This is a genomic window from Falsiroseomonas sp. (assembly GCF_030695085.1).
Lineage (GTDB): Bacteria > Pseudomonadota > Alphaproteobacteria > Acetobacterales > Acetobacteraceae > Falsiroseomonas.
Genome location: NZ_JAUYTS010000143.1, coordinates 1 through 50,178, shown reverse-complemented (window position 1 = coordinate 50,178; position 50,178 = coordinate 1). Strand labels below are relative to the sequence as shown.

The 50,178-nt window shown below is 68.9% G+C and carries 48 protein-coding genes, 1 tRNA gene, 1 other RNA gene and 1 pseudogene; 21 read left to right on the top strand and 30 right to left on the bottom strand.

Annotation, left to right across the window (positions count from 1 at the left end):
- The 4 genes from topA to Q8S40_RS15490 form a co-directional block, all read right to left on the bottom strand.
- On the bottom strand, positions 1-1,916 hold a 1,916-nt coding region (gene topA, locus Q8S40_RS15505; protein ID WP_305671097.1), incomplete at its 3' end, for a type I DNA topoisomerase.
- 49 nt (positions 1,917-1,965) lie between these two features.
- The gene (gene dprA, locus Q8S40_RS15500; RefSeq protein ID WP_305671096.1) at positions 1,966-3,075 is read right to left on the bottom strand and encodes a DNA-processing protein DprA; all 1,110 of its coding nucleotides are present in this window, start codon (positions 3,073-3,075) and stop codon (positions 1,966-1,968) included.
- Positions 3,076-3,666, bottom strand: coding sequence for a glycerol-3-phosphate 1-O-acyltransferase PlsY (plsY, locus tag Q8S40_RS15495; protein ID WP_305671095.1), 591 nt, complete (start codon positions 3,664-3,666; stop codon positions 3,076-3,078).
- Complete coding sequence (locus tag Q8S40_RS15490; RefSeq protein WP_305671094.1) at positions 3,663-4,931, bottom strand: dihydroorotase family protein; 1,269 nt, start codon at positions 4,929-4,931, stop codon at positions 3,663-3,665. The genes plsY and Q8S40_RS15490 overlap by 4 nt, the downstream gene beginning before the upstream one ends.
- 198 nt (positions 4,932-5,129) lie before the next feature.
- Between Q8S40_RS15490 and rpmG the strand changes: the two genes are divergently transcribed.
- Entirely contained in the window at positions 5,130-5,303 is a 174-nt protein-coding gene (rpmG, locus tag Q8S40_RS15485; RefSeq protein ID WP_168033295.1) for a 50S ribosomal protein L33, read from the top strand.
- A 133-nt stretch (positions 5,304-5,436) separates the two neighbouring features.
- Here the strand turns inward: rpmG and Q8S40_RS15480 are convergent, their stop codons facing one another.
- On the bottom strand, positions 5,437-6,837 hold the full coding sequence (locus tag Q8S40_RS15480; protein ID WP_305671093.1) for a PleD family two-component system response regulator: 1,401 nt from the start codon (positions 6,835-6,837) through the stop codon (positions 5,437-5,439).
- Positions 6,838-6,959: 122 nt separating this feature from the next.
- Here Q8S40_RS15480 and Q8S40_RS15475 point away from each other — a divergent pair, with 122 nt between their 5' ends.
- Positions 6,960-7,604, top strand: coding sequence for a class I SAM-dependent methyltransferase (locus tag Q8S40_RS15475; RefSeq protein WP_371136841.1), 645 nt, complete (start codon positions 6,960-6,962; stop codon positions 7,602-7,604).
- A 69-nt stretch (positions 7,605-7,673) separates the two neighbouring features.
- On the opposite strand, the gene Q8S40_RS15470 is transcribed toward Q8S40_RS15475, so the two are convergent.
- The 4 genes from Q8S40_RS15470 to Q8S40_RS15455 all read right to left on the bottom strand — a co-directional run bounded on the left by Q8S40_RS15470 (position 7,674) and on the right by Q8S40_RS15455 (position 11,502).
- Positions 7,674-8,318 (bottom strand): VOC family protein, encoded by a 645-nt coding sequence (locus Q8S40_RS15470; protein WP_304813585.1) that lies wholly within the window; start codon positions 8,316-8,318, stop codon positions 7,674-7,676.
- Between the two features lies 1 nt (position 8,319).
- A complete protein-coding gene (locus Q8S40_RS15465; RefSeq protein WP_305671092.1) occupies positions 8,320-9,018 on the bottom strand; it encodes a glutathione binding-like protein in 699 nt (232 codons plus the stop codon).
- Between the two features lie 103 nt (positions 9,019-9,121).
- Positions 9,122-10,201, bottom strand: a complete 1,080-nt coding sequence (locus Q8S40_RS15460; protein ID WP_304813583.1) for an SMP-30/gluconolactonase/LRE family protein — start codon at positions 10,199-10,201, stop codon at positions 9,122-9,124.
- Between the two features lie 116 nt (positions 10,202-10,317).
- The gene (locus Q8S40_RS15455; protein ID WP_305671091.1) at positions 10,318-11,502 is read right to left on the bottom strand and encodes an alanine--glyoxylate aminotransferase family protein; all 1,185 of its coding nucleotides are present in this window, start codon (positions 11,500-11,502) and stop codon (positions 10,318-10,320) included.
- A 143-nt stretch (positions 11,503-11,645) separates the two neighbouring features.
- On the opposite strand from Q8S40_RS15455, the gene Q8S40_RS15450 reads away from it, so the two are divergent.
- The 3 genes from Q8S40_RS15450 (at position 11,646) to Q8S40_RS15440 (ending at position 16,371) form a co-directional block, all read left to right on the top strand.
- Complete coding sequence (locus Q8S40_RS15450) at positions 11,646-14,576, top strand: FAD-binding and (Fe-S)-binding domain-containing protein (RefSeq protein WP_305671090.1); 2,931 nt, start codon at positions 11,646-11,648, stop codon at positions 14,574-14,576.
- Entirely contained in the window at positions 14,573-15,145 is a 573-nt protein-coding gene (locus tag Q8S40_RS15445; RefSeq protein ID WP_305671089.1) for a DUF924 family protein, read from the top strand. The genes Q8S40_RS15450 and Q8S40_RS15445 overlap by 4 nt, the downstream gene beginning before the upstream one ends.
- An 83-nt stretch (positions 15,146-15,228) precedes the next feature.
- Entirely contained in the window at positions 15,229-16,371 is a 1,143-nt protein-coding gene (locus tag Q8S40_RS15440) for an OmpA family protein (RefSeq protein WP_305671088.1), read from the top strand.
- Here the strand turns inward: Q8S40_RS15440 and Q8S40_RS15435 are convergent.
- Positions 16,364-17,302, bottom strand: a complete 939-nt coding sequence (locus tag Q8S40_RS15435; RefSeq protein WP_305671087.1) for a hydrogen peroxide-inducible genes activator — start codon at positions 17,300-17,302, stop codon at positions 16,364-16,366. The genes Q8S40_RS15440 and Q8S40_RS15435 overlap by 8 nt on opposite strands.
- A 116-nt stretch (positions 17,303-17,418) precedes the next feature.
- Between Q8S40_RS15435 and Q8S40_RS15430 the strand changes: the two genes are divergently transcribed.
- From Q8S40_RS15430 to Q8S40_RS15420, 3 genes are all read left to right on the top strand, one after another.
- Positions 17,419-17,994 carry a peroxiredoxin gene (locus tag Q8S40_RS15430; RefSeq protein ID WP_305671086.1) on the top strand — a complete coding sequence of 192 codons (576 nt, stop codon included), beginning with the start codon at positions 17,419-17,421 and terminating at the stop codon, positions 17,992-17,994.
- Between the two features lie 109 nt (positions 17,995-18,103).
- Entirely contained in the window at positions 18,104-18,652 is a 549-nt protein-coding gene (locus Q8S40_RS15425) for a carboxymuconolactone decarboxylase family protein (RefSeq protein WP_305671085.1), read from the top strand.
- 78 nt (positions 18,653-18,730) lie between these two features.
- Positions 18,731-20,263: an EAL domain-containing protein gene (locus tag Q8S40_RS15420; RefSeq protein WP_305671084.1), complete on the top strand. Its 1,533-nt coding sequence runs from the start codon at positions 18,731-18,733 to the stop codon at positions 20,261-20,263.
- Between the two features lie 16 nt (positions 20,264-20,279).
- Here Q8S40_RS15420 and Q8S40_RS15415 read toward each other — a convergent pair whose 3' ends face one another.
- From Q8S40_RS15415 to Q8S40_RS15395, 5 genes are all read right to left on the bottom strand, one after another.
- On the bottom strand, positions 20,280-20,432 hold the full coding sequence (locus Q8S40_RS15415) for a hypothetical protein (RefSeq protein WP_304813569.1): 153 nt from the start codon (positions 20,430-20,432) through the stop codon (positions 20,280-20,282).
- A gap of 50 nt (positions 20,433-20,482) precedes the next feature.
- On the bottom strand, positions 20,483-21,763 hold the full coding sequence (locus Q8S40_RS15410) for a TRAP transporter large permease (protein WP_305671083.1): 1,281 nt from the start codon (positions 21,761-21,763) through the stop codon (positions 20,483-20,485).
- A 7-nt stretch (positions 21,764-21,770) separates the two neighbouring features.
- A complete protein-coding gene (locus tag Q8S40_RS15405) occupies positions 21,771-22,316 on the bottom strand; it encodes a TRAP transporter small permease (protein WP_305671082.1) in 546 nt (181 codons plus the stop codon).
- Positions 22,316-23,317 (bottom strand): TRAP transporter substrate-binding protein DctP, encoded by a 1,002-nt coding sequence (dctP, locus tag Q8S40_RS15400; RefSeq protein ID WP_305671081.1) that lies wholly within the window; start codon positions 23,315-23,317, stop codon positions 22,316-22,318. Before dctP ends, Q8S40_RS15405 begins: the two co-directional genes overlap by 1 nt.
- 165 nt (positions 23,318-23,482) lie before the next feature.
- Positions 23,483-23,557, bottom strand: a tRNA-Val gene (locus Q8S40_RS15395).
- A gap of 106 nt (positions 23,558-23,663) precedes the next feature.
- Between Q8S40_RS15395 and Q8S40_RS15390 the strand changes: the two genes are divergently transcribed.
- Positions 23,664-24,539 carry an N-formylglutamate amidohydrolase gene (locus Q8S40_RS15390; RefSeq protein ID WP_305671080.1) on the top strand — a complete coding sequence of 292 codons (876 nt, stop codon included), beginning with the start codon at positions 23,664-23,666 and terminating at the stop codon, positions 24,537-24,539.
- Between the two features lie 270 nt (positions 24,540-24,809).
- On the opposite strand, the gene Q8S40_RS15385 is transcribed toward Q8S40_RS15390, so the two are convergent.
- From Q8S40_RS15385 to Q8S40_RS15365, 5 genes are all read right to left on the bottom strand, one after another.
- Complete coding sequence (locus tag Q8S40_RS15385) at positions 24,810-25,934, bottom strand: CaiB/BaiF CoA-transferase family protein (protein ID WP_305671079.1); 1,125 nt, start codon at positions 25,932-25,934, stop codon at positions 24,810-24,812.
- Entirely contained in the window at positions 25,934-27,097 is a 1,164-nt protein-coding gene (locus Q8S40_RS15380) for an acyl-CoA dehydrogenase family protein (RefSeq protein WP_371136840.1), read from the bottom strand. The genes Q8S40_RS15385 and Q8S40_RS15380 overlap by 1 nt, the downstream gene beginning before the upstream one ends.
- A gap of 53 nt (positions 27,098-27,150) precedes the next feature.
- Positions 27,151-27,735 (bottom strand): LysE family translocator, encoded by a 585-nt coding sequence (locus Q8S40_RS15375; protein WP_305671078.1) that lies wholly within the window; start codon positions 27,733-27,735, stop codon positions 27,151-27,153.
- 37 nt (positions 27,736-27,772) lie between these two features.
- Positions 27,773-28,129, bottom strand: a complete 357-nt coding sequence (locus tag Q8S40_RS15370; protein ID WP_304813557.1) for a hypothetical protein — start codon at positions 28,127-28,129, stop codon at positions 27,773-27,775.
- 115 nt (positions 28,130-28,244) lie between these two features.
- Entirely contained in the window at positions 28,245-29,711 is a 1,467-nt protein-coding gene (locus tag Q8S40_RS15365) for an amidohydrolase family protein (protein WP_304813555.1), read from the bottom strand.
- 97 nt (positions 29,712-29,808) lie between these two features.
- Here Q8S40_RS15365 and Q8S40_RS15360 point away from each other — a divergent pair, with 97 nt between their 5' ends.
- Together Q8S40_RS15360 and Q8S40_RS15355 are read left to right on the top strand one after the other, a co-directional pair.
- The gene (locus Q8S40_RS15360; protein ID WP_305671077.1) at positions 29,809-30,003 is read left to right on the top strand and encodes a hypothetical protein; all 195 of its coding nucleotides are present in this window, start codon (positions 29,809-29,811) and stop codon (positions 30,001-30,003) included.
- Positions 30,004-30,167: 164 nt separating this feature from the next.
- Positions 30,168-31,703, top strand: coding sequence for a hypothetical protein (locus tag Q8S40_RS15355; protein WP_305671076.1), 1,536 nt, complete (start codon positions 30,168-30,170; stop codon positions 31,701-31,703).
- A gap of 3 nt (positions 31,704-31,706) precedes the next feature.
- Here the strand turns inward: Q8S40_RS15355 and Q8S40_RS15350 are convergent, their stop codons facing one another.
- The 6 genes from Q8S40_RS15350 to Q8S40_RS15325 all read right to left on the bottom strand — a co-directional run bounded on the left by Q8S40_RS15350 (position 31,707) and on the right by Q8S40_RS15325 (position 39,644).
- Positions 31,707-32,726 (bottom strand): serine hydrolase, encoded by a 1,020-nt coding sequence (locus tag Q8S40_RS15350; RefSeq protein ID WP_305671075.1) that lies wholly within the window; start codon positions 32,724-32,726, stop codon positions 31,707-31,709.
- An 88-nt stretch (positions 32,727-32,814) separates the two neighbouring features.
- Complete coding sequence (locus tag Q8S40_RS15345; protein WP_305671074.1) at positions 32,815-34,464, bottom strand: hydantoinase B/oxoprolinase family protein; 1,650 nt, start codon at positions 34,462-34,464, stop codon at positions 32,815-32,817.
- Entirely contained in the window at positions 34,461-35,450 is a 990-nt protein-coding gene (locus tag Q8S40_RS15340; RefSeq protein ID WP_305671073.1) for a GIY-YIG nuclease family protein, read from the bottom strand. Before Q8S40_RS15340 ends, Q8S40_RS15345 begins: the two co-directional genes overlap by 4 nt.
- On the bottom strand, positions 35,450-37,555 hold the full coding sequence (locus Q8S40_RS15335; RefSeq protein ID WP_305671072.1) for a hydantoinase/oxoprolinase family protein: 2,106 nt from the start codon (positions 37,553-37,555) through the stop codon (positions 35,450-35,452). Before Q8S40_RS15335 ends, Q8S40_RS15340 begins: the two co-directional genes overlap by 1 nt.
- Positions 37,552-38,817: a Zn-dependent hydrolase gene (locus tag Q8S40_RS15330; RefSeq protein ID WP_305671071.1), complete on the bottom strand. Its 1,266-nt coding sequence runs from the start codon at positions 38,815-38,817 to the stop codon at positions 37,552-37,554. Before Q8S40_RS15330 ends, Q8S40_RS15335 begins: the two co-directional genes overlap by 4 nt.
- 35 nt (positions 38,818-38,852) lie before the next feature.
- Complete coding sequence (locus Q8S40_RS15325; protein ID WP_305671070.1) at positions 38,853-39,644, bottom strand: SDR family oxidoreductase; 792 nt, start codon at positions 39,642-39,644, stop codon at positions 38,853-38,855.
- A gap of 157 nt (positions 39,645-39,801) precedes the next feature.
- Here Q8S40_RS15325 and Q8S40_RS15320 point away from each other — a divergent pair, with 157 nt between their 5' ends.
- The 5 genes from Q8S40_RS15320 to Q8S40_RS15300 all read left to right on the top strand — a co-directional run bounded on the left by Q8S40_RS15320 (position 39,802) and on the right by Q8S40_RS15300 (position 43,912).
- Positions 39,802-40,779, top strand: a complete 978-nt coding sequence (locus Q8S40_RS15320) for a D-glycerate dehydrogenase (protein ID WP_305671069.1) — start codon at positions 39,802-39,804, stop codon at positions 40,777-40,779.
- Positions 40,780-40,907: 128 nt separating this feature from the next.
- Positions 40,908-41,264: a hypothetical protein gene (locus Q8S40_RS15315; protein ID WP_305671068.1), complete on the top strand. Its 357-nt coding sequence runs from the start codon at positions 40,908-40,910 to the stop codon at positions 41,262-41,264.
- A gap of 76 nt (positions 41,265-41,340) precedes the next feature.
- The gene (locus Q8S40_RS15310; protein WP_305671067.1) at positions 41,341-41,994 is read left to right on the top strand and encodes a flavin reductase family protein; all 654 of its coding nucleotides are present in this window, start codon (positions 41,341-41,343) and stop codon (positions 41,992-41,994) included.
- Positions 41,995-42,122: 128 nt separating this feature from the next.
- Positions 42,123-43,676 carry an iron ABC transporter permease gene (locus tag Q8S40_RS15305; protein WP_305671066.1) on the top strand — a complete coding sequence of 518 codons (1,554 nt, stop codon included), beginning with the start codon at positions 42,123-42,125 and terminating at the stop codon, positions 43,674-43,676.
- Complete coding sequence (locus Q8S40_RS15300) at positions 43,673-43,912, top strand: hypothetical protein (protein WP_305671065.1); 240 nt, start codon at positions 43,673-43,675, stop codon at positions 43,910-43,912. The genes Q8S40_RS15305 and Q8S40_RS15300 overlap by 4 nt, the downstream gene beginning before the upstream one ends.
- Here Q8S40_RS15300 and Q8S40_RS15295 read toward each other — a convergent pair.
- Positions 43,909-44,652: a sulfite exporter TauE/SafE family protein gene (locus tag Q8S40_RS15295; protein ID WP_305671064.1), complete on the bottom strand. Its 744-nt coding sequence runs from the start codon at positions 44,650-44,652 to the stop codon at positions 43,909-43,911. The genes Q8S40_RS15300 and Q8S40_RS15295 overlap by 4 nt on opposite strands.
- 95 nt (positions 44,653-44,747) lie before the next feature.
- On the opposite strand from Q8S40_RS15295, the gene Q8S40_RS15290 reads away from it, so the two are divergent.
- A complete protein-coding gene (locus Q8S40_RS15290) occupies positions 44,748-45,578 on the top strand; it encodes a helix-turn-helix domain-containing protein (protein WP_305671063.1) in 831 nt (276 codons plus the stop codon).
- Here the strand turns inward: Q8S40_RS15290 and bfr are convergent.
- The 3 genes from bfr to Q8S40_RS15275 all read right to left on the bottom strand — a co-directional run bounded on the left by bfr (position 45,536) and on the right by Q8S40_RS15275 (position 47,378).
- Positions 45,536-46,018, bottom strand: a complete 483-nt coding sequence (bfr, locus tag Q8S40_RS15285) for a bacterioferritin (RefSeq protein WP_304813531.1) — start codon at positions 46,016-46,018, stop codon at positions 45,536-45,538. The genes Q8S40_RS15290 and bfr overlap by 43 nt on opposite strands.
- Before the next feature lie 48 nt (positions 46,019-46,066).
- Positions 46,067-46,243, bottom strand: coding sequence for a bacterioferritin-associated ferredoxin (locus Q8S40_RS15280; RefSeq protein WP_168050486.1), 177 nt, complete (start codon positions 46,241-46,243; stop codon positions 46,067-46,069).
- An 85-nt stretch (positions 46,244-46,328) separates the two neighbouring features.
- Positions 46,329-47,378, bottom strand: coding sequence for a Fe(3+) ABC transporter substrate-binding protein (locus Q8S40_RS15275; RefSeq protein WP_305671062.1), 1,050 nt, complete (start codon positions 47,376-47,378; stop codon positions 46,329-46,331).
- 169 nt (positions 47,379-47,547) lie between these two features.
- On the opposite strand from Q8S40_RS15275, the gene rnpB reads away from it, so the two are divergent.
- The 4 genes and pseudogenes from rnpB to Q8S40_RS15255 all read left to right on the top strand — a co-directional run.
- Positions 47,548-47,966: RNase P RNA component class A (rnpB, locus tag Q8S40_RS15270), an RNA gene on the top strand.
- 353 nt (positions 47,967-48,319) lie between these two features.
- Positions 48,320-48,784 carry a division/cell wall cluster transcriptional repressor MraZ gene (locus Q8S40_RS15265; RefSeq protein ID WP_305671061.1) on the top strand — a complete coding sequence of 155 codons (465 nt, stop codon included), beginning with the start codon at positions 48,320-48,322 and terminating at the stop codon, positions 48,782-48,784.
- Positions 48,781-49,731, top strand: coding sequence for a 16S rRNA (cytosine(1402)-N(4))-methyltransferase RsmH (gene rsmH / locus Q8S40_RS15260; RefSeq protein ID WP_305671060.1), 951 nt, complete (start codon positions 48,781-48,783; stop codon positions 49,729-49,731). The genes Q8S40_RS15265 and rsmH overlap by 4 nt, the downstream gene beginning before the upstream one ends.
- Positions 49,728-50,178, top strand: a pseudogene (locus tag Q8S40_RS15255) (hypothetical protein); the annotation flags it as partial. The gene rsmH and the pseudogene Q8S40_RS15255, both read left to right, overlap by 4 nt.

Sequence of the window (50,178 nt, the reverse complement as noted above, 5' to 3'; positions counted from 1 at the left end):
GAGCAGCCGATGAAGGCGCCGGTCCGCCCCAGCCGCAGCCCGAGCCGGCCGCCGGAACAGGCCGGGCAGCCGCGCGGGTCCACGCCATCGGCGCGGGCGGGGAAGAAGTGCGGGCCGAGATCCTCGTCCAGCGCGTCGATGACGTCGCTGATCGTCAGCTCGCTGGTCGCCGCGATGGCCTTGGAGAACTCATCCCAGAAGGCGCGCATCACCTCCCGCCAATCGGCACGGCCGCCGGAGATGTCGTCGAGCTTCTCCTCCAGGCCGGAAGTGAAGCCGGTATCCACATAGCGTTCGAAGAAGGCCATCAGGAAGGCCGTCACCAGCCGCCCGCGATCCTCAGGCACGAAGCGCCGTTTCTCCAACTTCACGTAGTCCCGGTCCTGCAGCACCTGCAGGATGGAGGCGTAGGTGGAGGGGCGGCCGATGCCCAACTCCTCCAGCCGCTTCACCAGGGTCGCCTCGGAAAAGCGCGGCGGCGGCTGGGTGAAGTGCTGCGAAGCGGTAACGGGGCCGGATTTCGCGGCATCGCCTTCCCGCATCGGCGGCAGCGTCTTGCTCTCGTCATCCGGCTCCGGCCCGGCGGTGGCGATGCCGGCGCGGGCATCGGCCGCGCGGTCATCCTCATCCTCCCGGTAAAGCCGGAGAAAACCGTCAAAGGCGATGACGGAGCCAGTGGCGCGCAGCCTGGTGCGGCCGGTGGGCTCCACCAGCTCCACCGCCGTCTGGTCCAGCTCGGCGGATTGCATCTGGCTGGCGACAGCGCGCTTCCAGATCAGCTCATACAGCTTGCGCTGCCGCTCATCGAGGAAGCGGGCCACCTGCTCGGGCGTGCGGGAGACATCCGTTGGCCGGATCGCCTCATGCGCCTCCTGCGCGTTCTTCGCCTTGGAGGAGTATTCGCGCGGCGCGCCCGGCACGTAATCCGGCCCGAAGGCCTCCTTCACATGGTCGCGAATGGCGAACATCGCCTCGCGCGACATCTGCACGCCATCGGTCCGCATATAGGTGATGAGGCCGACGCTCTCGCCGCCGATATCGGTGCCTTCATAAAGCTGCTGCGCCACCCGCATCGCCGCCTGCGCGCCCATGCCGAGCTTGCGCGAGGCCTCCATCTGGAGGGTCGAGGTGGTGAAGGGCGGCGGCGGGTTGCGCTTGCTCCGGCGCTTCTCGACGCTGGCGACGCTGAACTTGCCCGACTCGACCGCGGCCTTGGCGGCCATCGCCGTCGCCTCGTTCGGCAGGTCGAACTGGTCGAGCTTGCGGCCCTCGTGATGCGTCAGCCGCGCGCCGAAGGGGGCACCGGACGGGGTCGCGAAGCGCGCCTCCACCGTCCAGTACTCCCGCGCCCGGAAGGCCTCGATCTCGGCTTCGCGCTCGCAGATCAGCCGCAGCGCGACGGACTGCACCCGGCCGGCGGATCGGCTGCCGGGCAGCTTGCGCCACAGCACGGGGGACAGGTTGAAGCCCACCAGGTAGTCCAGCGCGCGGCGCGCCAGGTAGGCATCGATCAGCGGCACATCCAGGTCGCGCGGATGCGCCACCGCATATTGCACGGCGCGCTTGGTGATCTCGTTGAAGGTGATGCGATGCACCTCGACGCCCTTCAGGACGCCGCGGCGGGCCAGCATGTCCTTCACATGCCAGGAAATGGCCTCCCCTTCCCGATCCGGGTCGGTTGCGAGGTACAGGCGGCGGGCGCCCTTCAGCGACTTGGCGATGGCGGTGATCTGCCGGTCGCCCCGCTCATCCGCCTCCCAGTCCATGGCGAAATCCTCGTCCGGCCGGACGCTGCCATCCTTGGCCGGCAGGTCCCGGACATGGCCGAAGGAGGCGAGGACGGTGAAGTCGCCGCCGAGATACTTGTTGATGGTCTTGGCCTTTGCAGGGCTTTCGACCACGACGACGTCAGTCATTTCTCTCGGTTCGCCTTCGCGCGCTTATCCTGCCCCATCGCCCGGACGGTCAGGTCACTGACCGCACGACCCGGTTGCCAGGCAGGCATTCGACAAGCCCGGACAACTCCAGGTCGAGCAGGATCGCCTGGACGGATGGCGCAGATAGCTGGCAGCGGCGGACCAGATCGTCAACGGCGACCGGCACCGTGCCAATCAATTCAAGAATTTGCGCCGACGATTCGGGCGGTTCCGGGGCGGAAACCGGTGCTGGCGCCTGGTTGGCAGGGCCGGGGGCCATGGAAAACAGCGGCAGTTGCAGCGGCTGGGCGGGCAGATTGGCCAGCACATCCTCGGCATTCTCGGTCAGATGCGCGCCCTGGCGCAGCAGGTCGTTGCCGCCCCGGGCGCGCGGGTCCAGCGGGTTGCCGGGCACCGCGAACAGCTCCCGCCCCGCCTCCAGCGCCAGGCGGGCGGTGATCAGGCTGCCGGAGCGGGGTGCGGCCTCCACCACCACCAGCCCCAGCACCAGCCCGGCGACGATCCGGTTGCGGCGTGGGAAGTGCCGCGCCATCGGGGCGGTGCCGAGCGGCGCCTCGCTGACCACCACCCCGCCTTCCGCCGCGATGCGCGCCTGCAGGCTGGCATTCTCCGGCGGATAGGGTTGGTCCAGCCCACCGGCGACCACCGCCACAGTCCGCCCATGGGCGCCAAGCGCCCCCAGATGCGCCGCCGCATCGATGCCGCGCGCCAGGCCGGAGGTCACCGCGATGCCGCCCATGCAGAGCCCGGCCGCCAGTTCCTCCGCAATGCGCCGGCCGGCGGCGGAGGCCGACCGCGCGCCGACCACGCCGACCTGGCGGCGCTTCAGCACGGCGGCATCGCCCAGCACCGCCAGCACCGGCGGCGGGTCCTCCAGCAAGGCCAGCAGTGGCGGGTAGGCGGGATCGTCCAGGAACAGGAAGGACCCGCTCATCCGGGCCACCGCGATCATCTCGCGCTCGATCTCGGCGACCGGCGGGGCGGTGAAGGCGCGGCCGCTGCGGGCGGCATGCGCTGGCAGCGCGGCCAGTGCGGCGGCGGCGTTGCCATGGCGGGCGATCAGGCGGCGAAAGGTGGCAGGGCCAATGCCCTCGGTGCGCGACAGGCGCAGCCGCGCCAGGGCCTCGGCGGGCGTCACCTATTTCTTCTTGCCGATGCGCGGCTCGGTGCCGGCCAGCAGGCGGCGGATATTGGCGTGGTGGCGGATGGCGATCAGCACCGCGACGCCGGCACAGAACCCGGCCAGCCGCCAATCGCCGGACAGCGCGGCGACAACCGGCGCCAGGGCACAGACGGTCAGCGCGCTGAGCGAGGAAATCCGCGTCAGCGCCGCCATGGCGAGCCAGACCGCCAGCAGCAACAGCCCAAGCCCCGGCTGCGCCGCCAGGATCACCCCCGCCCCGGTGGCAACCCCCTTGCCGCCCTTGAAGCCGAGCCAAACCGGGAAGGTGTGCCCCAGCAGCGCGCAGAACCCGGCCAGCAGCGCCGCATCCTCGCCCCAGATCCAGCGGGCCAGCAGCAGCGCCACCGCGCCCTTCGCCGCATCCAGCACCAGCGTGGCGGCAGCCAGCTTCCTGTTGCCGGTGCGCAGCACATTGGTGGCGCCTATGCTGCCGGAGCCGATGGCGCGCACATCGCCCAGCCCGGCCGCCTTGGTCAGCAGCAACCCATAGGGCACGGAGCCCAGCAGGTAGCCGAGCAGCCCGGCGAGGATCAGGCCGGTATTCACCCGAACACCCTTTGCCCGGCCTTCCAGGTGCCGAGCACCCTGCCCTCCAGCGCCCGCCCGTCGAAGGGCGTGTTCTGCGCCTTGCCCGGCAGTTTGCCTGAGTTCACCTGCCAGCCGCGTTCCAGGCTGAACAGCACCAAATCCGCCGGCGCTCCCTTGGCCAGCCGCCCCGCCTCGATGCCGAGCAGCTTTGCCGGGCGGTCCGTCATCAGGCCCAGCGCCTCCAGCAGCGGCAGCTTGCCGCCATGCACCTGCGCCAGCGTCACCGCCAGCAGCGTGGCCAGGCCCGTCCCGCCAGGTTCCGCCTGGGCGAAGGGCAGGCGCTTGTCATCGGCATCATGCGGCTGGTGGTCCGAGGCGATGGCATCGATGGTGCCATCCGCCAGCGCGGCCACCACCGCCAGCCGGTCGGCCTCCTCCCGCAGCGGGGGGGAGAGCTTGGCATAGGTGCGGTATTCGCCGATCGCCGTCTCGTTCAGGTCGAAATAGGGCGGCGCGGTATCGCAGGTGACGCGCAGGCCCTCGGCCTTGGCGCGCCGGATCGCCTCCAGCGCCGCGGCGGTGCTGACATGGGCGAAATGGACATGGCCGCCGGAAAGCCGGGCGAGCGCGATGTCGCGCTCCACCATCATCGATTCGGCGGCGGGCGGGATGCCGGGCAGGCCCATGCGCGTGGCGCGCTCACCCTCCGTCGCGGCGCCGCCACTGGCCAGCGAAGGCTCCTCCGGGTGCTGCACCACGAAACTGCCGAAGGCGCGGGCGTAGGACAGCGCGAGGCGCATCAGCCGGGCCGGGCCGATGGCCCGCCTGCCATCGGTGAAGGCGACCGCGCCTGCCTCCCGCAGCAGGCCGAATTCCGCGAGATCCTTGCCGGCGCAGCCGCGGGTGGCGGCGCCATAGGGCAGGATGGTCAGGCTGCCGCTCGCCTGTCGAGCCAGGAAGGAAACCAGCGCCGGGTCGTCGATGGCGGGCTGCGTGTCCGGCAGGGCGCAGAGCGTGGTGATGCCGCCCGCCGCCGCGGCCTGGGCGGCGGAGGCGATGGTCTCCCGATGCTCCCCGCCCGGCTCGCCAAGCGCGGCGCGCAGATCGACCAGGCCGGGGGCGAGGCAGGCGCCCTGCACATCCAGGGTCGCCGCGCCATCCGGCACGCCGAGATTGGTGCCGAAATCGGCGATCCGGCCATCGCGCACCAGCAGCGATCCGGGCGCATCGAGCCCCGTGGTGGGGTCCAGCAGGCGGGCATTGAGAAGGACATGGTCGGGCATTGCTGCCGTTATAAACAACGCCGCTGATCCCGCCATGCATGGTCGTGCTGCTTCGTGCGTGGCTGTGCCGAATGGCGCTGCGGCGAAGTGAAGGCTTGACCTGACCGACCGAGGGGCTAGAACGCCCGTCTGAGCCGGGTGGGCCGCAAGGCCCGCCCGCAAAGCGTTTGAACCGTTTCCCGTTCTGGAACCTGTACGATGGCCAAGGCCAATACCATCCTGATCAAGCTGGTGAGCACGGCCGAGCCGTCCACGGGCTATTTCTACGTGACCAAGAAGAACACCCGGAACGCCACCGGCAAGCTCGAGATGAAGAAGTACGACCCGGTCGCCCGGAAGCACGTGCTGTTCCGCGAGTCCAAGATCAAGTAATCCGCCGGGGGGCGCGCCCCCCGCATTGCTGATCGGCTGAGGCCGCGCCGAACCCCAGGGTCCGGCGCGGTTTTTTGCGTTCTGATTGACCCGGCTTCCGATTGCCCCGGCTGGCGCCTGGGCCGTGCGGCCGCTACCGCGTGCCGCGGGCGGCTGCCTTGCCCTGGTCCGCGCTCGGCGGCCAATCCGTCGGCACGGCCGCCTCCACCCGGTTACGGCCGTTGTTCTTGCCGCGATACAGCGCCGCATCGGCCGCGCTCACCACATCATCCGCCTGCGCGCCGATGCCACCCGCGGCGACGCCGATGCTCATGGTGATGTTGAGCGTGACGCCCTCCGCCACGATCGGCACATTGGCGATCGCGGCCCGCAGGCGCTCCGCCACCAGCATCCCATCCTCGGTCGCGGCGCCAGACATCACCACCAGGAATTCCTCCCCGCCATAGCGGGCGACCACATCGGCCGCGCGCAGGTGGCCGCGGACGCGCTCCGCCACCTCCCGCAGCACCACGTCGCCGGCGGCGTGGCCGTGGGTGTCGTTCACCAGCTTGAAGCGGTCCACATCCATCAGCAGCACCGCGGCGCCCGAATTGCGCAGCACGCCTTCCAGATGGCGGCGGACATAGCGGCGGTTGCGCAGCCCGGTCAGCGGGTCCGTGACCGCCATCTCCAGGCTGCGGTCCAGATCGGCGCGCAGCCTTTCCTGGTAGCGCTTGCGCCGGATCTGGTTGCGGACCCGGGCGCGCAGCTCGTTGGGGTCCACCGGGCGGATCACATGGTCGTTGGCGCCCAGGTCGAAGCCGCGCAGCACCAGGGATTTCTGGCCCGGATCGGCCACCAGCAGCACCGGCAGATCCCGCGTATTGGCATGCGCGCGCAGCCGTGAGGCCAGGCGCAACGCATCGCCGCCATCCAGCGACAGGCTCAGCAGCACCACATCGTGCAGCCCGTCCTGCAGGATGTCCCAGGATTCGGCCGGGTCGGCGCAATGCGCCACCTCGATCCCGTCCGCGCCGAGCACCACGCCCAGCGCCTCCGCTTCCGCGGCATCCTCGTTCACGATCAGGGCGCGGGCGCCAGCGACGCTCGGCGATGGGCCGGGCGGTGGTTCGAAGCCCAGGTCGCGGGCGGTTTCCGCACGCAGGCGCCAGGCGTCCAGCACCTGCTTCATGCGCAGCAGCGCGCGCAGCCGGGCGAACAGGGTGGCGTCGTCCACGGGCTTCGAGAGGAAGTCGTCCGCCCCGGCCTCCAGCCCCCGCACGCGCTCCGCCGGGTCGGTCAGCGCGGTGATCATGACCACCGGGATATGGGCGGTTCCGGGCTGCGCCTTCATCCGGCGACAGACCTCGTAGCCATCCATGCCCGGCATCATGACATCGAGAAGAACGACATCGGGCATCCAGCGTTGGACCGTTGTCAGCGCCTCGGGCCCCGAGGCAGCGATCGCCACCTCGTAATACTCGTTGAGCAGCTTGATCTCGAGCAGGCGGAGATTCGCGGCGATGTCATCGACGACGAGGATGCGGGCCGTCATTGCCCGACCAGCCCCGGCCGGATTCGTACGCCCGCGCGCGTCTGGCGACGCGGCGACATTCCGGCTAAACGCTCGGTCGCTGACCTGATGCACATGGTCACAAATCTGTCAAGGAGAAATCAGTGTCAGACATAACCCGAAGCGAATCCGCCACGGCTGGCTCGGCCCCTGGCGGAACCACCCATGGCGGAACCGCCCATCGCGAGGTCGCCAATGCCGGCCTGTTTTTCAAGCGCTGGTTGGCCAACCCGCTGCAAATGGGCTCCATCATCCCGTCATCCGACACGCTATGCCGGCGAATCGCGGCGCTTGTGCGGCGCGCGGAGGACGAGGTGGTGGTGGAACTCGGCGCCGGCACGGGCGTGATCTCCCGCGCCCTGCTCGCCGCCGGCGTGCCGCCGGAGAAGCTGGTGGTGGTCGAGATCGTGCGCGACATGGCCGACCACCTCCGGGCAGCCTTGCCCGGCGTGAACGTCATTTGCGGCGATGCCTTCGAGTTGGCCAAGGCGCTCCCCGAAGCGATGCATGGAAAGGTCGGCACGGCGATCTGCGGTATTCCCCTGGTGCTGCTGCCGCGGGCGGACCAGCAGCGCTTCGTAGATGCGGTGGAGGCGGTGGCCCCTGGCAAAGGTTTCCTCCTGTACACCTACTGCATCACCTCGCCACTGCCTTACCGCGCTCTCGGCCTGACAGCGAAGCGCGAGGTCTGGACCCCGATGAACTTCCCGCCGGCCAGTGTCTGGCACTACCAGCCTGCCCGGTCGTGAACCGCACCGCAATGTCTGAGCAAGAAAGTGGCGCCAGGCGGCCGTGGAAGCTGGCCCGCCCTGGTGCCCTCAGCCGCTGCTGAGGGCCACTTCCGTGCCGTCCGGCCGCGCAATCCGCGCCACCAGGCGCGGATGCGGGCTGCGGCGGACCTTCAGCGCCTCCTCCAGCCCACGCTGGCGCAGCGCCTCGCGCAATTGTTCGGCATCGGGATACTCGGCCTCCAGCGCCACCAGCTTGCAGCCGGATTTCTTCAGCCGCGGTGCGGCACCCTTGCCGTCATCCCATTGGATCAGCGGCGGAATCAGGTTGCGCATGTCCTGGCGCTGCGGCGGGAAGGCCATGCGCCAGGACAGGTCGCCGCGCGACCAGGCCTTCACTTCACCGGCCTGGCTGGCGCCGAGGCGGGTGACCACCGCATCCAGCACCGGCGTGCGGGCGACCCAGGCCAGCAGATGCGGCCCGGCCTCCAGCATCATCGCCACCGCCGGATCATCCAGGTCGAAGGGCCGGGCCTGGGTGGGCTGCGGCTGCTCGGGATCGGCGGCGATCACCTCCAGGTAGCATTGCGGCCCCAGGCTCAGCAGCATGTTGTGCGTACCGATGCCGGGATGCGCGCCGCCCTTGGTGGGGCGGACGCCAAGCTGCGCCTCGATATAGTCGGCGCCTTCCTCAAGCGTGCGGGCACCGATGACGATGTGGTCGATCTCGGCCATCTCAGCGGGCCTGGAACTGGGTATTGCCGAACAGCACTTCGCGCTCCTTGTCGGACATGGCGCCGACTCGTTGATTTTCCGCCAGCACCTGTACGCCGCGCTGCACGGCGGGCCGTGCGGCGATGGCGTCGTGCCAGCGTTGCAGATTGGGGAATTCGGCCAGGTCGATGTTCCGGCGGGCCGGGTTGCGTATCCAGGGGAAGGTGGCGATGTCGGCGATCGAATACACCTCCCCCGCCAGCCATTCTGCCTCCCCCAGCCGCTTGTCCAGCACGCGGTGCAGCCGCCCCACCTCCTTCGCGTAGCGCGCCTTGGCATAGGGCACGTCTTCCGGCGCATAGGCATGGAAATGGCCGTATTGGCCGAACATCGGGCCGACTCCGCCCATCTGGAACATCAGCCATTCCAGCGCCCGATAGCGCCCGGCCCCATCGGCGGGCAACAGCCGGCCCGTCTTCTCCGCCAGGTAGATCAGGATCGCGCCCGATTCGAACAGGGTCAGCGGCTTTCCGCCCGGCCCATCAGGATCGACGATGGCGGGGATGCGGTGGTTCGGCGTGATGGCCAGGAAGTCCGGCTTGAACTGCTCCCCGGCACCGATGTTCACCGGCACCACCGTATAGGGCAGGCCGAGCTCCTCCAGCGCGATATGCACCTTGTGGCCATTCGGCGTCGGCCAGGTCCAGACCTCGATCGGCATGCGGCAGCTTCCCCACGATCCTGTCTCGCAGGGTGAGCCGGCCGCGGCGGGCTGGCAAGGCGCCGCCGCGAACCCTAACCAATTGGGAAGCAAGCCTGGAGCCTCAGCAGAAATGCGCGCCGCGGGTCTCCACCGGCACCACGTACAGCGACTGGCTGGCGCACATGAACAGCCGGTTCCGGCGGGTGCCGCCGAAGCAGATATTGGCGCAGATCTCGGGCAGGCGAATCTGGCCGATGCGGGCGCCATCGGGGGCGAAGACATGCACCCCGTCATAGCCATCGCCGACCCAGCCCATGGCGCCCCAGACGTTGCCCGCCTCGTCGCAGCGCAGGCCATCGACCATGCCGGTGCGGCCATCCAGCGTCATCTCGGCGAAGGTGCGCGGATTGCGCAGGCGGGGGCCGTCCACGTCATAGGCCCAGATGATGCTGCGCGCCTCGGGGTAGTGGCTGCGGCCGGTATCCGCCACATACAGGGTGCGGTAGTCGGGCGAGAAGCACAGGCCGTTCGGCTTGAACACGTCATCGGCCACCTTCGCCACCTGGCCGGATTGCGCGTCGATCCGGTAGATCGCCTCCTTGATGAAGGGGCGCGGAGACTGCGCGGATTCGGGCACGCGGTTGCCCTCGTAATCCATCAGCCCGCCATAGCCCGGGTCGGTGAACCACAGCGCGCCATCCTCGGGGTGCACCACGCCATCATTCGGCGCGTTGAAGGCGCCATCCGGGCCCCGATCTGCCAGCACCGTGACGCGGCCATCGGGTTCGTAGCGCACCACGTCGCGGTGGAAATGGCGGAAGGCGATCTGCCTTCCCTCACGGTCGAAGGTATTGCCGTTGGAATAGCCGGAGGGGCTGCGGAAGCGGCGATGGGTGGTCAGGTCTTCCTCAACCAGGCGCAGGCATTCATCGTTCGGAATGTCCGACCAGATCAGGAAGCGGCCATTGGCGTGCCAGGCCGGGCCTTCGGCCCAGCCCATGCCGGTGTGCAGGCGGGTGATCGCGGAATTGCCGAGCCGCGCGGTGAAGCGCTGCGGGTCGATGGCAATGATGTCGGGGTCCGGGTAGCGCTGCGGCTGGGCGTTCGGGCCGAAGCTGCGCTGCGCGGCGGCAGGCGTCGCGGCGAGTGCGGCCGCCGCGCCGAGCAGGGCGCGGCGCGACGGGTCGGGGGACCGGTTCATGCTGTTTCCTCCATTGGCCCTGTTCGGGCGGCCGGAGGATGGCATGCGGCCAAGGCGGGGGCGCAACCCTGGCGTGCATCCTATCGCAGGCGTGATGACCGCGTCAGGCCCGCGCTTCAGGCATTCCCGCCGAGATAGTCCATCGCCACCTGCACGCCGCCGGCCTGGTGCGGCACGCCGGCCGCGCGCAGCCCCATCTCCACCCCGCCGAGGGCGCCCACCATCTGCAACGGCGAAATGTCGCCCAGATGGCCGATGCGGAAGACGCGGTCGTTCAACTGGCCGAGGCCATTGCCCAGCGACATGTTGAACTTCTCCAGGATCGTGGCGCGCAGCGCATTGGCGCTGTGGCCCTCCGGCAGGCGCACCGCGGTCAGCACGCTGGAGAAATGCCGCGGGTCCTGGCACTGCACCTCCAGCCCCCAATGACGGACGGCGCGGCGGGTGGCTTCCGCCATGCGGTCGTGGCGCGCGAAGACGTTGTCCAGCCCCTCCTCCAGCAGCATGTCGCAGGCGGTGTCCAGCGCGTAGAGCATGTTGGTCGCCGGCGTGTAGGGAAAGTAGCCTGTGGCATTCGCCGCCAGCATCGGCTTCCAGTCCCAGAAGCTGCGCGTCAGCTTGGCAGATTCGCTGGCCTTGATCGCCTTGGCGCTGATCGCGTTGAAGGACAGGCCAGGCGGCAGCATCAGCCCCTTCTGGCTGCCGGATACGGTGACATCGACGCCCCATTCATCATGCCGGTAATCCATCGAGCCGAGGCCCGAGATCGTGTCCACCAGCAGCAGCGCCGGGTGGCCGGCGGCATCGATGGCGGCGCGCACTTCCGCGATGCGCGATGTGGCACCGGTGCTGGTTTCGTTGTGCACGACGCAGACGGCCTTGATGGCGTGGCCCTTGTCGTCGCGCAGCTTGCGCTCGATCGCCTCCACATCGGCGCCGCGGCGCCAGTCGGTCTTGACGAAATCCGCGACGATGCCGAGGCGCTCCGCCATCTCGTTCCACAGATGCGCGAACCAGCCGGTCTCGCACATCACCACGCGGTCACCGGGCGAGAGGGTGTTGACCAGCGCCGCCTCCCACGCCCCGGTTCCGGAAGCGGGGTAGATCACCACATGCGACTGCGTCTTGAAGATCGCCTTCGTCTTCTCCAGCACCTGGGCGCCGAGCTTGCCGAAATCCGGCCCGCGATGGTCCATCGTCGGGTGGTCCATGGCGCGCAGGATGCGATCCGGTACGTTGGACGGGCCGGGGATCTGCAGGAAATGGCGGCCGGAATTGGGCTTGGACTGGAAATAGGCCATGGGTCTTGGCTCCCTCTCTGGCCCGATAGCTAGCCGCAGACCATGCTGGCTGCCAATGAGTAAGCCTTGTTGGATTGATGAGATTTATAGATGACCGTCGACGCGGGCTCCGCGGTAGAGAACGGCCGGAGGAGAGCCCCAGCATGAATGCCAGCACCGGAATCGCGAATAGCCGCCTCGCCCAGCGCCTGAAGCGGGAGACGGAGGGGGAGGTGCTGTTCTCCCCGGGCGATCGCGGCCGCTATGCGACGGATGCCTCGATCTACCAGCAGATGCCGGTGGGCGTGCTGGTGCCGCGCAGCGCGGCGGATGTGGCCGCCGCCATGGCGATCTGCCGGGAGGAAGGCGTGCCCGTGCTGCCGCGCGGCGGTGGCACCAGCCAATGCGGCCAGACGGTGAACCGTGCGCTGGTGCTGGACTGTAGCCCGCATCTGCGCCGGGTGCTGTCCGTGGAGGGCGATACCGCGACGGTCGAGCCCGGCATCACCTTGGGCGCGTTGAATGCTGCGCTGAAGGAGTCCGGCAAATTCTATCCGGTGGATCCCTCCACCTGGCAGCGCTGCACCATCGGCGGCATGGCGGGGAATAATTCCTGCGGCAGCAAATCCATCCGCTACGGGCTGATGGCCGATAATGTCCGCGCCATCGATGCGATCATCGCCGATGGCACGCGCTTCCGCTTCGGCGATATCCCGGAAAATCTCGGCCCGGACGTGCCCGGCTCCGTCGCCGATCTTGTCGCGAAGCTGCGCGCCATCGGGGCGCGGGAGGCGGAGGAGGTGGCGGCCCGCTTCCCGGACCAGCTCCGCCGCGTCGGCGGCTACAACCTGGATGCGCTGACGCCGGCCGGCCGCGCCGCGGGGCGTGGCAGCCTGGCGCGGCTGCTGGTGGGCAGCGAGGGGACGCTGGCCTTCTCGGCCTCGCTCGACCTCAAGCTGTGGCCGATCAAGCCGCGCAAGGCGCTTGGCATCTGCCAGTTCCCCAGCTTCCGGCAGGCCATGGCGGCCTCCCAGCATCTGGTGACGCTGGACCCGGAGGCGGTGGAGCTGGTCGATCGCACCATGATCGACCTCGGCCGCTCCATCCCGATCTACCGCGACACTATCGACCAGATCCTGATCGGCGAACCCGACAGCCTGCTGATCGTGGAATTCCACGGCCATGACGATGCCACCCTGCTGCAAGGGCTGGACCGGCTGGAGGAGATGATGGGCGATCTCGGCCTGCCCGGCCAGGTGGTGCGCATCACCGATGCCGGTTTCCAGGCCCGCGTCGCGGAAGTGCGCGAGGCCGGTCTCAACATCATGATGAGCATGAAGGGCGACGGCAAACCCGTGTCCTTCATCGAGGATTGCGCCGTCCCGCTCGCCGACCTCGCCGACTACACCGAGCGCCTGAACGACGTTTTTGCAAGACACGGCACCAAGGGCACCTGGTACGCCCATGCCAGCGTCGGCTGCCTGCATGTCCGCCCCGTGCTGAACATGAAGGCGGGCGAGGACGTGACGAAGATGCGCGCCATCGCGGAGGAGTGCTTCGCCCTCGTCCGTGAATACAAGGGCAGCCATTCCGGCGAGCATGGCGACGGCATTGTCCGCTCCGAATTCCACGAGCCGATGTTCGGCGCCCGCATCGTCAAGGCGTTCGAGGCGGTGAAGGACGCCTTCGATCCGGGCACCGCCGAACTGCCGCACGGCCTGCTGAACCCCAACCGCGTGGTGCATCCGCCGCGCATGGATGACCGCACGCTGTTCCGCTACGGGCCGGATTACGCGGCCGATCCGTCGGTGACGCCGGCGCTCGACTGGTCCGCCTGGTCGGGTCCACAGGGCAACGGTCCGCAAGGCGGCCTGCTGAGCGCCGTCGAGATGTGCAACAACAACGGCACCTGCCGGAAATTCGATGCCGGCTCCATGTGCCCCTCCTACCGCGCCACGCGGCAGGAACAGCACCTGACGCGCGGCCGTGCGAACACCTTGCGGCTGGCGCTGACCGGGCAGCTCGGCGCCGATGGCCTCGCCTCCGATGACGTCGCGGAGGCGATGGCGCTGTGCGTGGGCTGCAAGGCCTGCAAGCGCGAATGCCCGACCGGCGTCGACATGGCCCAGATGAAGATCGAGGCCGCGCACGCCCGCGGCCGCGCGCGCGGCGTGGCGCTGCGTGACCGGCTGATCGCCGAGATGCCGCGCTGGGCACCCTTTGCCGCCATCGCGCCTCTCCTGTTCAACGCGCGTGACCTGATCCCCGGCATGGCCAGGCTGACGGAACGCCTGACCGGCCTCGCCGCCGGCCGCACCCTGCCCCGTTTCCGCGCTGACGCCTTCCACGATGCGGAGCTACGTGCCCCGGATGGCCGCGCCAACGAAGTCATCCTGCTGCCCGATTTGTTCAACCGCTATTTCGAGCCGGAGAATCTGCGCGCCGCCATCCGCGTGCTGCGCGCCGCCGGCGCCGATCCGGCGGTGGCGCGCCCGCCGCGTGGCGCGCGCCCGCTGGATGATGGCCGCACCTACCTCGCCGCCGGCATGGTCGAGCAGGCCCGCGCCGAAGCCCAGCGAACCCTGACGGCGCTTGCGGCCTGGGACAGCCCGGTGCTGGGGCTCGAGCCCTCCTGCCTGCTGACCCTGCGTGACGAATTCCTGTCACTCCTCCCCGGCGAGCCGGCCCAGAAGCTGGCCGCCCGCGCCATGCTGGTTTCCGAATGGCTGGCCCGGACCAAGGCGCCGCTGAAGCTCAAGTCGATCGGGGCGGAGGCGCATATCCATGGCCATTGCCACCAGAAGGCGGTGGGCGACTTCCCCGCCGCGGTGGCTGCGCTGACGCGCATCCCCGGCCTGAAGGTCACGCCCATCACCTCCTCCTGCTGCGGCATGGCAGGCGCCTTCGGCTATGATTCGGAAAAGCTGCCCACCTCCATCGCCATGGCCGAGCTTTCGCTGCTCCCGCATATCCGCCGCACGGCGCCCAGCGCGCTGATCGTCGCCGATGGCACATCCTGCCGTCATCAGATCGGCGACCTTGCGAAGCGCCCGGCGTTGCACTCCATACGACTGCTGGATATGGCCCTGACATGACACACCCCGCCGCGATCCTGGACTTCTGGTTCAGCGAAGGCCCAGGCACCTTCCGCAAGGCCTGGTTCGCCAAGGACGACACCTTCGATGCGAGCATCCGCGCCAACTTCGGCGATCTTCTGGTCCCGGCGCGCGAAGCCGCCCTCGATGGCTGGGCTGACACGCCCGAGGGCGCGCTGGCGCTGCTGATCGTGCTGGACCAGTTCCCACGCAACCTGCATCGCGGCCGCGCCGAGGCCTTCGCCTCGGACCCGCATGGCCGGACCATCGCGCGGCGAGCGGTGCTGGACCGCAAGCAGGACCTCGCTCTGCACCCCGTGCAGCGCGGCTTCATGTACCTGCCCTTCGAGCATGGCGAGACGCTGGCCGACCAGGATCTGTCCGTGGCGCTGTTCGAGGGGCTGCGCGATGTCCCCGGCATGGCGGCGCCGGAGGGCGTCATCGACTATGCCTGGCGCCATCGCGTCGTGATCCAGCGCTTCGGCCGCTTCCCGCATCGCAACGCCGCCTTGGGGCGCGAAAGCACGCCGGCGGAACAGGACTGGCTCGCGGCGGGCGGCGGTTTCTAAAATCTATTTCGCTTGTCTCATGAATCGGCCATGTTGCGGGCGATGAGCGGGCGGGGACGGCGATGATGCAGACTGGTCGGGCGATGCTACTCGGGTTCGCCGCCTTGGCCATGCCGGACGCGGCCACCGCACAGCCCCGGCCCGCCCTCGCCCAGACCCCACCCGGCTTCTACGCCGCTGCCGGGATCGGGGTGAACCAGCCGCAATCGGCCGATGTCACGAGCAGTGGCGCCATCCAGCCCATCGCCGGCGGCCGCGGCACCGCGCGGTTCGAGCCGATGGCGATGGGCGTCGTCGCGCTCGGCTACGGTTTCGGAAACGGTATCCGCGTGGAGCTGGAGGGCAGCCTGCGCGCCAATGCGGTGGACCGCGCCAGCGCCGGGCCGGGCATCGCCCCGGTCACCAGCAGCCAGGGGCAGCTCTGGAACTGGGGGCTGATGGCCAATGCGCTGGTCGATGTCGATCTCGGCGCCGAATGGATCCAGCCCTATTTCGGCGTCGGCCTCGGCTATGTCTGGTCCGAGGTGAAGGATTTCCGGGTGGCCAGCGCCGGCCAGCGCCTGGCGGTGGATGGCACGGAGGGCAGCCTGGCCTACCAGGCCATCGCCGGCGCCGCCTTCCCGATCAGCGCTGTGCCGGGCCTGTCGGCCACCGCGGAATACCGCTTCCTGGGCACCATGGAGCAGGATTTCGCCGCCAACCTGTTCACCACGGGCCGCCGCCGCACCGCGCCCACCGCCGGGCGCGTGGAGGTCAGCCCCTATCACCATGCGGTGCTGTTCGGCCTGCGCTACTCGCTCGGCAGCACCGGGGAACCGGCGCCCGCCGCGCCACAGATGGCCTTCGCCCCGCCGCCGATCGCAGCCCCCCCGCCCATCGCCGCGGCGCCGGCCCCCGTCACCCGCAGCTTCATCATCTATTTCGGCCTGAACAGCGCGAGCCTGACCGCCCGCGCCCGGCAGATCGTCGCCGAGGCGGCCCAGGCCGCGCAGAGCGGCAGCGCGGTGATCGAGGTGGGTGGCCACACGGATACGGTCGGTAGCGCGACGGCGAATATGCGCCTGTCACGCCGCAGGGCGGAGGCTGTGGCCACCGAATTGCGTCGCCGGGGCGTCAGCCGCGACAGCATCGCCATCACCGCCCACGGCCAAACCCAGCTTGCGGTCGCCACACGCAATGGGGTGCAGGAGCCGCGCAACCGGCGGGTGGAGATCGTCGTCAGGTAGCGCCCGGCTCCAGCGCCGCCGCCACGGTCGGCGCCAGCCCGGCGAATTCGGCCGCGCGCGGGCTGCGCGGGCGCCAGGCGAGCGCCAGCATCCGCCCCGGCGCCGCAGCGCCATCCAGCCGGCGCACCTCCACCGGACTGTTGCCCAGCACGCCGCCATCGATCGCCAGTTGCGGCAGCAGCGTCACGCCCAGATTGCCGGCGACCATCTGCACCAGCGTGTGCAGGCTGGTGGCGGCGAAGCCCTCCTCGCCGGAGTGGGCCAGGCCGCGCGGCAGGCCGCAGGCAGCCTCCGCATGGGCGCGCAGGCAGTGGCCATCCTCCAGCAGCAGCAGCCGTTCCCCGGAAAGCGCCCCGACCGGCACCGAGTCGCGGTCGGCCAGATGGTGCCCGCGCGGCAGGGCGACACGGAACGGATCTTCCGCCAGCGGCAGCGTCTCCATCGTGCCCGCGGCCGGCAGGGCCAGCAGCAGCAGGTCGAGCCGCCCGGCCTCCAGCCCCGCCACCAGCCGGTCCGTCAGATCCTCCCGCAGCCAGAGCCGCAGGCGGGGATAGGCGGCGCGCAGCGCGGGCATCAGCCGCGGCAGCAGGAAGGGGCCGATGGTCGGGATCACACCGAGCCGCAGCGGGCCGGAATGCGGGTCCCGCGCCATCGCCGCCGTTTCCGCCACTGCCTCCAGCGCCGCGAGCGCCGTGCGGGCGCGGGCGACGAGCTCGAGGCCAAGCGGGGTGAAGACCGGGCGCTTCACCGAGGTGCCACGCTCCAGCAACCCCGCCGCCAATTGCCGTTCCAGCGCGATCAGCCCGGCCGAGAGGGTGGATTGCGTGACGGCGCAGGCCGCCGCCGCCCGGCCGAAATGCCCGTGATCGGCGAGCGCCACCAGGTAGCGAAGCTGCTGTGGGCTGGGCAGGTGGGGGGTGGGCAGGAGCATGATCGATAAAACCGATTGAAACCTGGAAAACTATTCATTGGCACGCTTTGCTGCACTGCGCCATAGAAGCGCCGTGGCGGCGCAAGCCGCGAAAATCCTCCCCAGGAGTCCACCGCATGCTGACCGTTGGCGACAAGTTCCCGGCCTTCAAGCTCACCGCCGTCAAGGGCGGCAAGGAAGGCCTGCTCGGCCCGGGCAAGTCCTTCACCGAGATCACGGAGACGACGGATGCCGGCAAGTGGAAGGTCGTGTTCTTCTGGCCGAAGGACTTCACCTTCATCTGCCCGACCGAGATCGCCGCCTTCGGCAAGCTGAACGGCGAGTTCTCCGACCGTGACACCGTGCTGTACGGCGCCTCGACCGACAGCGAGTTCGTGCACCTGAACTGGCGCGTCTACAACGAGGACATCCGAAACCTCGAAATCCCGATGCTGGCCGACACCAAGCGCGAGCTGTCCGAGGCGCTCGGCATCCTCGACAAGAACGAGGGCGTGCCGCTGCGTGCGACCTTCATCGTCGACCCCGAGGGCACGATCCAGTGGGCCGCCGTGAACGGCCTGAATGTCGGCCGCAACCCGCAGGAAGTGCTGCGCGTGCTCGACGCGTTGCAGACCGATGAGCTGTGCCCCTGCAACTGGGAGAAGGGCAAGGATGTCCTGAAGCCGCAGGAACTGTTCGAAAAGGCCGCCTGAGGCCCTTCGGCCGCGGCGCCCACCGCTTGCGGCCGACCCGATGCTCCCCCGACCCTCCGCGCCCACGGCGCGGGGGGTGTTTGATGCGCCAGATGCAAGGCAGCCCCCCATGTCCCTCGAAGCCATCCGCGCCCGCCTGCCCGACTATGCCAAGGACCTGAAGCTGAACCTCGGCTCGCTGGCCACCGAGCCGGTGCTGAACCAGCAGCAGCGCGCCGGCACCTTCGTCGCCTCCGCCATCGCCAGCCGCAACGCGGAGCTGACCGCCGCGCTGGTCGCCGAATTCGGCGCGCAGCTTTCGCCGGAGGCACTGACCGCCGCCAAGGCCGCGGCCGCGATCATGGGCATGAACAACGTCTACTACCGCTTCACCCACCTGGTGGGCGGCGACTACGCCAACATGCCGGCCAAGCTGCGCATGAACGTCATGGCCAAGCCGGGCGTCGACAAGGCGGATTTCGAGCTCTGGTCGCTTGCCGTCTCCGCCATCAATGGCTGCGGCATGTGCATGGAAAGCCACGAGAAGATCGTGCTGCATGGCGGCCTGAGCAAGGAACAGGTGCAGGCCGCGGTCCGCATCGCCGCCGTGGTGCACGCCACCGCCGCGACGCTGGACGCGGAGGACGCCGTGGCGAACGAGGTCCGCGCCGCCGCCTGAGCCGCCGCACCGCGCCGCGGTCGCGGCGCGGGCCCTCCGCATACGGTTTCGTAAGACCCGCGCCGCTAGATTGCGGCCATGTCCCAGCCCCGCTCCTTCGCCGACCGCGAGCGATTCGTCGCCTTTGCCTTTGCCGCGGCGGACCTGTTGGTGGAGGTCGGCGGCAACGGGCGAATCGGCTTCGCCGCCGGCGCATTTCGCGCGCGATTCGGACAAACCCCGGAAAGCCTCATCGGCAGCGACCCGGTCCGCCTGATCGCGGCGGAGGACCGGGCCGCCTTCGCCACCGCGCTCGCGCTGCTGCCGGGCCGGGGCCGCCTGGCGCCAACCGCCTTCCGGCTGGCCGATGCCGAACGCACCCCCTTCTCCGTCTCCGGCCTGCATATCCTGTCCGCGGACACCCAGGCGCGGCTCTGCCTGTGCTTCTCCCCCCTGCCCGCACCGCCGGACCTGCGCCCGGCCGATGGCCCGGCCCTGCTGCGGGAGGCGGAGCAGAGGCAGCGCGCCGGCCTTGCGGACCGGCTGGCCCTGGTCGACCTTGGCAGCGCCTGTTCGGCCGCGGCCGAGACGCTGGAACGTGCGCTGCGCGAGGAGGCCGGCACGGAGGTACTGACCGCCGAACTCGCGCCCGGCCGCTACGGCCTGCTGCCCGGGGAGGGCCAGAAGCTCCCCGAACTCGGCGGGCTCGCCCGGCGGCTGGAGGAGCTTCTGGGCACCGAGGCCGGCAGCGTCGCCATCACCACCATCCCGCTTGCCGGTGACGGGCTGACACCGGCGCAGGCCGCCCGCGCCCTGCGGCACGGGCTCGCCACCTTCGTCCGCCTCGGCGCCACGGGAATCCGCAGCGCCGGCTTCGAGGATGGCCTGTCCGGCGTGGTGGCCAAGGTGACGGAACGGGCCGGCGTGCTGCGGCGCGTCATCGCCGGGCGTAAATTCCGCCTGGATTTCCAGCCCATCGTCCACCTCGCCAGCCGCCGCCTCCATCACCACGAGGCGCTGTTGCGGCTGGAGCCCGGCGTGCTGGCGCCCGACGAAGGGCCGCAGGAATTTGTCTCCCTCGCCGAGACGATCGGGCTGACGGAGGATCTGGACCTGGCGGTGGCCGCCATGACGATGGCCGCTTCCGCAGCCATTCCGGATGGGCGGCACCTGGCCTTCAACATCTCCGGCCTCTCCGCGCAGTCCGCCAGCTTCCGCCGGCGCCTGCACGCGCTGATGAACCGCGACCCGCGCGGCGCGAAGCGCGTGATGGTGGAACTGACCGAGAGTGTCGAAATCGAGGATGAGGCGGCAGCCTCCCTCATGCTGCGCAGCCTGCGCGAGCGGGGCGTGCCGATCTGCATCGATGATTTCGGCGCCGGCGCCGCGGCCTTCCGCTACCTCAAATCCTTCCCGGTGGATTTCGTGAAGGTCGATGGCAGCTATGTGCAGGCAGCACTGACCAGCGAACGCGACCGCAGCTTCGTCGCCGCCATGGTCGATCTGTCGCTGGCCGTGGGCGCCCAGGTGGTGGCGGAGCGGATCGAGACGGAAGAAGCGGCCCAGGTGATGCAGAAGCTCGGCGTGCATTTCGGCCAGGGCTGGCTCTTCGGCAAGCCAGGACCGCTGTGAGCCGGACGCCGCGGCGTCATTCGTCGCCGCCGCCGCCCGTGCTGGAATAGCCCGGCGCCAGACGGTTCGCATCGGGCACGCCGGCCGGCGGGCCGATCGGCGCGGCCCCACAGGCGGCGAGCCCGAAGGCGAGGCTGATGAAGGCGGCAAGGGGAGGGAAACGGGTCATGCGGGCATCTCCTTGATGCCCTTCAAACCCCCCGATGGCGGCCGAGTTCGTTACCCGCCGTAGCCCGCCACGCGCGGCAGCCACAATGCGATGTCGGGAAACGCGATCAGCATGGCCGTGCCGAAGGCCAGCATCAGCATGTAGGGCAGGATGGAACGGTTGATCTCGCCCAGCGGTGCGCCGGTGATGGCCTTGATGACCACCAAATTCAGCGCCACGGGCGGCGTGATCAACGCCATCTCCAGGCTCAGTGTCAGCAGGATGCCGTACCAGACCTTGTCGATCTCCAGCACATCGAGCAGCGGCAGGATCGCCGGCATGGTCAGCAGGATGATGGAAAAACTCTCCAGCACCAGGCCGAGCAGGAACAGCAGCAGCATCATCGCAATCAGGAAGCCGATGCGAGACAGGCCGAAATCCGCCACCAGCTGCGTCAGCTCCTGCGGCACGCGCAGCTTGGTCAGCATGTAGCCATAGATCGCCGCGCCGGCGATGATCAGCAGCAGCATGGCGGAGGTCCGCGTCGCCTCCTGCACCCCATGCACCAGGTCGCGCCAGGTCAGCGTGCGATAGATCAGCGCCGCGATCAGCAGGGCATAGAGCGTGCCGGTGCCGGCCGCCTCCGTCGCCGTGAACACGCCGAGATAGATGCCACCCAGCACGAAGATCGGCAGCGACAGCGACCAGCCGGCGCGGGCGAGTGCGAGATGCACCGCCTCCGGCACCGGCTCATCCTCCGGCACGCGGGCCTTGCCTTCGGTGATGAAGCAATAGGTGGCGAACATCAGCGCCATCAGCAGGCCGGGGATCAGCCCCGCCAGGAACAGCGCCGCGACGGAGGTTTCCGTCACATAGGCGTACAGCACCATGGGCGCCGAGGGCGGGATCAGAATGCCGAGCGTGCCACCGCCCGCCACCACGCCGAAGGCGCCCTTGCGGGACATGCCATAGCGCAGCATCTGCGGGATCGCGATCTTGCCGATGGTCAGCGCGGTGGCGACGGAGCTGCCGCTGATGGCGGCGAAGATGGTGCAGGCCGCGACGGTGGCGATGCCGACACCGCCGCGCACGCCGCGCAGCAGGGCGAAGGCGGCGTTGTACAGGTCGATCACGACCTTCCCGCGCACCATGATGTGGGCCATCAGCATGAACAGCGGGATGGCGACCAGCAGGTAGCCGTCCAGCTTGCCGATCACCATCTCGCCGACCGCCGGCACGCCACCTTCCACGAAGAACAGCACCGCCAACGGCAGCAGGAACAGCGCCGCGAACATCGGCATGCCGAACCAGAGAAGGGCGATCAGCGCGCCCAGCAGCAGGAAGAAGGTCACGCTTGGCTTACTCCGCCCGCGCCAGGGGGTCGCGTGGCATCTCGTCATTGTCCTGTGCCGGCAGATGGGCAGGCTCCGCCCCCATCAGCAGCAGCAGGGACTGGCAGGCGGCGACCAGCAGCAACAGCGTCGCACCCACCGGCATCAGCGCCTGGATCCACCAGACGGGAACGCCCTCAAGGTCGGTCATGATGCCGACCATGCGGCTGAATTCCACCATCTCGATCCCGGCCTGCAGCAGCAGCGCCGCCACCAGGGTGACCGAGAGCGTGCCGATCAGATGCACCACCCGCACCAGGCGCGGGCCGAGCCGGTTGCGGGCGATATCGACGCCGATATGTTCGAAGCGCCGCTGCGCTTCGGGCGAGGCCAGCATCACCACGCCCACCACCAGCCAGCCGGCCACCTTGTCCGTCCACGGCTCCGGCTGGCCCAGCAGGTAGCGCATGCCGACGGCGTAGCCGACCAGGGCGACGCAGCTCAGCGTCAGCACGCCACCCACCGCGCCGGCGAAGCGCGCCAGATAGGCGATGGCGCGCTCCAATTGCCGCATCAGGCGCTCGGGATGCTACGCAGCAGCTCAACGGCGCGGGGGCCGCCTTCCGGTGCCAGGCGGTTGAAGGCGGTGATCACCGGTGGCTGCATCGCCGCCTGCCAGGTGGCAGCCTCCGCCGCGGTCTGCTCATGGATGGTCATGCCGCGTTCGCGCAGCGTCACCAGCGCCGCCGTGGCGGTGTCCTCCGTGATCTGCATCTGGTCCTGTTCCGCCTTGCGGGCGGCGGCCTCGATCGCGGTGCGATGCGCCGGGGCCAGGCCGTTGAACCAGCGCGGGTTCACATAGACATGGCTGATGACGGAGAAGTACGGCGCGACGGTGCCGAATTTCTGGATCTCGTAGTAGCGGCGGGACACGGCGGCGGAGATATCGGTCAGCCCGGCATCCAGCACGCCGGATTGCAGCGCCTGGGACACTTCCGGCCCCGGCATGGCAGAGGGCGCGGCGCCGACGGCGGACAGCGCATGGTCGGTCAGGGCGTTCAGGCCGCGGATCTTGAGGCCCTGGAAATCCGCCAGCTCGATGATCGGCTTGCGGTTCGAGGTGAAGATGCTCTGCCGCGTGGTATACAGCCACATCAGGTTCACCACGGCGCGGCGGGCGAGCTGCGCTTCCAGGAACTTCGCGGCCTCACTGCCGGGGAAGCGGCGGATGCGGGCGAAATCGGTGAACAGGTAGGGGATGGTCGGCGCGTTCATCTCGGGGATGGTGGTGCCCCACTGGAAATTCACCGCCGCCGCCGCCTCGAAGGCACCACGGGCGACGCCGGGGAAATTCTCCCCGGCCCGGGCGAGCTGTTCCGCCGGGAAGACCTGCACCTCGACCTGGCCGTTGCTGCGTGCCTTCACATCCTCGGCGAAGGCCGCGATGACCCGGGCATTGTGGTGCGAGGGCGGAAATTGATGCGACAGGCGCATGGTGACCGCCGCCTGCGCGGCGGCGAGGCGCGGCAAGGCCGGCGTGGCAAGTGCGGCGGCAAGCAGGTGGCGGCGGCGCATGGTGAAGATCCCCCGATTGATTTGGCCGGATGGCAGAACGGGGGCGGACCATGACCGCAGAGCGTTACGCCGGTCAACCATCCGGCGCGGCAAATGACGATGCCGCGTTGCGGATCGTCATGCTTTGGCGCCGGCCAGATAAGCAGCAATCAAGGAAAGGCTGGATGGTGGGCGCGACAGGGATTGAACCTGTGACCCCCGCCGTGTCAAGGCGATGCTCTACCGCTGAGCTACGCGCCCATCCAGGGATGCGTGAGATAGCCAAGCCCGGTCCGGGACGCAACCCCGCGGAGAGAATGATGTGGGATGACAATGCGCCCCCCGCTGTGGCTTGATCGCGGCAACGATGGACCTGCCTCTTCCCGCCACCTCCCTGACGCCGGAGCTGCCACCTTTCGAGGTGGCGCGACCGGAACGGCAGACCGTGCCCCTGGTCTTTGCCTCCCCGCATAGTGGCGCGCATTACAGCGCGGCCTTCCTGGCGGAGGCGCGGCTGGATGCCATCGCGCTGCGCCGCAGCGAGGACAGTTTCGTCGATGAGCTGTTCGCCGCCGCCCCGGCGCATGGTGCGCCGCTGCTGACGGCGACCTTCCCGCGGGTGTTCTGCGATGCGAATCGGGAGCCGTGGGAGCTGGACCCCGGCATGTTCGATGGCCCCCTGCCCGCCTGGGTGAACAGCGCCAGCCCGCGCGTCGGCGCCGGGCTCGGCACCATCGCCCGCGTGGTGGCCAGCGGCGAGCCGGTCTATCGCCACAAGCTGACCTTCGCCGAGGCGGAGGCTCGGGTGCGGCGCTACTGGCAGCCCTATCACGCGGCGCTCGCCGGGCTGATCGCGGAGACGCGCGCGGCCTTCGGGTACTGCCTGCTGATCGATTGCCATTCGATGCCGGCGCATCCCGCGCATGGCGCCAATCCAGCGGATTTCATCCTCGGCGACGCGCATGGCACCGCCTGCGCGCCGCGTGCGACGCGGCTGGTGGAGGAAACGCTGGGCGCCATGGGCTACCGCACCCGCCGCAACGACCCCTATGCCGGCGGCTACATCACCCGCCATTACGGCCGGCCGCGGGAGGGTGTGCATGCGCTGCAGATCGAGATCGCGCGCGGCCTGTACATGAACGAGACGCGGGTGGAACGGGCGCCGGGGATGCAGGCGCTGACGCGCGACATGAGCCGGCTGATCGCGGCGCTGGCCCGCGCGGATTGGAGCGCGCTGCGTTAGGCCGAACCCGGACGCTCCAGACCGCCAGGCAAGGCGCGGGCGAAAAAAAAGGCGGTCCCTTGCGGGACCGCCGAGTTTAGGGAGGAAACGTCCAAGAAAGACAGACAACCCGGCAACGCCGTGTTGCTGCGATGCACAATCTAGATCGAGGCACCGGGTCCCGCAAGAGGTTTTTTGCAGTGCAGCATGATCGAAATGCTGCATTGCACCCATGCCGGTCACGCATGGTTTGACATGCCAGGCGCACACCAGCGGCAGGTCTCACCCATCTCAGCCCGGCGCGAATTCCGCGCGAATCGCGGCACTCTGCGCGCCGAGCGCCGGCACCGGGCCATACTGCCGCTGCGCGCCCGCCAGCCGCGCCGCCGGTGCCGCCACCGGCACCGGGCCGCCCGGCGTATCCACCACCAGCCGCCGCAATGCCGGGTGGGATGCCAGCTCCGCAACGCCATTGACGAAGCCATAGGCGATGCCGGCCGCGTTCAGCCGCGCCGCCGCCGCATCGCCCGTCAGCGTGGCGAAGGTCTTTGCCACATGGGCATCGACGGCGGGGCGGTTGGCCACGCGTTCATTGTTGCTGCGCCAGCCTGGCTCGGCCGGCAGGCCGGGCTGGTCCAGGAAGCCGCCGCAGAAGGCCGCCCATTCGCGTTCATTCTGGATCGAGATCAGCACCAGCGCGCCGTCGGAGGTGGCGAAGGCGCCGTAGGGGCAGATGGAGGGATGCGCCAGGCCAACCCGTGCGGGCGCCTTCCCGGTGCCCTCGAAGTACAGCAGCGGCACATTCATCCAATCCGCCATGCCGTCGAACAGCGACACGGCGATGCCGGCGCCCTGGCCGGTGATGGACCGAGAAATCAGTGCCTCCAATACGGCGGCATGGGCATTCATGCCGCAGGCGATATCGACCACGGAAACACCAACCCGCCCCGGCCCGGCGGGATGGCCGGTGATGGAGGCCAGTCCCGATTCCGCCTGCACCAGCAGGTCGTAGGCCTTCATCGCGGCGTAGTCGCCTTCCTCCCCATAGCCGGAGATATCGACGGTGATCAGCCGCGGATGCCGCGCGCGAAGGTCGGCGCTGCCGAAGCCGGCCCGCGCCATGGCGCCGGGGGCGAGGTTCTGGATGAACACATCGGCCTTCGCCAGGATCTTCCCGAGAAGCGCCTTGTCGGCGGGGTCCTTGATGTCCAGCACCAGGGATTCCTTGCCCCGGTTGAGCCAGACGAAATAGCTGCTTTGCCCCGCCGCAGCGGTGTCGTAGCCCCGCGCGAAATCGCCCTCGGCCCGCTCGATCTTGATGACGCGGGCGCCGGCATCGGCGAGCTTCACGGAACAGGTCGGCGCGGCGACCGCCTGTTCCATCGAGACGACGAGAAGGCCTTCGAGCGGGCGCATCAATAGCTCCGCGGCATGCCGAGCACGTGTTCGCCGATATAGGACAGGATCAGGTTCGTGCTGATCGGCGCCACCTGGTACAGCCGCGTCTCACGGAATTTCCGCTCGATGTCGTATTCCTCGGCGAAGCCGAAGCCGCCATGGGTGTTCACGCAGGCCTCGCCGGCGGCCCAGCTCGCTTCGGCGGCCAGCATCTTGCCCATATTGGCCTCCTCGCCGCAGTTCTCGCCGCGCTCGAACTTGGCCAGGCCCTTCTGCACGATGGCCTCCGCCGCGCGCATCTGGGCATAGGCCTTGGCGATGGGGAACTGCACGCCCTGGTTCTGGCCGATCGGGCGGCCGAACAGCACGCGTTCCTTGGCATAGGCGGCAGACCGCGCGGTGAACCACTTGGCGTCGCCGATGCACTCGGCCGCGATCAGCAGGCGCTCGGCGTTCATGCCATCCAGGATGTAGCGGAAACCCTTGCCCTCGGTGCCGAGCAGGTTCTCCGCCGGGACCTCCATGTTGTCGAAGAACACCTCGCAGGAATTGTGGTTCATCATGGTGCGGATCGGGCGGATGGTGAGGCCCTTGGCGGTCCGCATATCCACGATGAAGGTGGACAGGCCCTCGGTCTTCTTCGCCACCTGATCGCGCGGCGTGGTGCGCGCCAGCAGCAGCATCAGGTCGGAATGCTCGGCGCGGCTGGTCCAGATCTTCTGGCCGTTGATAACGTATTTGTCGCCCTCGCGCCGCGCCGTGGTGCGCAGCGCGGTGGTGTCCGTGCCGCTCGTCGGCTCCGTCACGCCGAAGGCCTGCAGGCGCAGCTTGCCCTCCGCGATGGCCGGCAGATACTGCGCCTTCTGGGCCTGGCTGCCATGCCGCAGGATGGTGCCCATGATGTACATCTGGGCGTGGCAGGCGGCGCCGTTGCAGCCGCTGGCCTGGATCTCCTCCAGGATCGCCGCGGCGCCCGACAGGGGCAGGCCGGCGCCGCCGAATTCCTCCGGGATCAGCGCGGCCAGGTAGCCGCTTTCGGTCAGCGCATCGACGAATTCGGTGGGATAGCCGCGCCGGCTGTCCAGCTCCCGCCAATACTCGCCCGGGAAGCGCGCGCAGAGCTTCCGGACTTCCTCCCGGATCTCGGCATGCGGATCGGTGGCGGACTGGTGCATGTCCATTCGCTGGTTCTCCCGGTGCTGCCGCCGGGATTAGGACGCTGCGGCGCGGACGTCTACCGGAGCATGGGTATCAGGCTCGCCACCAGCAGCACCGCCATGGTGACGTTGAAGACCCGCAGCCGGCCCGGGCTGTGCAGCAGGCGGCCGGCCGAGACGCCGATGCCCGCCCAGACCAGCAGGCACGGCATGGTGATGGCCAGGAAGACCAGGGAGATGGCCAGCACCTGCGGCAGCATCGGCTCCCCCGGCCTGGTGAAGGCGGGCACCACGGCGGCGGCGATCATCCAGGCCTTGGGGTTCACCCATTGGAACAGAGCGCCGCCGATGAAGCCCAGGGGCGGCCGGGCCGGTCCTGCCTCCGGCGGCGGCGCGGTGGCGATTTTCCAGGCGAGCCACAGCAGCCAGGCCGCGCCGGCCCAGCGCAGCACCTCATGCAACGTGCGGCTGGCCAGCAGCGGCCCGGCCAGGCCGAGGCCCACCAGCAGGATCATGCCGCCAAAGCCGAAGGTGACGCCCAGCATATGCGGCATCACCCGCCGCAGCCCATGGCCGGCGGCGGCGGCGGCGACCATCAGCACATTCGGCCCCGGCGTGACCGAGGAGGCGATGGCGAAACCGAGGAGCGGCAACCAGTCCATGCCCGGATCGTGGCAGCATGGCTGACCCGATGAAAGCTCAGTTGGCGGATAGCGCCATGCGCACGGCGATGGACTGCACCACAAGCCCGTCATGCCCCAGTTCCACCGTCGCGGTCAGCACCTGGTCGTCGCTGCGGCGGCTGCGAAAACGGCAGGATTCGGCAATTGTCACCTGCCGCACCGCCTCGCACTGGAAGCCGTATTGCCGGAGCAGTTCCGCCAGCGGCCCCAGATTGCTGCCCGGCGGATGGGCGGCCAGCAGGTCCTGCTCCAGCCGCTCCGCGCCGGTCCGCGGTCCGGCCTTCACATAGGGCTCCATCCCCGGACGCGCGGTGAAGCCGCCGCTGAACATCTGTGCGCCGAGCGCCAGCGCACCCAGCAGCAACGCCGCCACGATCAGCGCATTGCGCGCCGTGCGCGGATGGGGCTCTGGCAGGCCGGTGGCTGGTGGTGCCCTGTCATTGGCCGGCGCTGGCTGGTACCAGGCGCGCGGCCGCGGCGTGGCCGGGTCAGGCGCGATGGCGCGTCACCAGCCGGCCCGGCTTTTCCCCGGTGGCCCCACCCTGTTCGCCGTAGCCGGCGCGGAACGTCGGCACGCCATTGGCCCAGACTTCCTCGATGCCGATGGAGGGCAGGGTCGGCGTCTCGAAGGTCGCCGCGTCGATCACCGTGGCGGGGTCGAACAGCACCAGGTCGGCATAGGCGCCCTCCGCCAGCACGCCGCGATCGACGATGCCATAGGCCTCCGCGCAGCGGCCGGTCATCTTGTGCACGGCCGTCTCCAGCGAGAACAGGCCGACATCGCGGACATAATGCCCAAGCACGCGGGGGAAGGTGCCCCAGAGGCGGGGATGCGGGTGGGCATCATGCGGGATGCCGTCCGAACCGATCATGGACAGCGGATGCGCCATGATCCGCCGCACATCCTCCTCATCCATCTGGAAGCTGATCTGGCCGGCCGGCGTCAGGCGTTCCGCGGCGGCCTTGATGTCGCTGTTCCAGCCGCGGGCGATGTCGTGCAGGTATTTGCCGGCCATCTCCGGGTGCGGCACGGACCAGGTGATCATCACCTTCACATCGTCACGGAGGCGATCCGGCATCAGCACGGTGGAGCCGGCCGGATAGGGGTAGACGTCGTACGCCACCTCCTGCGTGCGGGCATATTCCGCGATCAGCGGCAGGGTCTGGGTGGACCGGCCGAAATTCTCGGGCAGCGAGCATTTGTGGTGGCTGATCTGCACCGCGACGCCGGCATTCTTGCCGATCTTCATCGTCTCCTCGATCGAGGCCAGGACACGGTCCGCCTCGTCGCGCATATGGGTGGAGTAGAGGCCGCCGGTGGTGCGCAGCGCCTCCGCCACCGCAATCACCTCCTCCGTCGTCGCATGCTTGTTGGGGTCGTAGTACAGGCCGGTGGAGAAGCCGGAGGCGCCTTCCGCCAGCGCCTGCTTCAGGCGCTGGTGCATGTGGTGGATCTCGCGGTCATTCGCGGGGCGGGCGACATCGCCATCCATCGCCTCGACCCGCATCGTCTGGTGGCCGACCAGCGCGTAGGTGTTCACCTCGCTGCCCTGCCGGCGCAGCGCCTCGGCATAGTCGCCGAAATCGCCGAAGCGCCACCAGCCCTCCGCGCCGATCAGGTCCAGCGGCGGCGGCGGCATGCGCTTGAAGCGGGCGGGAGACAGGCTGACGCCGCAGCAGCCGACCACCACGGTGGTGACGCCCTGGCTGGTCTTGCAGGTGGTGCATTGCGGGCCGCACAGCACGGCGCGATCGTCATGGGTGTGGGCATCGATGAAGCCCGGCGCCACGGCGCGGCCGCTGGCCATCACCTCCCGGTCCGCCGTCGCGCCGCCGAGGTCACCGATGGCGGCAATGCGGTCGCCCTTCACGCCGATATCGCCGGTGCGGCGCGGGGCGCCGGTGCCGTCGATTAACGTGGCGTCGCGGATGATGAGGTCGCAGCGGAGCGCCATGCGTCGGGTTCCTTCAGGTCTTTAGGCCGGGACGATCATGCCAAGGCACGGGGCATCGCGAAAGGGAGCCAGACCCGGCACCGCGCGTTCAGGCCGCATGACCCAGGACAAACCAGAGCTTCCCACCGGCGCCACCGAGCGCATGAACAGCGCCGACCCCGCCAGCAAGGACACCGCCGCCAAGGTGCAGCAGGGCGGGACGACGCGGAATCCGGACGCCAAGGTGCCGTCCGACCTCTACCCCGACCCGCCGGGGGTGACGGACCAGACCAAGGGCGCGCCGGACGACTGAATCCGCGGATACGGGAAGCAGGGTCAGCCCGCGGCGCCGGCGCGATTGCCACTGCGGAACCATCCGCGCCGCCTTGAAACCGCGGCGGGTGCGGCGGCGTTGCCTGCCGCGACGCCGGCCTTCGCGCCCCCATCAAGGACCCCTCGTTTCACGGAGAACCCGGGATGACCCAGCCACGCTGCCCGCACCGCCCGTCCCGTCGCATCGTCCTGGGCGGACTGGCCTCCACCCTGCTGGCAGGCACCATGTTCTCGGGTCGCGAGGCGCTGGCCCATACGGAGACCGGCACAACCCGCCTGCGCGCCACGCCACGCTTCGACCCCGCCTATATCCGCGGCGCGCTGGAGCCCTTCGGGCGCATGGCGATCTACAATGGCGATCGCCTCACGCTGCCGATGATCGACCTGGCCTTCAGCAAGGAAGCGGCGATCCCGCCGCATCTCTGGGGCATGCTGTATGATGGATGGCAGGAGAACATGCAGGCGGAGGGACTTTCCGTCTTCCTGCAGGGCTATGAGCAGCGCGGGCCGGAGAATGCCCGCAAGCGCATCTACATGACCGCCACCACGCCGGACCTGTACCATAAATACCACGCGGCAAAGGTCGCCCGCTTCCTCGACAGCCTGTTCGACAGCGAGAACGCCGGCAAGCCGCTGATGCGCAGCTATTACGACAGCTATTTCGATTTGTACTGGGACCTGCATCTCGGCGTGCGCGGCGATGACATTCCGCAGGAGGTGCGCGACCTGGGCGCCAGCTTCAACGCCGTGATCGGCTTCTGGGACCCGCGGACGCCCGAGGTGTACGAGAACTACATGCGGGTCCGCGCCCTGCGCGCCACGCTGCGGGACTGGATCGATGCCCGCGTGCAGGACGTGCTGGAACGCCGCGTCGACACGCCGGAATCCACCTTCGTCCATTACTGGCTGGTCAATGGCGAACAGGGCGAGAATTTCCGCCGCGAGGACATCGTCTTCGAGTGCTTCCACAACTTCCTGGCCTTCAGCCAGTGGGGCAACACCCTCTACAACATCATGGCCCGGCTGGAGCGCGACCAGGGCGACCGCAGCGTGCAGGACTGGTTCCGCCGCACCATGGAAGGCAACCCGGATGAGGCCGGCGATGGCCCCTTCACCCCGCTCGACCGCATGGTGATGGAGTTGTTCCGCACCATCCTGCCCAACACCGGCAGCCTGTCCACCATCGCAGGCCGCGGCGCGGCGCCGGAGACCAGCTTCATCCTGCATCCGCACCCGGAGCCGGGCCAGGACCCTCGCCACTGGCCGGACCCGGAGGCCTTCAACCCGGACCGCTACCTCGGCACGCCAACCAGCGCCCAGGTGACAGAGGAAGCCTGCCGCGCCAGCATCTTCGCCCGCTGCCCCTTCAGCATCACCGCCGCGCCGCTGCGCGACGGGCGCCAGGGGCAGATCAGCAATAGCGGCTTCGGCACGGTGCAGGCGGAGGTGGAGGGCCGCACCTACCCGCTGGTGGATCATGCCGGCTACGCCCCCTTCGGCTTCGGCTATCGCCGCTGCGCCGGGGAAACGCTGACCGTGGATCTGTTCAAGGACGTGCTGCGCCGCATCTGGCGCGATGGCATCCGGTTCGAACGCACCGGGGACCAGGAGGCCGAGCGCCTGCCGGTCGGCCCCGGCACCGTCATCTCGGACGACATCCGCTTCGCCCGGGCGGCGTGAGGCTCAGGCGCCTTCGGTAAAGGCGGGCAGGATGCCCTCCACCAGCAGCGCGTGCCGGGTCTGCACCTGGCCGCGCACCCGTGGCACATCGGCATCCGAGGTCATCACCACCGTCAGCCCCAGCGCCGGCAGCAGATACAGCATCTGCCCGCCATAGCCCCAGGCGAAAAACACTGTCTGGCCGCGTGCTTCCGCGATCCACCAGCCGAGGCCATAGCGCTGTCCCGACCAGGCGGACTGCCCGCGTGGCACCCAGGCCTGGCGCAGGAAGCCCTCCGGGATCACCTGGCGCCCCGCATGCCGCCCGCCGTTGCGGCAACACTCGCCGAAATCCAGCAGCGCCTGGGGCGACAGCGCCATCTCATTGCCGCCGAAATGGAGGCCCTGCGGGTCCCGCGTCCACTCGGGAACATTGTGGCCGAGCGGGCGGAACAGCCAGTCCTGCGCCAGGTCGCGCACGCTGCGACGGCTGGCGCGGGCCAGGACGGCGGACAGGATGTGGGACGTGCCGGTGGAATACAGCATCCGCCCGCCCGGCTCATCCACCATCGGCCGGCCCAGCGCAAAGCCCACCCAGTCCCGGCTGCTGACCCAGCGGCCGTAATTGGCGCCCGAGGTCGGCTCCAGCCCCGCCTGCATGGACAGCAGGTGCCCCAGCGTGATGCGCCGCACCGCCGGGTCCGCCTCGCGCGGGATGCGGCTGGCAAGGATCGGCGCCACCGGCTGGTCCAGCCCCTCCAGCACGCCACGCTCGATGGCAATGCCGGCGAGCATGGCGAGGATGGTCTTGGAGGCGGATTTGATGTTGGTCGGCCGGTCCAGCCCGCCGCCGCGGAACACCCGTTCCAGCACCGGCGTGCCGTGCTGGGCGACGATCAGGCTGCGCAGGCCGGGGGTTTCCGCGGCACGCTCCAGCCCGGCGGCAAGGCGGCCCGCCGGAGGGCGGGGCTGGGCGCGCAGCGTGGCGGGCGCCATCAGCAGGAAGCCGCCGGCGAGCGCGGCGCGTCGGGTCGTCTGGATCATGCAGCAGGAGGTGGGGGTGGCCTCCACCGGCCCAAGGGCGGCGGAGGCTTCGGTTACACCTTGAAAAGGCTGCCGGACCGCAACGGGTTCAGGCGCCGTACAGCGCCTTCGCCTGCTCCGCGCTGATCAGCCCATCCGCCACGTCGCGTTCAACCAGGGCGCGGTCGCGCTGCTTCGGGTCGCCCATGCCGCCGCCGCCGGGCAGTTTCAGCAGCAGGCGCTTGCCCTTCGGGACCACCTGGAAGCCCTTGGTGCGGACCGTCGTGCCATCCGTGTGGCCGACCCAGCCGGCGGCACCATCACCGCCGCCATCACGGCCCTTCGGCGCATTTGCCACGCGGTCGAAGATGGCGTTCACGGCGAATTCAGCCTCGCCCTTGGTGCCGATCTCCATGACCTTGCCGAAGCCGCCACGGGTGCGGCCGGCGCCGGCCGAGCCTTCGCGCAGCTGGTTCTGCCAGAAGATCACCGGCGCGACATTCTCCGTCGCCTCCACCGGCATGGTCCGCACGCCGGAGGGGAAGGCGGTGCCGTCCATGCCGTCCTTGGTGCGGCGCGCGCCGGTGCCGCCGGAGTTGAAGGTGATGATCTCGAAATCCGGCAACTCCGCCGCCGCGCCGGAGACCTGCGCCCCACCCCGCAGCGGCGGGTTCCACAGCGCCGAGGAGCCTTCCGCCGTGACGCGATCCGGCACTGCCTGGTGCAGGCAGCCCATCATCAGGTCCGGCAGCAACTGCCCCACCACATGGCGAACGGAGACCGGATAGGGGCGCGGTGCATTCAGGATGCAGCCTTCCGGAATCTCCATGCGGAAGGGCGCGAGGGACGCCCAGTTGTTGGGGATCTCCGGCGCCACCACCACCTTGATGCCGAAGCAGGAATAGGCCCGGCAATAGGAGGCGGGGACGTTGATGCCGCGGCCCGAAAGCCCCGATGTGCCGGCATAGTCCACCACGATCTCATCCGCCTTCACCGTCATCGCCGCCTTCAGCGTGACGGGGGCCTCATAGCCATCGGAGGTGATCTGGGCGCTGTAGCTGCCCTGCGGGATCTTCGCGATCTCCTCCAGCGTGGCCTTCAGCGAGCTGTCGAAGATGTAGCTGGCCAGCGGGTCCAGGCTGTCCATGCCGAACTCGTCCAGCATCTCCACCAGCCGCTTGGCGCCGGCATCGTTGCAGGCGCAGAGCGAGTAGATGTCGCCCTCCAGCTCCACCGGGGTGCGGGTGCCGACGCGGACGAAGTCGAACAGCGTCTCGTTCGGCTTGCCCCGGTCGAAGCATTTGACGATGGGGATATACAGCCCCTCCTCGAACACGCTGCGCCCTTCCGGGCCCATGCCGAGGCCGCCGACATCGATGACATGCGCGGTATTGGCGAACAGGCCGACGATCCTGCCACGCTGGAAGGCGGGCGTGACGACGGTGAGGTCGTGCAGGTGGCCGGTGCCGAGCCAGGGGTCGTTGGTGATGTAGTGGTCGCCGGGCTTCATCGTCTCGGCGGGGAATTTCGCCAGGAAGTGGCCGACCGATTCCATCATGGAATTCACATGGCCCGGCGTGCCGGTGACGGCCTGCGCCAGCATGCGGCCCTGCAGATCGAAGACGCCAGCCGAAAGGTCACCGGCTTCCCGCACCGTGGTGGAGAAGGCGGTGCGGATCATGATCTGCGCCTGTTCCTCCACCACCGCGATCAGGCGGTTCCACTGGATCTGCTGCTGGATTTTTATCAGTGCGTTCATTGTGGTGCGAGCCCCAACTGCTCAAGAGTTATTGGTGGCTGCTCCGCACGCATACGCTGCCCCCACCACTCGTTATAGGTTTGCCCCGTGGATTTCAGCTTCCACATATCTTTGCCATTCACGGAATTTCCCGATACCAGCTGTGCCGCTGCGCTAATGCTCTTGGCCGCGATATCTTCCTTTAGTTCGAGGAATCTTCCGTCCAGCGCAGGGATGATGGCGCCACTCTCGATGCCTCGCGCTCTCAGCGCTTTGGCAACTCCACCCATAGAATCGGTCTGTGCTGCATTTAGCGTTGATTGCGCAAGCACGACAAACTGACTTCCATCAATGCGCATGCTCGCGTTTGCACCATTCACCGAATATGAAAATGTCTCGGCGGAAATATCGTCGGCGACTTTCTCACTTTGTGTAGGTCCGACGAATGGTCGCGACATGGGCATTAGCGATCTGCTATCCTGAGACCCTCTCCTAGTAAACTCCCGAAAGAACGACACACCGAGGACTTGCGCAAGAACGCAGACATTGTCGACAAATTCGTCCACGAAGCTCTTGTCGCCTTCGTCCAAAGTACCAGGACTCGTTCCGCCATTCAGAAGTCTAGTCTTTTTTGCCTTCTTCGCGCGTTCCGTCAAAAGATGCTCGGCACGCAACGCATGAGCTTTGTTGAACATTCCATCGGTGCTTGTAGCCAGTAGAACTTGGCTCCAATCAGCGCTATCACGTTTGTCATGAGTTTTCATTCTCACGACAAACGAATTACATTCGCCAATATATGCAACCTCGTCAGATGCGAGCATATCTCCCTCAGTTGGCTCGCCAACAAATGCGTAGACAGCCGGCCGGTTCGCCTCAAGCGTGCTCATTAGTGCAGGAAGATTGGCCCATGGGCAGGCCATTAGCACCGTAGTACGACCCGCAATGAATGCCGAACGGATGCCGTCCGGATCGTTCGCCAGCAGTGTCAGCCGGATCAAGCTGGCCATCAGAAAGCCTCTCCCCGCACCAACTCTAAGTATCCGAGCCCATCTACGCGGCAACGCCAGCCGGACCCGACCAGCGTGCTGGTCTCGTCCTCCGCGACGATGCACGGCCCCGGCACGGTGGCGCCCACCGGCATCGCCGCGCGGTCGTAGACCTGCCAGGCAGCGACCTCGCCCGTCGCCGTATCGCGCACCTGCTGCACGCGGATCGGCGCGGGCGCGGGCGCATCGGCGACTGGTGCCACTGGCTCCACCGCATCCGCCACCGTCGCGACCGTGACGGCGAAGGACAGGATTTCCACATCGCTGCCCGGCACCGGCCGGTCATAGAAGCGCGTGTATTCGGCATCATAGGCCGCGCGAATTGCCGCCACGTCCTGCACCGTCAGCGGCCGCGAGGGCAGCGCAACGTTGATCTCATGCCCCTGCCCGACATAGCGCATGAAGGCGATGCGGTGTTCCTCGGTCGGCGCACCGAACGCCCCCTCCGCCACGACTCGCGAGGCTTCGGCCGACATTTCGGCGAGCAGCGCATTCACCGCATTCACGTCGAATGTACGAAAACGCTGATACAGCGACTTCACCACCTCATAGCCCACCGGCGCGCGCAGAAAGCCGATGGCGGAGCCGACGCCGGCACCGCTTGGCACCAGAACGCGATCCACGCCGATCTTCTCCGCCACGCGATAGCCATGCACCGGCCCGCCGCCGCCGAAGGCGATGATGCCGCGCCCGTCATAGCCCTTGCCGCTTTCGATGGCATGGACACGCGCCGCATTGGCCATGTTCTCATCCACCATCTCGACCACGCCGAGCCCCGCCATCTCCGGCGCCAGCCCCAGCCCGCGGCCGACATGGACATCGAGCGCATCGAGCGCCGGCTGCACATGCAGCTTCAGCGCGCCGCCGGCGAACAAATCCGGCTCATACCGGCCGAGCGCCAGGTTCGCATCCGTCACCGCCGGCTTGTCGCCGCCGCGGCCATAGCAGGCCGGCCCCGGATCTGCGCCCGCGCTTTCCGGCCCGACCTGGATGCGGCCGAGTGCATCGAGATGCGCGATGGAGCCGCCACCGGCGCCGATCTCCACCATCTCGATCACTGGAATCCGCAGCGGCAGGCCGGAGCCCTTCTTGAAGCGGCCGACACGCGCGACCTCGAAGGTACGCGAGGCCTGCGGTGCGAAATCGTCGATCAGGCACACCTTGGCCGTGGTGCCGCCCATGTCGAAGGACAGAACCTTCGACCAGCCGCGCTGCTTCGCCACATGCGCGGAGAAGATCGCGCCACCGGCCGGGCCGGATTCGACAAGCCGGATCGGGAAGCGCGCCGCGGTCTCCAGCGTGGTGAGGCCACCGCCCGACAGCATCATGAACAGCGGGCAGCCGAAGCCGCCTTCCTTCAGCCCGGTCTCCAGCCGCCGCAGATAGCTCGCCATCAGCGGCTGCACATAGGCATTGGCGGCGGTGGTGGAGAAGCGCTCCCACTCGCGCATTTCCGGCGACACTTCGGAGGAGATCGAGATGGGCAGGTCCGGCCACAGATCCTGCACGATGGCGGCGGCGCGCTTTTCATGCGCCGGGTTCACGAAGGCATGCAGGAAGCCGATGGCCAGGCTCTCGATGCCCTCGGCGCGCATCACCTCGACCTGCGCGCGCACCGCGGCTTCATCCAGCGCCAGCAGGATGTGGCCCTCATTGTCCAGCCGCTCCGGCACCGTCAGGCGCCAGCGGCGCGGGATCAGCGGCTGCGGCAGGTCGATGTTGAGGTCGTACTGGTCGTAGCGGGACTCATTGCCCAGGGCGAGCACGTCCCGGAAGCCAGCCGTGGTCAGCAGTGCGGTCCTGGCGCCCTTGCGTTCGATGATCGCATTGGTGGCAAGCGTGGTGCCATGGATGACCAGCGCGATATCGGCCGGGGTCAGCCCCGCCTTTTCCATCACCAGCTTCACGCCATTGAGCACGCCAAGCTCCGGCGCATGTGGCGTGGTCAGGACCTTGCCGGTCCAGCGCTCGCCGTCACGCTCGACGGCCACATCGGTGAAGGTGCCGCCGATATCGACGGCGAGGCGCGCCTGCGGCGCGACAGCGAAACGCGAATCAACGCTCACTGCGAAGCCTCGCTCGCCCAACGCGTCACGACGGCACACGCATCCGCAAAATCTTCCATCCGCATCGCTTCCTTCGGATTATGGCTGCCATTCTGGTTGCGGACGAAGATCATCCCGCTCGGGATGCCCGCCATGGCAAAGGCCGCCGCGTCATGGCCGGCGCCGCTCGCCATCGCCAGATGCCGGATGCCCAGCGCATCGGCCGCACGCGCCAGGCCGGACTGAATCTCCGCATCCATCGGCGCCGCGCGGCTGGTGGTCTCGGCACCGAGTTCGAAGCGCACGCCGCGCCGCGCCTCGATCTCCGGCACCGCCTCATACAGTGTTTCCATCAGCAGGTCGCAGCTGCGCGGGTTCACGCTGCGCACATCAAGCTGAAAGCGCGCCTCCCCAGCGATCTTGGTGAAGCCGGCGTCTTCCGTCGTACCCATGACGCAGAACGTCACGACCATCACATGGCCGCGCGCCTCCAGCTCCACCCATCGGTCATCGACGCGATGCGCGAGCTCGGCGAGTGCGATCGCCGCATCGCGCCGGTATTTGCGCGGCGTTGCGCCCGAATGGTTGTACTCGCCGAGCACGCGGGATGCGCGCAGCCGGCGCGTGCCCGGAATGCCGGTGACGATGCCGACCGGCACGCCCTGCCCCTCCAGCACCGGCCCCTGCTCGATATGCAATTCGAGAAACGCCGCCGTGTCGTCGCTGGTAAAGGTCTTGCCGCCTGCCTCGACGAAGCCGGGATCAAACCCCTCGTCGCGCATATGCTCGGCCAGCGAGCGGCCATTATCCTGCCGCTTCACCGCCAGCTCTTCCGGCTTCAGCAGGCCGAGCGCGCCGCGCGAGCCGGGGTAGGAGATCGGGAACCAACTGCCCGCCTCCTCCGCCCGCACCGCCACCACCGTCACGTCGCGCCCGGGGATGAAGCCGGCGCGCTTCATGCCGGCCACCGCGGCCAGGCCGCACAGAACGCCGGCGGCGCCATCGAAATTGCCGCCCTCCGCCACGCTGTCCAGATGGCTGCCGATCAGCACGCGTTTCGCCCTGCGGTCGCTGCCCGGCAGCGTCATCAGCAGATTGCCCACCGGGTCCGCGCGGCATTCAAGCCCGATCCCCTCCGCCGCCGCACGCACTTGTTCATGCGCGCGGCGTTCGCCAGCGCCATAGGCATCGCGCGTGATGCCGACGCCATCGAAGCTGGCTTCGCGCAACTCGTCGAACAGCCGCGTGGCGAGTTCGATGTCGGGGGAGAGGTTCGGGATCACGGCAGGTCTTTCCTACAGCATGCTGCGGAAGTGGATCACAGCATGCTCCGCACGCGGCCGCCATCGATGCGGATCATGCTGCCGGTGATATAGGCGCCCTGCTCGCTGGCGAGGAAGGCACCCATCGGGCCGAATTCGCTCGGCATGCCGATGCGGCGCGCCGGAATCTCAGCGGCCATCTGCGCCAGCTCCGCCTCCACCGTTGTGCCGCCCTTACTGGCGCGTGACGTCGCGTTCTGCGTGATGCGGTCCGTCATGATGCTGCCGGGTGCGATGACGTTCATCGTCACGCCATCCTTGGCCACTTCGCCGGAGTAGGTCTTGAGCCAGCCCCAGATCGCCGCGCGCAACACGTTGGACAGCGCCAGGTTCGGAATCGGGTGCTGCATGCCGGTGGAACCCACCACCAGCACGCGGCCCCAGCCACGCTCACGCATCGCCGGCATCAGCCGGTTGGCGATGCGGATGGGGGAGGCCACGATCTGCTCGAACCAGGTGTGCAGGGACGCATCCGTGATCTCGGAGGCGATGCAGGGCGGCGGGCCGCCATGGTTCAGCACCAGGATGTCCACGCCGCCCAGCAGGCGCACCGCCTCATCGGCCAGCTTGTCCATATCCGCGCCATTGGCGACATCCGCCGGCACGCCGAAGGCCTCCGCCGCACCGGCCGCCTTCAGCTCGCCCGCCACCACATCCAGCTTCGCCTGGTCGCGCCCGCTGACGACCACGGAGGCGCCCTCGGCCGCCAGGCTGTCCGCGATCGCGCGGCCGAGGCCCTTGGAGGCACCCATCACCAGGGCGCGCTTGCCCTTCAATCCGAGATCCATGGTCGTTGATTCCTTGATGAAGCGATTGGGCGGAACCTGCTACCTGCCGCCCCGGCTGGCAAGCCGCCCCACTGGCAACCCACTGGCAAGCCGCCCCACTGGCAAGCGAGCCGGGCTCTGCTACCAAGGTGGCAATCTGCCCGGGAGACGACCCATCATGCCGAAGCCCATCCTGCTGCTCACCCGCCGCCTGCCGGAAGCCATCGAGATCCGCGCCGCGCGGGACTATGACGCCCGCCTGAACAGCGCCGATGAGACCTGGTACCGGGACGGCGCCGAAATCGCGCGCCGTGCGACCGAGGCCGGCGCCGCCGGCATCCTCTGCGCGGCCGGGGACCCGATGGGGCCGGCCACCATCGCCGCGCTGCCGGACAGCGTGAAGATCATCGCCACCTTCTCCGTCGGCACCGATCATATCGACATCGCCGGCGCCAAGGCCCGCGGCATCACCGTGGCCAACACGCCGGAGGTGCTGTCCTTCGCCACCGCCGAATGCGCCTTCACCCTGATGCTGATGGCCGCCCGACGCGCCGGCGAGGGTGAGCGCATGGTCCGCGCCGGCAAGTGGGATGGCTGGGCGCCGACGCAGCTGATGGGCGTGACGCTGGAGGGCAAGCGCCTCGGCATCGCGGGCTTTGGCCGCATCGGGCGTGAACTCGCCGCCATGGCGCGCGGCTTCAGGATGGAAATCCACTACCGGGACCTGCGCCGCGTGCCGCCGGAGCTCGAGCAGGGTGCGACCTTCCACGACGATGACCGCGGCTTCCTGTCCGCCATCGACATCCTGTCCATGCATATGCCGGGCGGCGATGCCACGCGGAAATGGCTGAATGCGGAGCGCCTGTCCTGGATGCGGCAGGGCGCCGTCGTCATCAACACCGGCCGCGGCGGGTCCGTGGATGACGCTGCGCTGGTGGCGGCGCTGAGCTCGGGACATATCCGTGCCGCAGGGCTTGACGTCTATGACGGCGAACCAAAGGTCTTCCCCGGCTATCTCGGGCTCGAGAATGTGGCGCTGCTGCCGCATCTCGGCAGCGCCACAATCGAGACGCGTGACGCCATGGGCCAACGCGCGCTTGGCAACGTGGATGCCGTTCTGCTGCACGGCAAGGCAGCACCCGACGCTGCAAAATAATCAAACTGCAGGAAATCCGCCTTGACTTTCAACCGCAAGTGGTTTCGTTAGGAGAAAGTTGCGCTTCAGTCGCGGGCGGCGGGCTACGGCACGCCGCCCGAATCCGAGAAGAATGATCGCGGAGAACCATGAGCCAGGTCGCCCGGATCACCCTGTTCGTCCACGACCGCGCAGGTCACCTCGAGACCCTGCCGGACCAGGATCTGCTGCACGCGCTGCTGCAGGAAACCCCGCTGGTGACCCGGCATGAAGATGGCAGCCGCACCTTCGTATTCGATATGGTGGAACCGGAACATCGCCTCGCCGGGCCGCAACACCGCACCCGGATCAGCACGCTGGACAGCCTGCGGCTATGCGGTGCCGCGCTGGCCCGCACAGCCCGCTCCCTCGGCCTGCCACTGACCGCGGCGCTGGCCGAATCGGCGGAGCTTGTGGCGCGGGAGGAGATGCGCGCGATGCAGGTGCCAAAACGACGGCAATGCTGAACGGCTGAGGGCACGGCCCCTCGACAGCGGCGGCGCCGGGCGGCACTAGACGGGGCACAATGTCGGAGCCTCGTTGATGCTGTTCGACCTCGATGCGCTGCCGGCGGCCAGTCGCTACAAGCTGCTCACCTCCACCGTGGTGCCCCGGCCGATTGCCTGGGTGGTGACACAGGATGCGGCAGGCCGGCTGAACGCGGCGCCCTACTCCTTTTTCAATGTCTTTGGCTCCGACCCCCCCATCATCGCTCTCGGCGTCGGCAACCGGCCGAGCGGCGCGGTGAAGGACACCATGGCGAACATCGCCGCGACCGGCGAATTCACCATCTGTCTGGTCACCGAAGCCACGCTCGCCGCCATGAACATCACCGCGGCGGATTTCGAGGCCGGGGTGGATGAGGTGGCGCAGGCGGGCCTGGCGACCTTGCCCTCGACCAAGGTCGCCCCGCCGCGGCTGGCAGACAGCCCGGTGGCGCTGGAATGCACGCTGTTCCAGACCATCCCGATCGGTGCGCATAGCCTGGTGCTCGGCCAGGTCCGCGCCATGCATGTCCGCGACGCCGCGGTGATGGACCCGCTCAAATGCTACATCGACAGCCCGGCCCTTGGCCTCGTCGGCCGCATGCATGGCGCTGGCTGGTACACCCGCCTCGATGACCGGCTGGAGGTGAAGCGCGTCACCGCCGCCCAGCTCGCGGAGCCGAAGGCCCAACTGGCGGAGCCGAAGGGCTGAGCGAGAAGCTTTCCCTCGAAGGTTTTCCGGCGGAGCGCCAGCGCCCCGGCCCGCCGCGCAGCCGGCGGCTCGCGCCCGCCTGGGCGTGGGCCTCGCTGCTGGCCGCCGGGCTGATCGCGGCGCCGCTGGTGGCCGTTCTGGTCACCGCCGTGGCACCGCTCGGCGACGACCAAGCGCATATCGTGCAGACCCTGCTGCCGGATCTGCTGGTCAATTCCGTGCTGCTGGCGGTGCTGGTGGGCGCCCTTGCCGCGGCGATGGGCGCGGTGACCGCCTGGCTGGTGGCCAGCTGCGCCTTTCGCGGCCGCGGCGTGATCGAGATTGCCCTGCTGCTGCCGCTGGCGATGCCCGCCTATGTCTGCGGCTATGCCTATGTCTGGCTGCTGGATGTGGCAGGCCCGGTGCAGACCATGCTGCGGGAGGTCACGGGCCTGCGCTGGGGTGAGTATTGGTTCCCCGAGATTCGCAGCCTGCCCGGCGCGGCCTTGATGCTGGCCGCCGTGCTGTACCCTTACGTGTACCTGCTGTGCCGCAACGCCTTCCTGCAGCAGAGCGTCTGCCTGCTGGAGGCGAGCCGGACGCTCGGCCACGGCCTGCCGCGCACCTTCCTGCATGTGGCGCTGCCGATGGCCCGCCCGGCGCTGGCCGGCGGCGTGGCGCTGGTGCTGATGGAGACGCTGGCGGATTTCGGCACGGTGCAGCATTTCGCCGTCCGAACCGTCACCACCGGCATCTACGACACCTGGTTCGGCCTGGGCGATCGGCCGGCGGCGGCGCAACTGGCCGCCGCGCTGATGGGGCTGGTCGCCATGCTGCTGCTGCTGGAACGCGCCTCCCGCGGCGGGCGGCGTTTCCACCCGACCACCACGCGCAGCCCGCCGCTGCGGCCGGTGGTGCTGCGCGGCTGGAAGGAAGTGGCGGCGATCCTGGCCTGCGCCCTGCCCGTCTGCCTCGGCTTCCTGATTCCCGGCGCGGTGCTGTTCAGCCTGATGCTGGAGGCGGGCGATCCGCTGGACCCGCGCCGCACCGTGCCCTTCGCGCTGAATTCCGTGACGCTGGCCAGCATCACCGCGGTGCTGGCGGTGGCGCTGGCGGCGCTGCTGGCCTGGGGGCAGCGGCTGCATCCTTCCCGCCTGCGCGCCTCGGCCAACCGGGTGGCGGCGCTGGGCTATGCGCTGCCGGGCTCCGTCATCGCGGTGGGCGCGCTGGTGCCGTTCGCCATCTTCGACAATGCGCTGGATGCCTGGATGCGGGCGCGCTTTGGCGTCTCCACCGGGCTGCTGCTGTCAGGCAGCATCGCGGCGCTGATCTTCGCCTATCTGGTGCGCTTCCTGGGCGTGGCGCTGTCGGCGGTGGAATCCGGCCTGGCGCGTATCCGGCCCAGCCTGTTCGGCGCCGCCCGCGTGCTCGGCCGCACGCCGGGCCAGGCGGTGCGCGCGGTGGAATTGCCGCTGGCGCGCGGCGCGCTGCTGACGGCGGGCGTGCTGGTTTTCGTCGATACGATGAAGGAATTGCCCGCCACGCTGATCGTGCGACCCTTCGATTTCGACACGCTGGCGGTGCGCGTGCACAATCTGGCCTCCGATGAGCGGCTGGCGGAGGCGTCCACCGCCGCGCTGCTCATCGTGCTGGTCGGGCTGCTGCCGGTGGCGGCGCTGGTGCGGGGGATGCGGCGGGGATGACGACGAACGAGCCATTGCTGCGCGCGATCCGCCTGGCCCTGGATGGCGATTGGCAGGCGGCGCATGAGATCGCCCAGGCCGATCCGGGCGCGGACGCCGCCTGGGTGCATGGCTGGTTGCACCGGGTGGAGGGCGATGACGCCAATGCCGGCTACTGGTATCACCGCGCCGGCCGCAACCCGGGCCAGGGCAGCACGGCGGAGGAAGCCGAGGCGATCGCCCGGGCATTGACCTAAAGCAGCCGCGCCAGCCCATCCCAGACGATCAGCTTCAGCGCCAGCGCCACCAGCACCAGCCGGAAGATCGGCAGGAAATGGCGTTCCTCCATGCGGCTCAGCGCCACCTGCCCCACCGTGGTGCCGACCAGCGCGGCGGGGATCATCCACAGGATGGTGGTGCCGTATTCGGCAAAGCTGAAGCCCACCAGCGTGAAGCCCGCCACCTTCAGCAGATTGCCCACCACGCCGAACACGCCGAGCGTGCCCACCACCTGTTCCTTCGACAGGTCGCGCCGGATCACCAGCACACCCAGGATCGGCGCGATGACGCCGACCACCATGTTGAGCGCCCCCGTCACGAAGCCGACGGGCACAAAGGCCCAGAGCGGAAGGTCCCGGTCGTGGAAACGCTTCATCTGCCGGGTGAACAGCGACAGCAGCACGAAGAACCCGATCAGCATCTGCACCGCCGCCGTCGGCAGCCCCTGGAACAGCCACAGGCCGAGCGCGACGCCGGCCGGCATCAGCAGCGCGAAGCGCCAGATGATCGGCCAGACCAGCTTGTCCCGCAGCAGGATCACGCGCCAGATGTTGGAGGCAAGCTGCACCGCGCCATGCACCGGAATGGCGGCAACCGGCGGCATCACCTGCAGCATGATGGCGATCAGCGCCGTCCCGCCGCCCGCGCCCACCACCGCCGTCAGCGCGGAGGTGAAGAAGGCGGCGCTGGCGAGAAAGGCGATGTCGGCGGGGTTCATGCGGCGCGTTCCGGCTTGTGGCAGTGGCGCTGCCATCCTACCGGGAAGAAGGCGGCCCGCTTTCGCATGCAGGCCAGAGATGATCGGAGGCGGGCATGGTGCGGCGGGCGCGGGCGCAGGAATACGAGGCGACGCCGCGACCGCTGATCGCCGTCGGCAACGACTATCCCGCGGGCCATTGGCACCCGACCCATTCGCACCGCCGCGGCCAGTTCCTGCATGCGGAGCGCGGCACCATGATGGTGGTGACGGAGGCCGGCGGCTGGGTGGTGCCGCCCCAGGCCGGTGTCTGGATTCCGGGCGGCATCGCGCATTCGATCCGGATGCTCGGCGCGGTCTCGACCCGCAGCGTGTATCTGGAGGGCGCAGCGGCGGCGCGCCTGCCGGCCATCTGCGAGGTTCGCGGCGTGGCACCGCTGCTGCGGCACTTGCTGATCGCGGCCATCGACCTGCCGCCGGAATATGAGGCGGAGGGCCGCGCCGGCTACCTCGTGGCCTTGCTGGTGGAGGAATTGGTGCGCGCGCCCACCCTGCCCTTCAGCGTACCGGCGCCGGCCGAACCGCGCCTCGCGGAGGCCTGTCGTCGCTTCTGCGCCGCACCCGATATCGGCGAGGATATCGCGGCCTGGTGCCGCGAACTCGGCCTCAGCCGGCGCGGCTTCACCCGGATGTTCCGGGCGGAGACCGGGCTGAGTTTTCGCGCCTGGCAGCGCCGCGCCTGCCTGCAGGCGGCGTTGCCCCGGCTGGCGGCGGGGGAGCGGGTGACGGCGGTGGCCCTCGACCTCGGCTACGGCGCCCCGGCGGCCTTCACCGCCATGTTCCGGCAGGTGGTGGGCGTCTCGCCGCAGGCCTGGCGCGCCGGCGCCGGGGGGAGCGGGCCGGATCAGTCCTGGTCGGGCGCCGCGTCGCTGTTCAGCAGGATGTAACGCTCGATGCCGATCTGGCGGATCAGGTCGAACTGGCGGTCGAGGAAATCCTCGTGCTCCTCCTCATTCGCCAGGATCTTGAGCATCAGGTCGCGCGAGACATAGTCGCGCACGCTTTCCGAATGGGCGATGCCGTCGCGCAGATCGACCAGCGCCTTCTCCTCAAGCTTCAGGTCGCATTCGAGGATTTCCTGCACGTTCTGGCCGACCAGCACCTGGTTCAGCCGCTGCACATTTGGCAGGCCGCCGAGGAACAGGATACGCTCGATCAGCCAGTCGGCGTGCTTCATCTCCTCGATCGATTCCTCGTATTCCTTGCGTGCCAGCTTGGTCACGCCCCAGTGCCGCAGCGTCCGGGAATGCAGGAAATACTGGTTGATCGCGGTCAGCTCGTTGGTGAGCTGCAGATTGAGGTATTCGATGACCTTGGCGTCGCGCACATCCGCATCCTTCTGACCGGTGACCCGGCCGGGACGCGGATCTGGGGGTTACTTCCCGCCGCCGCCGCACCCCGCGCGGACCATCGAAAGGATGGTCCCCGTGCAGCCACCGCACTGGGCGCGGCAGCCACAAGCCGCATAGACATCATGCGGACGGTCGGCACCCGACGCCAGGGCGGCGGCGATCTGCTTGTCCGTCAGCGCATTGCAGATGCAGATATACATGCAGCCCGCCCTTTTCGCAGCCTGAGTTTCGCAACTGAAAGGAAGTCATTGGGCGGGAATGTCGCCCGCCCAGCTTGTGCCGCGTTCAGCGCCAGCCGGCGCGCTGCATGATCCGCAGCGCCTCGGCCGCATTGGCGCCATAGGTGCCGGCGTTGAGCTGGTCCTCGCGGAATTCGCCGAAGGCGGCCAGCACCGGGTGCACCGGGGCATCGGCCACCACCGGGTATTCCATGTTGCCGACGGCGAAGATCTCCTGCGCCCGCGGGCTGGTCAGGTATTCGATGAAACGCTGCGCGGCGGCGGCGTTCGGCGCGGTGCGGACCACGCCGGCGCCGGAGATGTTCACATGCGCGCCGCGGTCACCCTCGCCCTGGTTCGGGAAGATCACACCGATCCGCTCCGCCATCGCGCGGTCCTCGGCGCGCTGCGAGGTCATCATGTTGCCGAGATAGTAGGTGTTGGAGATCGCCAGCTTGCACTGGCCGGAGGGGATGGCACGGAACTGGTCGCGGTCACCGCCCTGCGGCGGACGCGCCATGTTGGCGGCAACGCCACGCGCCCAGGCCTCTGTCGCCTCCGGCCCATTGGCGGCCAGCACGGACCCGGTCAGCGACGTGTTGTAGGGGTGTGAGGAAGACCGGACGCAGATCTGCCCGCGGAAGCGCGGATCGGCCAGATCCTCGAAGCGGTTCAGGCCCTCGGGCCGGCCGGCCTCGCGGTCATACATGATGACGCGGGCGCGCTTGGAGACACCGAACCAGAAGCCCTCCGCATCGCGCAGATTGGCCGGGATGCGGCTGTCCAGCACCTGGCTCCGGATCGGCTGGAGAATTCCGGCCTCCTTGGCACGCGCCAGGCGGGCGGCGTCCACCGTGATCAGCACATCGGCGGGGCTGTTCGCGCCTTCGGTCCGGATGCGCTGGATCAACTGGTCCGCATCGCCCTCGATCAGCCGCACGCGGATGCCGGTCTCGCGGGTGAAGGTGTCGTACAGTTCCCGGTCCGTGTCGTAGTGGCGGGAAGAATAAAGGTTCAGCTCCTGCCCCTGCGCCAGGGCCGCGGAAGTCAGCGCGGCAGGGGCCGTGACGGCGAGGCCGAAGATGGGGAGCAGCGAGAGCAGATGGCGGCGGCGCATTGCTGAGATGCCTCTTGGACGTTGCGTGGGCCGAGCACTACCGCAATTGAGAAGCGTTCGCAAGCGCATTTGGTGCGCCCGCCGGCAGGCAAACGCCCGCGCCGCGCGCGGCCATGCGGCGGATCGCCGATTGACCGCGCGACGCGCACGGGCGATGTCATGCGCGGCGTCGGGTGGCTGGGCGACCGCTGGCGGGGATGCAAATTCCCGCTGGAGGAAAGTCCGGGCTCCACGGGAATACGGTGCCGGTCAACGACCGGCGGGGGTCAAACCCCAGGGAAAGTGCCACAGAAAGCAAACCGCCTCGGCACGCGCCCGCAAGGGTTCGTCCCGCGGTAAGGGTGAAAGGGTGCGGTAAGAGCGCACCGCTCCCACGGCAACGTGGGAGGCACGGCAAACCCCACCGGGAGCAAGGCCGAATAGGGGCGGCCGGCGTGATTCGTCCTTCGGGGCGGATGGACGCAGGGGCATTCTCGCCCCGTCGCCCGGGTTGGCCGCGAGAAGCCTGCGGCGACGCAGGCTCCAGAGGAATGGTCGTCCAGTGCCGCAAGGCATGGACAGAACCCGGCTTACAGGCCATCCGGCGCCACTTTTCCCGCCCATCCCTGCCGGACCAGCACCGGGACAAGAACAAAGCGCGAATACATGGCCTTCGCGCTCATCACGCGCAGTTTTCTCTGTGTTTCTGGCAGAACGTGACGCTAATCAACTGTTAATGCGCGATTTTAGCTGTGGACAGAGTGGTCCGACGCCGGGAATTAGCTTGCTTGCCCGGAAAATCCCGGATATTCCCTGGTTATCCCATGCGGGGCCCTGCTCGGGGGGGCATCTCGGGCTTCCAGGGGATGGTCGGGCGAGTCGGCGAGGTCGGGGGGCCTCGCCGACCGCTGAGCGGGGATTTCATCGGCAGGGGGCAGCAGCATCGCGCGATGACCCAATTCGTGGGCACGCATACAGGAAAGCTGGACCGCAAGGGCCGCATTTCCGTGCCCGCGCCCTTCCGCGCAGAGCTGGAGGCTGCCGCCACCAACCAGCTGGTCTTTCGTATCGCCCACACCCATCCCTGCATCGAAGCGCGTTCGCGCCCGGTTTTCCAGCAGATCGTCGATAGCATCGAGACCCTGCCGCATTTCTCCGAGGAGCGCGAATTGCTGGAAACCACCCTCATCGCCGGCAGCGAGATGCTGAAGCTGGACGGTGAGGGCCGGCTGGTGCTGCCGCAGGAGATGATCGCGGAGCTCGCGCTGGGCGACCAGGTGGTCTTCCTCGGCAAGGGAAATCGTTTCGAGATCTGGGATGAGGCGGCCGGCCGGGCGCATGTGGCGGAGTCGAAGCAGCGCGCGCGCGAATTGCGCCTTACCGTTGCTGCAACAGGCCTCAACACGACTCCGAAAGCCGTGCCATGAGCACGCATCTCCCCGTCATGCTGGAGGAAGTTCTGGCCGTACTGCAGCCGCGCGATGGCGCCATCTATCTTGATGCCACCTTTGGCGGGGGTGGCTACGCGGCTGCCATCCTGGCGGCGGCGGATTGTACATTGTGGGCATTGGACCGGGACCCGGATGCCATTGCCCGCGGCGCAGAACTGGCAGCGAAGTATCCGGGACGGTTGCACCTGGTGCAGACCTGCTTTGGCGACATGCTGGACAGCCTGGCGGCGCGCGGCGTGCATGCGCTGGACGGCGTGGTGATGGACCTCGGCGTGTCCTCCTTCCAGATCGACCAGGCCGAGCGCGGATTCTCCTTCCGCCATGACGGGCCGCTCGACATGCGGATGGGGCGGGAGGGCGCGACGGCCGCGGATCTCGTGAACAACATGGCCGAGCGCGAGCTGGTCACCATCCTGTCCGACCTCGGCGAGGAACGGCATGCGCGCCGTGTCGCCCGCGCCATCCTGCGCGAACGGGCCGTGGCGCCGATCACGACCACGGCGCGGCTGGCGGACATCGTGCGCGGCGCAGTGCCGCGCGACCCCTCCGGCATCGATGGCGCGACGCGGTCCTTCCAGGCGCTGCGGATTGCGGTGAATGACGAACTCGGTGAGATCGAGCGCGGCCTCGCCGCGGCGCAGGCGCTGCTGGCGCCGGGTGGGCGGCTGGTGGTGGTGTCCTTCCACTCGCTGGAGGACCGCCTCGTGAAGCGCGCGATGGTCGGCGCCGCGGGGCGCGCCGGCACCGCCTCCCGCCACGACCCTGCCGCGCTGCTGCCGCCGCCGGCGCCTGATTTCGACCTGCTGACTTTCCGCGCGTTGCGGCCCGGGGGTGCGGAGACGCACGCCAATCCGCGCGCCCGATCCGCCCGCCTGCGGGGCCTGCAACGCCGCCTGCCGATGAGCCAGGGAATCACGCCATGATCCGGCCCTTCACGATCCTCTGCTTCTGTGCCTTCGCCGGTGCCGGCGCCTGGCTGTACCAGGTGAAGCACCAGGTCGCGACGCAGGACCGAGAATTGCGCGAGGTCTGGCGGCAGATCGAGGTGGCGCGCGACCGCACCTCCATCCTGCGCGCCGAATGGGCGCTGCTGAACGAGCCGGGGCGGCTGCGCGAAGTGGCACAGCGCCATCTGCCGCTGGAGCAGATGCAGCCGCAGCAATTCACCCGGCTGCCGGACATGGTCCGCCGCCTGCCGCAGGCCGTCGCCTTCGCCGGCTCGCCCAACCTGTTCGTGCCGGAACGCCCGGCGCAGGAGAGCCCGGCGGCGGGGGTGATGCTGGCCGCCGCCCAGACGCCGGCACCGACCACGCCCGCCCCGGCGCCGCGCGCCGCAGCACCGGCCGCAACGCGCGGAAAGTCAGCAGGTC

Bases quoted from the DNA above. Each gene is read 5' to 3' on its own strand.
- Q8S40_RS15490 (WP_305671094.1), bottom strand. From the start codon at position 4,931: ATGCCCGACCATGTCCTTCTCAATGCCCGCCTGCTGGACCCCACCACG.
- rpmG (WP_168033295.1), top strand. From the start codon at position 5,130: ATGGCCAAGGCCAATACCATCCTGATCAAGCTGGTGAGCACGGCCGAG.
- Q8S40_RS15480 (WP_305671093.1), bottom strand. From the start codon at position 6,837: ATGACGGCCCGCATCCTCGTCGTCGATGACATCGCCGCGAATCTCCGC.
- Q8S40_RS15470 (WP_304813585.1), bottom strand. From the start codon at position 8,318: ATGGCCGAGATCGACCACATCGTCATCGGTGCCCGCACGCTTGAGGAA.
- Q8S40_RS15465 (WP_305671092.1), bottom strand. From the start codon at position 9,018: ATGCCGATCGAGGTCTGGACCTGGCCGACGCCGAATGGCCACAAGGTG.
- Q8S40_RS15460 (WP_304813583.1), bottom strand. From the start codon at position 10,201: ATGAACCGGTCCCCCGACCCGTCGCGCCGCGCCCTGCTCGGCGCGGCG.
- Q8S40_RS15455 (WP_305671091.1), bottom strand. From the start codon at position 11,502: ATGGCCTATTTCCAGTCCAAGCCCAATTCCGGCCGCCATTTCCTGCAG.
- Q8S40_RS15450 (WP_305671090.1), top strand. From the start codon at position 11,646: ATGAATGCCAGCACCGGAATCGCGAATAGCCGCCTCGCCCAGCGCCTG.
- Q8S40_RS15445 (WP_305671089.1), top strand. From the start codon at position 14,573: ATGACACACCCCGCCGCGATCCTGGACTTCTGGTTCAGCGAAGGCCCA.
- Q8S40_RS15440 (WP_305671088.1), top strand. From the start codon at position 15,229: ATGCTACTCGGGTTCGCCGCCTTGGCCATGCCGGACGCGGCCACCGCA.
- Q8S40_RS15435 (WP_305671087.1), bottom strand. From the start codon at position 17,302: ATGCTCCTGCCCACCCCCCACCTGCCCAGCCCACAGCAGCTTCGCTAC.
- Q8S40_RS15430 (WP_305671086.1), top strand. From the start codon at position 17,419: ATGCTGACCGTTGGCGACAAGTTCCCGGCCTTCAAGCTCACCGCCGTC.
- Q8S40_RS15425 (WP_305671085.1), top strand. From the start codon at position 18,104: ATGTCCCTCGAAGCCATCCGCGCCCGCCTGCCCGACTATGCCAAGGAC.
- Q8S40_RS15420 (WP_305671084.1), top strand. From the start codon at position 18,731: ATGTCCCAGCCCCGCTCCTTCGCCGACCGCGAGCGATTCGTCGCCTTT.
- Q8S40_RS15415 (WP_304813569.1), bottom strand. From the start codon at position 20,432: ATGACCCGTTTCCCTCCCCTTGCCGCCTTCATCAGCCTCGCCTTCGGG.
- Q8S40_RS15405 (WP_305671082.1), bottom strand. From the start codon at position 22,316: ATGCGGCAATTGGAGCGCGCCATCGCCTATCTGGCGCGCTTCGCCGGC.
- dctP (WP_305671081.1), bottom strand. From the start codon at position 23,317: ATGCGCCGCCGCCACCTGCTTGCCGCCGCACTTGCCACGCCGGCCTTG.
- Q8S40_RS15390 (WP_305671080.1), top strand. From the start codon at position 23,664: ATGGACCTGCCTCTTCCCGCCACCTCCCTGACGCCGGAGCTGCCACCT.
- Q8S40_RS15385 (WP_305671079.1), bottom strand. From the start codon at position 25,934: ATGCGCCCGCTCGAAGGCCTTCTCGTCGTCTCGATGGAACAGGCGGTC.
- Q8S40_RS15380 (WP_371136840.1), bottom strand. From the start codon at position 27,097: ATGGACATGCACCAGTCCGCCACCGATCCGCATGCCGAGATCCGGGAG.
- Q8S40_RS15375 (WP_305671078.1), bottom strand. From the start codon at position 27,735: ATGGACTGGTTGCCGCTCCTCGGTTTCGCCATCGCCTCCTCGGTCACG.
- Q8S40_RS15365 (WP_304813555.1), bottom strand. From the start codon at position 29,711: ATGGCGCTCCGCTGCGACCTCATCATCCGCGACGCCACGTTAATCGAC.
- Q8S40_RS15360 (WP_305671077.1), top strand. From the start codon at position 29,809: ATGACCCAGGACAAACCAGAGCTTCCCACCGGCGCCACCGAGCGCATG.
- Q8S40_RS15355 (WP_305671076.1), top strand. From the start codon at position 30,168: ATGACCCAGCCACGCTGCCCGCACCGCCCGTCCCGTCGCATCGTCCTG.
- Q8S40_RS15350 (WP_305671075.1), bottom strand. From the start codon at position 32,726: ATGATCCAGACGACCCGACGCGCCGCGCTCGCCGGCGGCTTCCTGCTG.
- Q8S40_RS15345 (WP_305671074.1), bottom strand. From the start codon at position 34,464: ATGAACGCACTGATAAAAATCCAGCAGCAGATCCAGTGGAACCGCCTG.
- Q8S40_RS15340 (WP_305671073.1), bottom strand. From the start codon at position 35,450: ATGGCCAGCTTGATCCGGCTGACACTGCTGGCGAACGATCCGGACGGC.
- Q8S40_RS15325 (WP_305671070.1), bottom strand. From the start codon at position 39,644: ATGGATCTCGGATTGAAGGGCAAGCGCGCCCTGGTGATGGGTGCCTCC.
- Q8S40_RS15320 (WP_305671069.1), top strand. From the start codon at position 39,802: ATGCCGAAGCCCATCCTGCTGCTCACCCGCCGCCTGCCGGAAGCCATC.
- Q8S40_RS15315 (WP_305671068.1), top strand. From the start codon at position 40,908: ATGAGCCAGGTCGCCCGGATCACCCTGTTCGTCCACGACCGCGCAGGT.
- Q8S40_RS15310 (WP_305671067.1), top strand. From the start codon at position 41,341: ATGCTGTTCGACCTCGATGCGCTGCCGGCGGCCAGTCGCTACAAGCTG.
- Q8S40_RS15300 (WP_305671065.1), top strand. From the start codon at position 43,673: ATGACGACGAACGAGCCATTGCTGCGCGCGATCCGCCTGGCCCTGGAT.
- Q8S40_RS15295 (WP_305671064.1), bottom strand. From the start codon at position 44,652: ATGAACCCCGCCGACATCGCCTTTCTCGCCAGCGCCGCCTTCTTCACC.
- Q8S40_RS15290 (WP_305671063.1), top strand. From the start codon at position 44,748: ATGGTGCGGCGGGCGCGGGCGCAGGAATACGAGGCGACGCCGCGACCG.
- Q8S40_RS15280 (WP_168050486.1), bottom strand. From the start codon at position 46,243: ATGTATATCTGCATCTGCAATGCGCTGACGGACAAGCAGATCGCCGCC.
- Q8S40_RS15275 (WP_305671062.1), bottom strand. From the start codon at position 47,378: ATGCGCCGCCGCCATCTGCTCTCGCTGCTCCCCATCTTCGGCCTCGCC.
- rsmH (WP_305671060.1), top strand. From the start codon at position 48,781: ATGAGCACGCATCTCCCCGTCATGCTGGAGGAAGTTCTGGCCGTACTG.